We start from the raw sequence: 57,671 nt of genomic DNA on the forward strand, positions 1-57,671 counted from the left end.
TTGGCGGAACAAAAAGCGGACTCGTGATTACGCGCTTTGGTCAACATGCCGATATCGAAGATCTTGAAACCAACGAAGTTCACCGTTGTAACTTACGCCGTAGTATTGAGACTTTAGTTTCTGGTGACCGAGTAACTTGGCGTGCAGGCTTAGAATCCATGGCTGGCATCTCAGGTGTTGTCGAAGCCGTTGAGCCAAGAACGTCAATGCTAACTCGCCCTGACTACTATGACGGCCTCAAACCGGTTGCCGCAAACGTAGACCAAATGGTTATCGTTTCAGCTGTACTACCAGAGCTATCACTTAATATCATCGACCGCTACTTGATCGCCTCTGAAACGGTGAATATCGCCCCTTTAGTTGTACTCAATAAAGTTGACTTGCTGACAGAACAACAAATTAGCGAATACCGCGAAACACTGAAGATATACGAGAAAATCGGCTATAAAGTCATGTTCGTGAGTAAAGAGTCGGGTTACGGCATCAAAGAGTTGGAAGCTGAACTGAAAGATCGTATCAACATTTTCGTTGGTCAATCTGGTGTAGGTAAATCCAGCGTAGTGAATGCACTGATGCCAACATTGGACATTGAAGAAGGCGCAGTTTCTGAAAACTCAGGACTGGGTCAACACACCACCACAGCAGCGCGTTTGTATCACTTCCCTTCTGGTGGTGATCTTATCGATTCCCCAGGGGTACGTGAATTCGGCTTATGGCATTTAGAACCCGATGAAGTCACAGATGCTTTCATTGAATTCAAGCCATACCTAGGTGGCTGTAAGTTCCGCGACTGTAAACACAATGACGACCCAGGATGTCTTCTACGTGAAGCCGTTGAAGACGGAAAAATTAGCCGCTTACGTTTTGCTAGCTACCATCGCATTATTGAAACAATGGCTGACAACAAAGATAACCGTCAGTACTCACGAAGCAAGAAAGCCGATCTCTAATCGCGTTTTTGTGAACAAATGTGTGCATTTACTGACAATTGGCGCGAACTTAAGTAACATCTCGCGCCCTAAACCGTCATCGACAGATTTAATTGAAAAACAATTAGCATTGGAAAATTAATACAATGGATAAGATTAAAGTTGGATTGCAGTACTGGATCCCACAACATGGCCTGACTCGTTTAGTTGGTAAACTGGCGTCTGCTAAAGCGGGTGGTTTAACGACAGCGATCATTAACTGGTTCATCAAGCAATACAAAGTGAACATGGATGAAGCTCTGCATAGCGATCCAAAACACTTTAAGACATTCAATGAATTCTTCGTACGTGAATTGAAAGAAGGCATGCGCCCTATCGCAGAAGGTGACTCTGTTATTGTTCACCCTGCTGATGCACGTGTAAGTCAGTTTGGCCCAATTACTGATGGTCAACTGATTCAAGCTAAAAACCATAACTACTCAGCACGTGAGTTGCTTGGTGGTGATGCAGACCTAGCCGATGAGTTTAAAGACGGTGAATTCGCAACGCTTTACTTGTCGCCAAGTGATTATCACCGTGTGCACATGCCATGCGACGGCACACTGCGTCAGATGATCTACGTTCCCGGAGACCTGTTCTCAGTTAACCCGCTAACGGCAGAGAACGTTCCAAACCTATTCGCACGTAACGAGCGTGTGGTTTGTATCTTTGATACTGAGTTTGGCCCAATGGCACAAGTGCTGGTTGGTGCAACTATCGTAGGTAGCATCGAGCAAGTATGGGCTGGCACCATCACGCCACCTCGCGGTAACTCGGTTTACAAGTGGGATTACCCAGCACAAGGTGATAAATCTATTATCTTGAAGAAAGGCGAAGAGATGGGTCGCTTCAAGCTTGGTTCAACGGTTATCAACCTGTTTGCTAAAGATGCAATCAAGTTTGACGACACTATGCAGAATGGTGAGAAAACCGTTCTAGGCACTCCTTTCGCGCACATTGCGGGTAAAGACGTTGAGACTGAAGCTGTTGATTCAGCAGAGAACACTGACCAAGCTTAACGATCTGAGTTAACTCATTTAGTTTTAAAGGCGCGTTACTTTTTCTATATCAGAGAAGAACGCGCCTTTTTCTTAACTCTACCAATTCGTTTCCTACTCAAGCTCTAACAACCCAAGCTTTCAAACCTCAATCCTCACCCCCTGCCCAGCCACCTGCGGCTTCTCACTCTTGCCTCTAATTGCCCAGATAAAATATTGACCAAAAGCAAAACAACTGTCGAAACCTTAAACAACTTTTCGATTTTACAACCCGTCTCCAAGTACCAAAAATCCAGATAACTTACTCTATTTGAAGATATTTTATTTATAGGGTCTTTGTACATGCCTAAACTCAATGTTGGCGTTCTGGTCAAGCTGTTGATTTGTTTTGCGATTCCCTTAGGCGTGTTATTCATGCCGATAGATTCAATACCAATCGATGATCTCACGCTGATTCAACATCGCTTGTTGGCAATATTCTTGTTGGCCGCTCTACTGTGGGTGCTTGAACCTGTTCCGGTATTCGCCACTTCAATTTTGATCATTGCGCTTGAACTGGTGATGATATCTGACAAAGGTTTACACCTATTTAGAAATCCACCAACGGGGCACGATCTCGGTGAGTTAATCAAATATACCGACATCTTCGGTGCATTTTCGTCACCGATCATCATCCTTTTCATGGGTGGTTTTGCTCTTGCGATATCCGCATCCAAGTATGAACTCGATAACAACCTAGCTCGAGTGCTGCTCAAACCATTCGGTACAGAACCGCGCTTTATCATGCTAGGTTTAATGCTGATCACCGCCGTGTTCTCAATGTTCATGTCAAATACCGCAACCACGGTTATGATGCTGGCCCTGCTCGGCCCTATTGTGGCTTCGGCACCCAAAGGCGATATGGGGATTAAGGCGCTCGTATTGTGTATTCCAATTGCTGCCAACACCGGTGGTATAGCGACACCCATCGGTACACCGCCCAATGCCATCGCACTACAATACCTAACCGGTGAAAACACCATCGACTTCCTCAGCTGGATGATGATGGGCTTACCCTTTGTGATCATCCAACTCACCATCGCTTGGTTTCTCCTACAAAAACTCTTCCCTTCTAAAGAAAGAAATATGGTCCTCAAGCTTGATGGACAATTTAAAAAGAGCTGGCGAGCGATCGTGGTTTACATCACCTTCGCTGCGACAATCTTATTGTGGATGACCACCAAACTGCATGGCATGAACACTTATGTGGTCTCTATCATTCCACTGGCTGTTTTTACTCTCACTGGCATCATGGGCAAAGAAGAACTCAAGCTGATTAACTGGGATGTGTTGTGGCTGGTTGCGGGTGGTATAGCGATTGGGATTGGCTTGGATAAAACAGGCTTAGCCGCTGCACTCGCACACGCGATTGATTATGAATCGCTCTCGCCGACTGCAGTGGTACTAACGCTGTCTATCGTGTGTTGGCTAATGGCTAATTTCATGTCGAACACAGCTACCGCAAACTTGCTGATGCCGATAGCAGCTGCGATTGGCGCTTCTATGGAAAGCCTAGTAGCAATTGGAGGCTTACAAGGCTTGCTGGTTGTGGTCGCCTTCTCGGCATCGCTCGGGATGATTCTTCCAGTATCGACGCCACCAAACTCGCTGGCTTACTCAACTGGGCTTATCGAAAGCAAAGATATGGCGAAGATGGGTATCATCTTAGGGATTGTCGGCTTACTGATGGTCTACCTCGCGCTGTTTATTATCACTTAGCACGTCAATGCCTCCCTTCCGTCCAGCTAGTAATCGTGACCTCGCTAGCTGGCGGGCCACCAGATTTTAACCAATAAGATAAATCCTGATAACAATTAACACCTTAGCAGCAACCAATTGTGATTCCACTTCACTGTTTATTAAAAATAATCATATATATATTTAAATTATGATTTTCAACACGTTTCGAACTTTAAATATAACGACACTAGACACCTAGCAGAGACACATCCGTTCGCAATCCAACGCGTCGCTGTCATTAGCCTTTTATCCAAGAAGGAGGGATAAACCTTGAGACATACTATTAAGTTCAAAATTCAGATCGCTATCGCGGTTATTATTGCCGTCGTAAGTGGCGCTCAAGCTTGGATATCTGTTAATCAGCTTACTCAAGAAACTGAAGTCGCGATCAACCAACAGGTGAAAAACGTGAGTGTTGGTACGACGAACTACATTGCCGATTGGTTATCAATCCGCAGTGATATGATGCTTGCCAATGAATCGACCATTTCAAGCAATAGCAACTCTGATCGCGAGTTATTGATCACCAAGCAAGCCGGGCAATTTTTGTCTGTTTATGCAGGATTCAGTGATGGCAGTATAGCTTATGGCGACAAGGCTGAGGATTGGCCAGCAGACTACGACCCACGATCCCGCCCTTGGTATAAAGATGCAAACGCGACATCTGAACTCATCATTACCGAACCTTATCAAGATTTTGACGGCAGCATTGTCATCAGTTTCGCTAAAGCATTTAATGGTGAAAGACAGGGTGTTATCGCGGCAGACTTAACCGTAACCAGCATTATTGATACCGTACTCAATGTAAAACTCGATAATGACGGTTTTGCTTTTTTAGTCGACGGTAATAACAACATCGTCGCCTACAGTGATGAAGAGTTGAGTCAGAAACCACTGACGAATTTGAACCCTGAGCTAACGGTCGACAAAGTATCACAACTGCTCCAAAACCAAATGATCACGACGTTAACTTGGCCTGGTCAAGGCGATAAAATGGTCTACATCGCTAACGTTCCGAATACCGATTGGTCATTGGGTATTGTGATCGATAAAGAAATGGCATTTTCTGCGGTATCCGATGCCATTCAATTTATCACGCTTACCTCTTTGATTTTATACATCGTCATTTCGATTGCGAGCACAATGGTGATTAACCGCTTGCTGCACCCACTGCAAACATTGTCTGAAGCACTGACTCAGCTTGCTCAAGGCAGAGGCGACCTGACTCAGCGTATTGATATCAAGCGCATGGATGAAATTGGCAAACTTGCCGAGCTCGTAAACCAGTTCTTGAGCCAGATGCAAAGCATGCTTAAGGGCGTAATAGAGCACAGTCACGACTTAAACAACCATGCGGAAAAAGCCAATCAACTGGCTACGCAATCTTCGATTCGAGTCGAGAACCAACAAAACGACATCAACCAAATTGCGACTGCGATTCATGAAATGTCCGCCACCGCAGCTGAAGTGGCCAGCCATGCCGAATTAACCGCCTCCGCATCTCAAGCATCCGCTACCGCTTGTAACGAAGGCCAAGAGGTTATCCAACAAAACCGCGATGCGATTACAGGCCTTGCGACTCAGGTTGAAGATGCAGCCAATGTTATTCGTGAATTAGAGAGTAATGCTCAAAGCATCAACCAGATCCTATCCACCATTCAAGGCATTGCCGAACAGACCAACCTGTTGGCATTGAATGCCGCGATTGAAGCCGCTCGTGCGGGTGAACAAGGTCGTGGGTTTGCAGTTGTCGCCGATGAAGTGCGAGTGCTCAGCCAAAGAACGCATGGCTCGACGGAAGAGATCCGCGTGATGATTGATACACTGCAGAAAAATACCGAACATGCCGTTGAAAGCATGACCACCAGCACTCAGTTAGCAGAGAACAGTGTTGGCTTCGCAGAACAAGCTCATGGCAGCCTGACTAAAATCACTCAGGCAATCACTGAAATCAACGATATGGCGCTGCAAATAGCGAGTGCTGCGGAAGAGCAACGCGCGGTCAGCGAAGACATCAGCCGTAATACGCAAGGAATCAAGGATGCCTCTGATGACCTTGCACAGCAAGCTGAAAGCAGTCGCAATAGCTCAAATGAAATGAGTAGCGCTGCCGAGTCGATGCGCCAGGACGTGGAGCGCTTTAAGGTATAGTGCGACTCAAGCAAAGTAAGTGAACCACACCACCGAGCGACAGCTGACATAAACTAATAACTGAAACAAAGTAGTTCTTTCATAAGAATCACTTTGTTCTCAGTTCGGTTTGATGCATATTGATGAGCTAATTTATCCCAGACACAAGGATGTTATTCAGATGGGATTTGAATGGTTAGCTCTAGCTGCCGCTTTTCTTTGGGCTATTGCGAGCCTAATGTCAGTAAAGCCTGCCCAACACTTAGGTTCTTTCGCCTATAGCCGTTGGAGAATGGGTTGTACCGCGATCATCTTATCAAGCATGGCTTGGTTTACCGGAGGTTGGTCAACTGTCGAAGCCAATCTAATCACGCCGATGATGCTATCTGGCCTGATTGGTATATTCATTGGTGATACCGCCCTATTTGCCTGTTTGAACCGAATGGGACCGCGCCAAGCGGGTTTACTGTTCTCTTGCCACGCCGTGTTCTCGGCGATTCTTGGTTACTTCCTGTTTAGTGAAAGTATGACCTCTATTGAGCTGATTGGCTCGGCTTTGGTGTTTAGTGGTGTATTAACTGCGATATTCTTTGGTCGTCGAGGACAAGCCAACAACCAGCTTGAAACCATCAAGGGCACCGTGTGGATTGGTGTCGCACTGGGAATCACCGCAGCGATCTGCCAAGCATTGGGCGGCATCATTGCCAAACCCGTGATGCAAACCAGTATCGACCCTGTTGCCGCTTCTGCCATTCGAATGATCACCGCTTTTGTTGCTCACTCCGCATTTCGTTTAACAGGCGCCAAACTTTCACGCGCACTTAACCCAATGAATAAGCAGATATTCGCGATTACCGCGGTTAATGGTTTTCTAGCGATGGCAGTAGGAATGACGTTGATTTTGTATGCGTTGCAGGAAGGTAATGTCGGTATGGTCGCTCTGTTATCTTCAACTACACCCATCATGTTGTTACCGATACTTTGGCTTTACACCAAGCAGAGACCAAATGCCTACGCTTGGATCGGTGCCATTGTTGCCGTAGTGGGTACTGGGATTCTGGTCAGCTAGCCAAACCGTCAGTAAGACTAGCTGAATAGAGAGCTAAGAACGTGGGAAAGGAAAAGCCGTCACATCATCGATATGGTCATAACCTAACGCCAGCATGATCAGACGGTCGATACCCAAAGCAACACCCGCACAGTCTGGTAAGCCTGCTTTTAATGCCTCAATCAAGTGATGATCAATCGGTTGAGGTGATAAGCCCATCTCAATACGTTTGGCATTATCATCTTCAAAGCGCTTAAGTTGTTCTTGCGGTTTATCTAACTCGTGGAAGCCGTTTGCTAACTCAATTCCTTTGAAATACACCTCAAAGCGATCGGCGACTCGTGAATCGTTTGGATTGATCTTAGCTAACGCTGCTTGCGATGCTGGGAAGTCATACACAAACGCAGGCACCTGCTGGCCTATTTTCGCCTCGACCCCAATACTGAAAAGAAGCTGCAATAACGTATCGCGATCTTGCTCGGGGTCAGCTATGTCGCTGAGCCCTAGTTTCGCAGCTGCTTGCTTTAGCGTATCCATCGAATCTTCCAGCGGACAAACACCTAACACATCAATAAAGGCTTGTTGGTAAGTCATTCGCTCTGCTATGCCTGATTTAAGTACCTGCTGTAACAGCAGATCCATCTCATCCATCAGATCATGATGATCAAAACCAACGCGATACCACTCCAACATAGTGAACTCAGGGTTGTGATAACGGCCATTTTCTTCATTGCGAAAAGATTTACAAATTTGGTAAATACAACCGCTTCCGGCAGCCAACAAGCGTTTCATATGAAACTCTGGGCTAGTCATAAAGAATAGTGGCTGGCCGTGCGCATAACCAGGCCCTACGAATTCAGTTTTGAAGGTATGTAAATGCACATCCGTCACCGTGGCGTGGCTCATCGCAGGCGTATCCACTTCCATCACGTTTCGCTCAACAAAGAACTGACGAATTTGATTAAGGATATCAGCACGTTGCTTTAACTGCTTAATGGTTGCGGCCGGTTGCCATGTAGAGTGCATTATTGAGTTCCATATTACTGAATTCTAGACGACGAAAATTACCACCTTTCATCGCTTTTGTAAGCTTCTATCTTTCTATTCTTGAAAGCGAAATGTTGTTTTAATGAAGCCAGAAAATTACGTTCTACAATACAATTATCAATACAGATTTTACATCCACATTGATAACAAAAATCATACTCAACAAGCCGTTAACACAAGCCCTGTGGGCTAATCGTTATCAACAATTGATTGCCGTGATTGCAGTCACATAACCTATAAATTCTATGCCTCCATATGCACTACCGACCTAAAAACCCAAATGCATCAACTTTTCGAATACCTTCCTCTCTTACACTGAACCTACCACTTAAGGCTTAGGGGTAATAAACGGTTGATGCCGTTTACGTACTATTAATTAGTAAGTAACGCCAATTAGTAAGTACTACCAATAAGCTTTTTATAATAACAAGCGGAATACTCCGCATCACACTGGAGAATAACTGTGAAGACAATTACCACAGATATCGCAGTCATCGGCGCAGGCGGCGCTGGTCTTCGTACAGCAATTGCAGCAGCTGAAGCTAATCCTGAATTGGAAGTTGCACTGATTTCTAAAGTTTACCCAATGCGTTCGCACACGGTGGCAGCAGAAGGCGGTTCAGCAGCGGTAATTAAAGACGAAGATAGCCTAGATAACCACTTCAACGATACTGTTGGCGGTGGCGACTGGCTATGTGAACAGGATGTTGTTGAATACTTTGTTGAAAACTCGACTCGCGAAATGATCCAAATGGAACAATGGGGCTGCCCATGGAGTCGTAAAGAAAACGGTGAAGTAAACGTACGCCGATTCGGCGGTATGAAGGTAGAAAGAACGTGGTTCGCAGCGGATAAAACCGGCTTCCACATGCTTCATACTCTGTTCCAGACTTCGATGAAGTACGACACAATCAAACGATTTGATGAGTACTTTGTGGTGGATTTGCTCGTTGAAGATGGCGAAGTACAAGGCCTAATCGCGATTCACATGTCTGAAGGTGAGCTTGTTACCATCAAAGCAAAATCTGTTGTTCTAGCAACCGGTGGCGCAGGTCGTGTTTACCACTGTAATACCAACGGCGGCATCGTAACTGGCGACGGTATGGCAATGGCTTATCGCCACGGTGTACCACTGCGTGACATGGAGTTCGTTCAATACCACCCAACAGGCCTCCCGGGCACTGGCATCTTGATGACCGAAGGTTGTCGTGGTGAAGGCGGTATCATCGTCAACAAGAACGGCTATCGTTACCTGCAAGATTACGGCATGGGCCCTGAAACTCCAGTGGGCGAGCCGAAAAACAAATACATGGAACTGGGTCCTCGTGACAAAGTTTCTCAAGCATTCTGGCACGAGCAGCAGAAAGGCAACACCATCAAGCACCCGCTTGGTGATGTCGTACACCTTGACCTTCGCCACCTTGGTGAAGAGTACCTGCAAGAGCGTCTTCCGTTTATCTGTGAGCTTGCAAAAGCGTACGTAAACGTTGACCCAGCAAAAGAGCCAATCCCAATTCGTCCAACCGTTCACTACACCATGGGTGGTATTGAAACCAACGGTACGTGTGAAACTCGCATTAAAGGGCTATTCGCTGTTGGTGAGTGTGCTTCAGTTGGCCTACATGGCGCAAACCGCCTAGGGTCTAACTCTCTTGCTGAATTCGTAGTTTTCGGCCGCGTAGCCGGTGAACAAGCCGTGAAACGCGCAGCTGAATTCAAAGGCTGGAACGAAGAGTCTATTGCTAAGCAAGTGAAAGCGGTTGAAGATCGCATCGCTGGCATCTTGGCTCAAGAAGGCGATGAGAACTGGGCTGATATCCGTACTGAAATGGGTCACACCATGGAAGCGGGTTGTGGTATCTACCGTCAAGAAGACTTGATGCAAGAAACCATCGACAAAATCACTGAACTGAAAGCTCGCTACAAGAAGATCAGCATTAAAGACAAAGGCAAAGTGTTCAACACTGACCTACTTTACGCTATCGAAGTGGGTTACGGCCTTGAAGTTGCCGAAGCGATGGTTCACTCAGCGATCCTTCGTAAAGAGTCTCGCGGTGCACACCAACGTCTAGACGACAACTGCACAGAACGTGATGACGTGAACTTCCTGAAACATTCTCTATCTTTCTACAACGAAGATGCAGCACCAACTATCGACTACAGCGGCGTTAAGATTACTAAATCTCAACCTAAAGCTCGTCTATACGGTGAAGCAGCCGAGAAAGCCGCTGCTGCTGAAAAAGCGGCAGAAGAGAATGCGAAGAAGAGCGAAGAGGAGCAAGCATAATGTCAGCGAATCGAATCCAAAAAATTGAAATCCTGCGTTATGACCCTGAGCACGATGCAGAACCTCACTTTCAAACCTTTGAAGTTCCATTTGATGAAACCATGTCGGTACTTGATGCGATTGGTTACATCAAAGATAACCTAGATAAAGACCTGTCTTACCGTTGGTCTTGTCGTATGGCGATTTGTGGTTCTTGCGGCATCATGGTTGATGGCGTGCCAAAACTGGCATGTAAGAGCTTCTTACGTGACTACCCGAACGGCTTCAAGATCGAGCCTTTAGCTAACTTCCCAATCGAGAAAGATTTGATTGTCGACATGACACCGTTCATCGAACGCCTTGAAGCAATCAAACCTTACATCATTGGTAACGACCGTAAACCAGAAGACGGCACTAACATCCAAACTCCAGAGCAAATGGCGAAGTACAAACAGTTCGCTGGCTGCATCAACTGTGGTTTGTGTTACGCAGCGTGTCCTCAATTTGGTCTAAACCCTGAGTTCATTGGCCCTGCGGCACTTGCTCTTGCTCACCGCTACAACCTAGATAGCCGTGACAATGGTAAAGCTGAGCGCATGAAGCTTATCAATGGCGACAACGGTGCTTGGGGCTGTACGTTTGTAGGTTACTGTTCTGACGTTTGTCCGAAGAAAGTAGATCCAGCAGCAGCTGTAAACCAAGGCAAAGTTGAGTCTTCAATGGACTTCGTTATCTCGATGTTCAAGCCTGATGGATCGCAAGTAAAAACAGCAGAGGAGGCATAATATGAGCAACCGTAAGCCTTATGTTCGTGAGATGAAGAGAACGTGGTGGAGCAACCATCCGTTCTACCGCTTCTACATGCTACGTGAAGCGACTGTACTGCCTTTGATTCTATTCACTCTGTTCCTAACCTTCGGTTTGGGTTCGCTAGTGAAAGGGCCTGAAGCGTGGGAAGGTTGGTTGAGCTTTATGGCTAACCCTGTCGTTGTTGGTATCAACATCGTGGCACTGCTAGGCAGCTTACTGCACGCTCAGACCTTCTTCAGCATGATGCCTCAAGTAATGCCAATCCGCCTTAAAGGCAAATTGGTAGATAAAAGAATCATCGTACTGACCCAGTGGGCAGCGGTGGCATTTATTTCTTTAATCGTTCTGATGGTGGTGTAAGGAGCTTCGTTATGAACACAAATTACAATGTTAACCACAATCCGAAACGCTCTGATGAACCAATCTGGTGGGGCCTATTCGGCGCTGGCGGTACTTGGTTCGCGATGATTACACCAATCACCATTCTAGTGCTGGGTATCTTGGTGCCAATGGGCATTATCGATGCGGATGCAATGAGCTACGAACGTGTCTCTGAGTTTGCCACCAGCATTATCGGTGCGCTATTCATCATCGGTACGCTAGCACTGCCAATGTGGCATGCAATGCACCGTCTTCACCACGGCATGCACGACCTTAAGTTCCACGTCGGCGTTGCTGGTAAAGTGGGTTGCTACTTCGTTGCAGGCCTAATCAGCGCGCTATCTGTTATCTTCATTTTTATGATTTAACAGTTAAGAGCAGATTCGAGATTCGGGTAACTGAGATTCGAAGAGTTTAAGAACGAAAATACTAGAAGCAGAACAGGATTATCTTGTTCTGCTTTTTTGTTACTTGTCGAATCTCGTTTACTCGAATCTGCTCTTCTCCGATCGCCAGATACAAAAAAGGCCGCTCATAAGCGACCTTTTCTATTTCACTGAGCCACCTTAAACAAGATGGACACAATCAAATTACTTCACACGACCAACGTATTCGCCAGTACGAGTATCAACTTTAACAACTTCACCGATAGCGATGAATAGAGGAACACGAACTACCGCGCCTGTTGCTAGAGTTGCAGGTTTACCACCCGTACCCTGTGTATCGCCTTTAAGGCCAGGATCAGTTTCAGTTACTTCGATCTCAACAAAGTTTGGCGGAGTAACAGTGATAGGGTTATCATTCCACAACGTTAGAGTACAAACGTCATTTTCAACTAACCATTTTGCTGAATCAGCGACTGCTTTTACGTCTGCTGCGATTTGCTCAAATGTTTCGTTGTTCATGAAGTGGTAGAATTCGCCGTCGTTGTATAGGTAGCCTAGTTCAACGTCAACAACATCTGCAAGCTCGAAGCTTTCGCCTGACTTGAATGTTTTCTCTAACACTTTGCCTGACAGCAGTTTACGAAGTTTTACACGGTTAAACGCTTGGCCTTTACCTGGCTTAACGTATTCATTGTCGATAATTGCGCAAGGCTCGTTATCTAACATGAATTTTAAACCGCCTTTGAATTCATTGGTGCTTACTGACGCCATGATTTTCTCTTCCACATCTTTGAGTTAATTTCAATGCCGCATATCATAACCCGAAAAGTCGAATCTGTTGAGCAAAACTGGCTCAAACAACTATCGAATGCGATCTCTGACCCGACAAAACTGCTTGAAGCATTGGAAATAGACCCAACACCGTGGCAAAAAGGATTCGCAGCACGTGAGCTGTTTTCACTTCGAGTTCCTCTTAGCTTTGTTGAGCGAATGGAAAAAGGCAATCCACACGACCCTTTGCTAAGACAAGTTTTACCGCTAAGTGAAGAGTTTGATGTGCACCAAGGCTATTCTGCTGACCCCTTAGAAGAGCAAGAAAACGCGATTCCGGGACTACTACACAAATACAAAAGCCGCGCGCTAATGATCGTGAAAGGTGGCTGCGCGATTAACTGCCGTTACTGCTTTCGCCGTCATTTCCCTTATCAAGATAACAAAGGATCTAAGTCTGTTTGGCAAACTAGCCTCGATTATGTGGCTCAACATCCCGAGATCAACGAGGTGATCTTGTCTGGCGGCGATCCTCTTATGGCCAAAGACAGCGAACTAGAGTGGCTGATCAATGCTATCGAACAAATTCCACATGTGAAAACCGTTCGAATTCACAGCCGATTACCTGTCGTGATTCCGGCGCGAGTGACTGATGAACTATGCCAAACATTAGCTAACACTCGTCTTAAAGTAGTCATGGTTAGCCATATTAATCATGCCAATGAAATCAACTTAGAGCTCAAGCAGGCCTTCCATAAGCTGAAGCAAACTGGTGCGACTCTGCTCAACCAAGGCGTAATGCTAAAAGGCGTAAATAACAGCGCTAGCTCATTGAAAAAATTAAGTGAAAAGCTATTCGACGCCGGTATTTTACCTTACTACATGCATGTACTTGATAAAGTTCAGGGAGCTGCTCATTTCTATATCTCCGATGAAGAAGCGAAACACCACTTTAAGGGATTAATCTCTGAGGTTTCTGGCTATCTAGTACCTAAGTTAACCCGTGAAATTGGCGGACGCAGTAGCAAAACACCACTCGACCTAAACATTGAATAACGAGCGAGCTTCAAAAAGCGACTAAGCTTATCTGTAACGACAACACGTTGCTAAATGCACCTTCACGACAAAAATTTTTTGTTCGATCGTCCGGTCTATTATTAGCATACTCGGCTCTATTCTAAATTCTTAGGAGGGGTGATATGTCACAATTTATAGAACAAGCTCTCAACCTTGCCCCCTTTAGCTGGGCAGGCCTCGCAGCATGCATGTTGTGTGGTTCTTTAATCGGAATCGAAAGGCAAACACGCGGTAAACCCGTCGGGATCCGGACATCGATCCTTATCATTAGCGGTACTTACTTCTTCCTCACCATGGCGATTAGCCTATCCCCCAACACTCTCGATCAAGCTCGTGTACTTGGTCAGATAATTACGGGGGTTGGATTCCTTGGTGCTGGGGTAATGATGACATTGGATGGAAAGATTCATGGTGTAACGTCAGCGGCGATTATCTGGGTACTCGCTGCATTAGGTATGATGATCGCACTTGGCCACCTTTCGCAGTCGGTTATTATCACGCTAATGGCGCTAGTGATTCTGCTTGGGGTAGACAAGGTAGAAAACAGCTTCCAGAGCTTACGCCGTGGTGTTCACCAGAAGTGGATGAGAAAAGTCCGCGTGAAGAAGTAACACCTCGTCGGAAGACACTTGGCCTTATCTGCATTTTATTCTTAGCTACTGTTTCATCTTAAGGGTCTTTTTCCTTAGATAAAAAAGAGCCTAGCAAACGACTAGGCTCTAAACTGCAGTTCACAGATTAATGTACGTGAATAGACACTTGATTCTTGCCTGCGGCCTTCGCCTTATAAAGCTGCTCATCTGATGAACGAATACTCTGGTTTTCCCACAAGTGTCCAATGCTGTCGAACTTGAACAGAGAGTAAAGCGTCGCTCCCCCAGAGACTGATATATTAATCTTGTCACCGGTCGCGCATCGATAACTTTGTAAACTAATGTCATTTTGAATTCGTTCAAAGATCGATGAAAGTAATTCGGATGATTCGCCCGTAATCGCGACAACAAACTCTTCACCACCAAATCTCGCCACGATATCTTTCTGCCTAACGCTGTTCAGCATTAACTGAGCAACATGGCAAATCACCTCATCTCCCACCTTATGACCATACTGATCATTCACCACTTTGAAATCATCGATATCAAATACGCCAACACCAATAATTGGCTCCTCATTTTGGTTCAGCAACCGAGCTTCAAAACCACGCCGATTATATAAACCAGTCAATGGGTCGAGCATCGCTAAATTCTTCAATCGCTTGTGCTCTTGCTTGGTATAAAACCGCCACAACCATAGTGCTGAGATAAAGTACAAAGCTAACAAAATCAGTAATTGAACCCGCTCCAGTTCCAGCAAATGTAAAAAATGCTCACTCTTTCCTTCTTCAATAGTCAGGTATAACTCAGTATTAATTCCATCGACGTACAAAGGTCGTGAATAGGTAAAGTCCAACAGCCCATATTTGTTTACTCCTCTTGCGCTCGTCACCTTGTATCCATGAACGGGATTAGAGACGAGATTAGAGACGTAACCATCAACACCGAGTACTCCTTTAAACTCACCATCAACATAGATACCTTTGGTTAAGGTCACTACCTTCTTCCCTGTTAGGTAGTCATCGTATTGGCCGGTATACACCACTTGATCTTGACCCTGAGCTAAGCCAAAACGAATCGTATTCACCCAATAAGGGCGACTATTGACGACTGAATCAAAGGTGTCACCTTTAATGTAACGGGCGAAATCGGAAGGCGACGATATAATAAATTTATCTTTGGAGATAAAGTAAATCGCAGAGATGGTATCAATGGTATTCGCAAAGTAAGCCATGGTGGGTGCGATAAACATGCGCCTACCAGCTTCTAAATGAAGATCCGACTTTAGATCGCACATCTCACTTGGGCCAGAGAACATAAAATCAAATCTAGGGGCAGCTTGCTCTTCACTAATGAAGTAACACGTATCACCTTCGACCTTTTGCTCATGTGAGAATACGTAGGCATCCCCATGCAGCGGATAAAGTGCGGTAATATTATATTCAAGAGCATTAATAATCTGTGTAAGCTCCGCTAAAGAGCGTGTCACGCCTTGGTTTTCAATTCCATACTGCTTTTCTGACTCTTCCGCTGAATCAACAAGTAACAAGCTAAAAACCACTAAAAAGCTGGCGGTCAGACTTAAGAAAGCCTTTTTAAAATCGACGGTATGGGGATTAATCAAAGCATGTAAGTCATCGTTGAAAATTTAGCGCACATTGTACCCACAAGTGAGAACATCGCAACAAGAGTATAAAACAACATGCTTACAGTAACGTTTAAGGAGTGAGATAGCAGATGTAAAATAACGCCTAAACATAGAAGTAAAGGCGTTGATAGGTTCAATCATGGATAGCTTTAAGCCTTGGTAAGAACGTCGCTCACCAATATTGAAACCAGCGCGGCTACCGTCTTACTTAGCGAAATTCACAATTGGGAAGCACGGGAAAAAACCATTGTCAGCACAGTTGATCAGGCCAATCTGTACACCTTCAATTTTATTGGTTTTGTTGAAGATACCAACCTGAACCGTCGACACCTCTGAAAGGTTCGCAGCGCCAACATCCACCATAGTGTTCCCTTCAGAATAGTTTACGAAACTCACGTTCGCGCCTTTTACATCATTAGTAATGTTAACAGCACCTAGGTTAACACCTGTTGTTTTACCTGTGTTCCAGTTAAAGAAACCTAGTGAAGCACCTGTCATTTCTTGGTTTACTTTTGATGCACCAAAAATACCAAGGTTCACACCTGTTGTGGTTTGCGTCTCAGACATACCAACAACTGCAAGGTCGACACCTTTAAGGTCATTGACTTGCCCGTGAAGCAGAGCCAGACGTACACCGCCAACCGCATCTGAATCCGGAGCGTTGAAACCATTGATCGTTGAAAACATAACAGGCGAAGAAGCAAATGCTGCCGGTGCCATTACCGCTGCAGATACAGCAAGTACTGAAAGTAATTTTTTCATTGGGGAGTCTCCACTGACTTATTGTTGACTTGATTAATCTATATTCAATCAAGTATTTATTGTCCTTCACTCAACAGCTATCCATGTTAAATCAATGTCATAACTGTACCATTGAATATAAGACCCAAAATCATAAAGAGCAATATTGAGCGGAGGATATCATGAGAGGCAAGAGTAACCATCGGCAGTCAGGTTTCTATAAGTAGACGATAAAGATTCCCTATCACGCTCGTGCCTCGCTGTCGGGAGTGACGATTTCAAAGCATAAAAAAACGGAGACCGAAGTCTCCGTTTTCTAAAGCTTATGTATGACTTTCTCTGTTACGAGAAAGGGGGATGATTACATCATGCCGCCCATGCCCCCCATACCGCCCATGCCACCCATATCAGGCATTGCAGGGCCAGAATCTTGTGGCTTATCAGTGATCATCGCTTCTGTTGTGATCATAAGACCAGCAACGGATGCTGCGAACTGAAGTGCAGAACGAGTTACCTTAGTTGGATCTAGGATACCCATTGTAATCATGTCGCCGTATTCGCCAGTAGCCGCGTTGTAACCGTAGTTACCTTCGCCAGCACGAACATTGTTAGCAACAACAGACTCTTCATCACCTGCGTTCTTAGTGATTTGACGAATAGGCGCTTCCATTGCACGTAGTGCAACACGGATACCTACGTTTTGCTCTTCGTTGTCGCCTTCAAGGCCAGCAACTTTAGATGCAGCGCGGATAAGTGCAACACCACCACCAGCAACCACACCTTCTTCAACAGCAGCGCGAGTTGCGTGAAGTGCATCTTCTACGCGGTCTTTCTTCTCTTTCATCTCAACTTCAGTTGCAGCGCCTACTTTGATTACTGCAACACCGCCAGCTAGCTTAGCTACGCGCTCTTGAAGTTTTTCTTTATCGTAGTCAGACGTTGCATCTTCGATTTGTTGACGAATTTGAGAAACGCGACCTTTGATCATCACTTCATCGCCCGCACCATCAATGATAGTTGAGTTTTCTTTGGTGATAGTAATGCGCTTAGCTTGACCTAGGTCTTCTAGCGTTACTTTTTCAAGGTCTAGGCCAATCTCTTCAGAGATAACCGTGCCGCCCGTTAGGATTGCGATGTCTTGCAGCATAGATTTACGACGGTCGCCGAAACCAGGTGCTTTAACTGCAGCCACTTTAACGATGCCGCGCATGTTGTTCACAACAAGAGTTGCTAGTGCTTCGCCTTCTACATCTTCAGCGATGATAAGAAGTGGACGAGATGCCTTAGCAACTGCTTCTAGAGTCGGAAGAAGTTCACGGATGTTCGACACTTTCTTGTCGATTAGAAGAATGAATGGGCTTTCAAGATCAACAGAACCGGCTTCTTGGTTGTTGATGAAGTAAGGAGATAGGTAACCGCGGTCGAACTGCATACCTTCAACTACGTCTAGCTCGTCTTGCAGAGCCTGACCTTCTTCAACCGTGATAACGCCATCACGACCTACTTTTTCCATCGCTTCAGCAATGATGTTACCCACTGTCGAATCAGAGTTCGCAGAGATAGTACCTACTTGCGCGATAGCTTTCGTGTCTGAACAAGGAACAGAAAGGTTCTTCAGCTCTTCAACAGCTGCGATAACCGCTTTGTCGATGCCGCGCTTAAGATCCATTGGGTTCATGCCAGCAGCAACGGCTTTTAGGCCTTCAGCAATAATAGACTGAGCCAATACTGTTGCTGTCGTTGTTCCATCGCCCGCCGCGTCATTCGCTTGCGAAGCCACTTCTTTAACCATTTGTGCGCCCATGTTTTGGAACTTGTCTTCAAGTTCGATTTCACGTGCAACTGAAACACCATCTTTCGTGATCGTTGGTGCGCCAAATGATTTGTCTAGAACAACGTTACGGCCTTTAGGACCTAGCGTTACTTTTACTGCGTCAGCCAGAACGTTTACACCTTCTAGCATTTTAATACGTGCGTCGTTACCAAATTTAACGTCTTTAGCAGCCATCTTAATTTCCTTTAAAATTCTTTATTCAGTCAGTTCAGTTTGATGGGTCGGATTACTCAACGATCGCCATGATGTCGTTTTCAGACATGATCAGAACTTCTTTGCCGTCGATCTTTTCAGTTTTAGTGCCGTAGCCTTCAGAGAAGATAACGGTATCGCCAACTTTAACGTCCAATGGTTGTACTGAACCATTTTCTAGAATGCGGCCTTTACCAACAGCTAGAATAGTACCGCGCGTTGATTTTTCAGCGGCAGAACCTGTTAGAACGATGCCACCAGCAGATTTAGATTCAACTTCTTGGCGCTCAACGATAACTCGGTCGTGTAGAGGACGGATATTCATCGGTCGTATCTCCTGATAATTTCCATTTAATATGATAGTTGCCACGATTGGCATGGGGTTAAAGAGTATGTTGGGGCGATGTGGAAGAACCCAAGGGGGGAAAGAAAAAATTGTGATCGAAAGAGCAGATTCTCACCCCTCATCTTTCCTTGCTTTTCGTTTACTCGTATCCCACATCTGTTTATCCTACGGTTTTAGTTCCAACGGCGTTTTACATGCAAGATAAGCATGGGCTTCTCACGGCCCCGATAGCACAGACTCTACGCACCATGACCATACCGACTATCTTCGGCATGGTGGCGATCTTGATGTTTAACCTTGTCGATACTTTCTTTATCTCATTGCTCGGCACACAAGCACTCGCAGCGGTGAGCTTTACCTTCCCAGTCACCTTCGCCATAAACTGCATTACCATGGGCATAGGCATTGGCTTGTCGACATGTATTGGAAGATTACTTGGCCAAGGTTGCGCGCAAAATGCAGCTCGCTTTACTTGTCACGGTTTATTACTTGCGGTGCTTCTTGTTGGTTTTGCATCAACTCTGGGGCTTGTAACACTTGAACCCATGTTTGCCTTATTGGGGGCAGAACCCGAGTTACTGCCACTGATATCCGAGTACATGTCGGTTTGGTATTTAGCGATACCGCTGCTTGTTATTCCTATGGCAGGCAACAGCGCAATACGAGCCAGTGGCGACACCAAAACACCCGCCAAGATTATGATGCTGGCCGGCCTTATTAACGGCATTCTCGACCCGCTGCTGATCTTCGGTTACGGTCCTTTCCCAGAGCTAGGGATTCAGGGCGCAGCCATTGCCAGTGGCTTCAGTTGGTTTGGTGCGTTATGTGGTTCACTGTATGTGTTATCCATACGAGCAAAACTGCTTGCTCCGCCCAAACTAAAAAGCATCATCGATGACTGGAAACAGATCTTAACCATCGGCACACCCGCTGCTCTTTCTAATGCTCTGAACCCACTTGCTGGCGCCATAATCATGATGATGTTAGCCAAACAAGGAACAGAAGCAGTGGCAGCTTACGGAGCTGCCCAGCGTATTGAATCAATTTTGATCATCGTGTTGATGTCTTTAACTTCTGCCCTCACGCCTTTCATGGCACAGAACTTTGGCGCTGATAATCCACAGCGTAGTTTCAAAGCTCTGTTCTTAAGCATGCGCTTTGCGGTGATGTTCCAAGGTTTGATTTTCTTAATGATGGTGCCATTGAGCATCCCTTTAGCCGCCCTATTTTCTCAAGAAGAGTCTGTGCGAGGCATCTTGTGGCATTACTTGTTAGTTGTCCCCTTTAGCTATGGATTCCAAGGCATTGTAATGATGCTGATCAGCGCGATGAATGCCATGCATCAACCACTCAAAGCCTTTCAATGGAGCTTCATGCGCCTGTTCGTATTTACATTGCCGTTTGCTTGGATAGGCAGCCAAATTGATGGCGTCGAAGGGTTGTTTATCGGCTTAGCATTAGGGAACATCATGGGGGGTATTTCAGGGTATTTGTTTGCGCTTCGTGTGAGAGCTCAAGCTAGCAAATAACTCTCTGTTATTGCCTACAGCGAGGGACGAGCGTGATAGGGAATCTCTCTTTATGTATGACAAGCTATACTAAACATAAGATTCCAGATATTTCGTTCCTCAATTCTGGAATGACGGGATAAGAAGGTAACGAGTAAACGATAATCTATTCCTCAAACTCCAGATACAAAAAAACGGCTACACTCACGCGCAGCCGTTCTAGTATTCAATGAAAGTTAAAACTATTTATCTAAAACAGTAACTACTTAACGATCACGTCACCTGACATTTCAACTGGGATATCAATACCAGACAGAGAAAGCATCGTTGGTGCAAGATCAGACAGTTTACCGCCTTCTTTGAACTCAACGTCTTTACTACCTACGTAGATAAGTGGCACTGGTAGGTTAGTGTGTGCAGTGTGGATGCCGCCCGTTTCTGGGTTTACCATCATTTCCGCGTTACCGTGGTCAGCGGTGATAAGCAGTTGGCCATCGGCTTCTTTGATTGCTTCAACCACTTTGCCAAGACATTCGTCTAGCGACTCTACCGCTTTAACCGCTGCATCGTAAACGCCAGTGTGGCCAACCATGTCACAGTTAGGGAAGTTACACACGATAGCGTCGTATTTGCCGCCTTTGATTGCTGCAACTAGCTTTTCAGTTAGCTCTGGCGCGCTCATTTCTGGTTGCAGGTCGTACGTTGCTACTTTTGGAGAAGCAACAAGCTGACGCTCTTCGCCTTCAAACTCGTCTTCTTTGCCGCCGTTGAAGAAGAACGTCACGTGCGCGTATTTCTCTGTTTCAGAGATACGTAGCTGCGTTTTGCCTTCTTTCGATAGCCATTCACCGTAGGTGTTCTCTAGAGAAGCCGGTGGGAATGCACATAGAAGAGGAATATCTGCTGCGTATTGAGTTAGCATCACGAAATCGATCGCTGGGAATGCGTTACGAGCAAAACCATCGAAATCAGGAACGAATGCACGTGTGATTTCACGAGCACGGTCAGCACGGTAGTTCATGAAGATAACCGCATCGCCATCAACGATAGCGGCAGACTCTTCGCCTTCCGCTTTAATTTCAGTCGCTTTCACGAACTCATCGTTTTCGTCACGAGCGTAAGCCGCTTCTAGGCCAGCTACTGCAGTGTCGAATGTGAACTCTGCTTTTGCTTGAGTCAGCAGGTCGTAAGATTCTTGAACGCGATCCCAGTTGTTATCACGGTCCATTGCGTAGTAACGACCAATAAGCGAAGCAACACGACCTTTACCTAGCTTAGCGAATAGCTCTTGGAAACGTGCAAGTGTGTTTTCTGCGCTACGTGGCGGTGTATCACGACCGTCTAGGAATGCGTGTAGGTAAATTTTCTCTGCGCCACGCTCTGCTGCCATTTCAACAGCTGCATAGATGTGATCTTCATGAGAGTGAACGCCACCTGGAGACATAAGGCCCATGATGTGCACTGCTTTATCAGCTTTCACCGCTTTATCAACCGCATTCACTAGCGCTTCAGTTTGGCCGAACTCTCCATCTGAAATTGACTTAGTAATACGAGTAAGATCTTGATATACCACACGACCCGCACCGATGTTGGTGTGACCCACTTCAGAGTTACCCATTTGGCCATCAGGTAGGCCTACATCTAAGCCAGAAGCCGAGATTAGCGTGTTAGGTTGGTTAGCAATAAGACCGTCTAATACAGGTGTATTAGCGTTCGCGATAGCGTTGTCTTGGTTGTCTTCACGGTAACCGTAACCGTCAAGGATCACTAGAGCCATTGGCTTCTTAGCTGACATAGGACTGACCTCGTTCAATTCAAAATAAATCGGTATAAAAACAAATTAGCGTAATTTTACTACAGTTTACAGTCAAAACTGTAGCGGAAGATCAAGAAACGTCGCAGGTAGGATGATCGGATATGAAAAAAAGCGTCACTTAATGAATAAAGTCAGCGACATGATATCGCTGATAACTTACAGGTGCAGTGCAATTAAGGCACGAATCTAGATTACTAATAGGTTGAAATCACACCACAAGTGATACGTCACACCCTATCTCCGCACCTTTGCCTAAGAACATAATGACCAAGTACTGTGCGATACTGCAGCCTGATGAGGTTAGATCTCTGCACACCCCCACTCTGGGAAGTGCTTGCGCACGTAGGTATTCAAGTCTTTTTCTGATGAAGAGTAGACACGGCCTTCTTCTTTTTCATCCGATACCGATTCAACCATACCCGCACCTACTGTCACATTATTATGACGGTCAATCACAATGAATGACCCAGTTTGTGGTAGTGTTTGGTAAGTATCAACAGCAATTTTGTCCGTCAATACAATCTCAGACAAAGCAATCTCGTTAAGGTCTAACGTTTCACTCTCTTTGGCGTGCTGTTTTAATGTATTGACATCAATTTTATGAGGGATGCCAGTCACTTTACCAACACAAGATTTGGTCGCAAACTTAAAGATGTACTCTTTATGCGTACGCATTGGGTTCTCACCCATCCATACGATATGAGCATTGACCTTATTGGTGACTTTTGGCTCATGACCGTTGTGCACCAGCATATCACCCCGTGACACATCAATCTCATCTTCAAGAATTAACGTGATCGCTTGACCAGGACGTGCGGTATCCAGATCACCATCAAAGGTATAAATCGACTTTACTCGAGAGCTCTTACCTGATGGCAGCGCTGTCACTTCATCGCCCACTTGCACCAAACCAGACGCAAGCGTGCCACAGAAACCACGGAAGTTTAGATTAGGGCGATTCACGTATTGCACTGGAAAGCGCATATGTTCGAGGTCTTTATCTTGGTCAATTTTGACGGTTTCAAGCAGCTTCATCAGCGTTGCACCTGGATACCAATCCATCACCTCACTTGATTTCACCACGTTGTCTCCGTTCAGGGCTGAAATCGGCACAAAACGGATATCATCGATGTTGAAGTTCTTTGCCATTTCACGGTAATCAGCCTTAATCTTCTGATACACCTCTTGACTATAGTCCATCAAGTCCATTTTATTGACAGCGACAATGATGTGCTTAATACCCAACAAGCTACAGATATAGCTGTGACGGCGGGTTTGTGTCTGAATACCGTAACGAGCATCAACCATTACAATCGCTAACTCACAAGTAGAAGCGCCCGTCACCATATTACGCGTGTACTGCTCGTGTCCTGGAGTATCAGCGATGATGAACTTGCGCTTATCCGTTGAAAAGTAGCGGTATGCTACATCAATCGTAATACCTTGCTCTCGTTCTGACTGCAGACCATCCACCAAAAGCGCCAGATCAAAATCACCATCGGTGGTGTTAAATTTCTGAGAGTCTTTCTCAATCGCTGCCATTTGGTCTTCGTAAATCAACTTTGAATCATAAAGCAGACGACCAATCAATGTCGACTTACCATCATCAACGTTACCGCAAGTGAGGAAGCGCAATAAATCTTTGTTTTCATGAACTTTCAGATATGCTTCGATATCCGTTGCGATAAGCTCTGAGCTGTGAGACATATCGTTCTCCTAATCTTCTTTTCAGGCTTCAATGCCCTGTATAATTGGGTTGTCTACTCGAATGCTTTGCACTCTAGAGTATGGGAGCCTTAGCTCCACATCGCAGAAAGTGACTGTGTACCTTCTGCAATTACATTTCATTTAATGAGCGTAATACGCTGACAACGTGTTGATGAAATTTTGCTTGTCATCGAGCGTTAACGCGTTAATGCCTGCGGCTGCTTTACGGCCACCACCTGTGGCAAACGACGAGCAGATATCATCGGCCCCAACACGGTGGTTTAATGGTGCACGTACGCTCACCGTGTAATCTTGCTCGCTCGCGTTTAGCGTTAATACTGCATGCGCTAAGTCAGGGCTTTGATTTGCAAGCTCGTTTCCAAACACACCACTAATGCGCCTTGCCCAAGCTTCACACGGTAGCTCAAACACTTTACATTGGGTATCCGAGTAAGTTGGCGTGATGCTCAACACTTGGTTACGGTCTAGCTCGTAGCCTTTCTTCAGTGTGTGATACGGCGAGTTATCGTCATCGAGTAGCGATAGCGGATCGACGTAGCCAATGAGTTGCAAATAGAGCGCTGCTGGCTCTATGTGTAAATCGCTCAGCGTTGCACCATAACCGTTATAGTTAATCAAAGTACCTAACTCTTTTAAGAACTCGATCTCTGATTCGCTCAGGCCAATCTCTTGTGCCAACTTCTGGGCAGAAGAAAATAGGTTATCACCAAATGCCGCAGCCACAGCCCACTTAGCGTGTTTACCGCCTAGCCGTTGGTTAATCAATAAACTGGTGCAGATTTCCGCATCAAGATTGATTAATACGTCAAGGTTTTCAGATTTTGGGATATCGCCACTACGATGATGGTCGCAGTAGAAAACTTTGACGTTGTTGCGTAGCAGTGCTGCAAGATCTGGTAAATTCTTCTCCATGGATATATCCAGCACCGTCACTGATCTGGCGTTGTCGATATCCACTTGTTTTAACAATTTGATGTCGCGCTTCACACCGGTAGTCAAAGTGGACTCTTTTGGCTCAGCGAATCGCAATTGCAGTAGTGCAATGATTCCATCTGCATCACCATTAAATACGTCATAATGCATTAATACTGCCCTCCTAACTGCAAGTAACCTTTTTTCTCAAGTTCAGCTACGACAAAATCCGCGCAAGCTTCAATAGATAGCTCTGCAGTATGCAGATGGATTTCAGGATTCACCGGTGCTTGGTATTCTGAGTCGATGCCTGTGAAGTGTTTAATCTCACCGGCACGTGCTTTCTTGTAGAGCCCTTTAGGGTCGCGTGCTTCACACACCTCTAGCGGGGTATCGACAAACACTTCAAGAAATTCACCTTCAGTTACCAATTCACGCACTTGTTGGCGATCAGAAATAAACGGTGAGATAAACGCAGTTAACACAATATTGCCCGCATCAACAAACAGCTTAGCTACCTCACCGATGCGGCGGATATTTTCAATGCGGTCTGAATCTGAAAAACCTAAATCTTGATTGAGGCCATGACGCACATTATCGCCATCAAGCAGATAACTGTGCTTGCCCATTTGCAGCAGTTTACTTTCAACGGCATTTGCGACGGTGGATTTACCAGAACCACTTAAACCTGTGAACCAAAGTATGACTGGATTTTGCCCTTTTTGAGCCACACGATCTTGATGGGTCACTGTTGAGTTATGCCACACGACATCGTCACTCACCGAGTCATTATTTTTACGTTGGTATGGAGTCGTCATAACAGTTTAAAAATACCCTTCGCGTTTCTTCTTCTCCATTGAGCCAGAAGAATCATGATCAATAGCACGGCCTTGGCGTTCAGACGTTGTGGTGAGTAGCATCTCTTGGATAATTTCTGGCAGCGTTGCGGCTTCAGACTCTACCGCACCCGTCAACGGGTAACAGCCAAGTGTGCGGAAACGAACCATCTTTTCTTCAATCACCTCACCTTCTTTGAGCTCCATCCGCTCATCGTCTTTCATTATGAGCATACCGTCACGCTTAATCACTGGACGTTTTGCCGCTAGGTATAATCCTGGGATTTCAATATTCTCAAGGTAGATGTATTGCCAGATATCCAGCTCAGTCCAGTTTGATAAAGGGAACACACGAATGCTCTCGCCTTTATTTACTTTACCGTTATACACATTCCATAGCTCAGGACGTTGGTTTTTCGGGTCCCAGCGGTGATGTTCATCGCGGAAAGAATATACACGCTCTTTGGCGCGAGATTTTTCTTCATCACGCCGTGCGCCTCCAAATGCAGCATCAAAACCATGCTTGTCCAGAGCTTGCTTCAAGCCTTGGGTTTTCATGATATCAGTATGTACAGAGCTGCCATGGACAAATGGGCTGATGTCCATCTCTACCCCTTCAGGGTTTTGATGCACAATCAACTTCATACCCACTTTTTCCGCCATATAGTCACGAAACTGAATCATTTCTTTAAACTTCCACGTGGTATCTACGTGCATTAACGGGAACGGAGGCGTCGCTGGCGCAAATGCTTTTTGTGCTAGGTGGAGCATCACCGAAGAATCTTTACCGACAGAATATAGCATTACCGGGTTATCAAACTCAGCGGCAACCTCACGCATGATATGAATAGACTCAGCTTCTAATTGCTTTAGATGAGTCATACGCTCTGAAGAAATATTCATTTCAAAGAAGTCCTTAAATTACAATCCAATAAAGGCAGGTATTGCGATTAACACAATCAAGCCATAAAGCAGGCACATCGGTACGCCTACTTTCACAAAATCTTGCAGCTTATACTGTCCCGCATTAAACACCATCAAGTTAGTTTGGTAACCATATGGGCTAATAAAACTGGCGCTAGCACCAAACGCGACTGCAAGTATATACGCTTGAGGGTTTGCAGATAAACTCGAAGCCAATTCGATTCCAATAGGAAGTACGAGTGCAGCCGCCGCATTGTTAGTGACCAACTCTGTCATTAACCACGCCAACAAATAAACAACAATCAAGCCCGTCAGTGGAGTAAACAAATAATCATATGAATGAACCATTGTTTCTAGCCCACCCAAAGCACCACTATTTGTTAAAGCCTGAGACAAGAGCAGGGCGGAGGATATAATTAACCAAACATTTTTAGGTAAACGCTGCAGAACCTCATTAGCCGTTAAACACCCAGACAACAAAAGTGCACCTAATAATATCAACATCACTTTAAAAAGAGACACAACACCTAACGCCGCCAACAAGATAGAACCGAGAAACCCAACAACAGTCAGCTTTTCTCTCCACCCACTTAAGCACTGATCCGTTTCAACTTCGCTCAATAAATAAAAATTCTTACGGATATTATTTCTTGAATAGTGATCGTTTCCCACTGCAAGCACTAAGTAGTCACCAGCCTCAAGCGTCACTTCACCAAGCTTACCCGACAACGCCACCCCATCGCGTTTAATCGCAACGACAGCAGCATCAAACAAAGCACGAAAGCCTGAATGTTTAAGTGTTTTTCCGACCAAGTTACTTTCCGGTTTAATAACCACTTCGGAGAGATTATCAAGGGGTAAGCCACTATTACTCGCAAACAAAGAAAGCCCATTGAATTCCCTTAGTATCGTGATCTTCTTAACGTCACCACTAAACAACAAGCGATCATTGGGTGCAATAACCTCTTGAGGAGTCACAGGCGATATCAAGCGCCCCTCTCTCAATATTTCGACCAAAAATAACGACTCTAAATGTCGAAGACCATTTTGCTCTACAGACTTTCCGATTAGCTCTGAATCTGAAGCGACTTCAGTATCGATAATATAATCACGGATCTGAACTTGGTTCTTGTCGTACTCTGGCAATAATGGGCTTAATGCAAACAAAAGCACCCCACAACCCACAACCAAACATAAGCCCACCACGGTAAAGTCGAAAAACCTCAAACTGGGCAAACCTGAGTCGATAACCAAACTATTGACGATTAAGTTAGTGGACGTTCCAACTAAGGTTAAGGTTCCACCCAGTATGGCAGCATAAGAAAGAGGGATAAGTAGTTTACTGGCTTTGTGATGCGGGTTGTTGCGGATCGGTGCCAACATAGTGGAAACGACCGCAGTATTGTTCAATATCGCTGAAGAAAAAGTGGTTAAGCTGAATAACCTGAGCAAGGTGAAACGATAGTTAGGTCCAATAACATAGTTGGTAACTACTCTTAGTAGCTTCGTTTTCTCTAATGCTACAGAGCAAATAACCAACAGCATCAAAGTTAATAAACCCATATTTGAAAAGCTTTGGATAACCTGCTCTGTCGTAACAAGAGAGCTGGTAAAAAGCACTAACAACAATACACCAAACACTCTATCAGACTGAGATTGAAAGCGTATCAAGCCGCAAATTGTTGCAACGAATAAGCCAAGTACCTGAACAGCAGGATTAATTAACCAATCAAGCAAAACCAATGCTCCAAATAAACGAATTAAGGTATGAGAATACAAACACCAAAGAGAACAGCCTATCATGGTGACGTTATAGGCTTAAGTATAGTGACACCATAAAACAGGGAAATACAAGTGTCAGTTCATGGCTCTCGTCAACACTAAAATTCACTAACGAACACTGACTTCGCTACTTAAAGTTGTGCTTATCATTCAATAACCTACGCTCTAAACAGCCACATTCACTACAGGTTTAGCCCCTTGCCTAAGCCTCTTACAATACAAGACTGATTCTAAAAAACGTCAAAGATACGTAAGAAAGCAAGAGAAAAATTAAACGCGGTCGCCCGAGCCTTTACCTAATACTGTTTGAATAATGTATTGGAAGTAAAACTTAGTATTCAACGTGTTAATCATGCGTTGATCCCACTCCGCTAATTTTTTCGGTGTCGACATGTCGATATCATTGATTTGAGCCAATCCCGTCACACCAGGCCTAACCGACAATACTCCTCTCGACTCTCTCTCATCAATCAACTCTTGTTGGTTAAACAGACATGGTCTTGGGCCAACTAAACTCATTTCACCTTTAAGCACGTTGTATAGCTGAGGCAGTTCATCAAGCTTGGTTTTACGCAGGAATCCACCGAGCTTGGTCACTGAACTCGCTCCAACTAAATGAGTCGCGACAGATTTTGTTTCGACAGGCATTGTGCGGAATTTAACCAAGGTGAAAGGTTTTTTGTTACGACCTACACGCGTTTGAAAAAAGACAGGCGACCTTGTATCAAAGTAACCAAGGATACAAATAAGGAGAAATACTGGCCACAGGAACAACAGACCAAAGAGAGCAAAAAAGAAATCCAATAAACGAATCAAAATATAAGTCCTATTAAATTTGAATTAAAAACTGGGGCGATATAAGTACTACTAATTAATCAAAAACACCTGAAGAACTTATGGATAAGAAAGTAACAAGCTATCTAAAACACATCAATGCGACTTCAAGTACGCTTCTACTGTTCTTTTGATTCCTTGCTTAAAGGTCACGGGAGGTGTCCACCCCAGAATTTCCTTCGTCAAACAAATATCAACTTGGAGGTTGCCACATACTCTTTGTGCGACTTGTTGTTTTTTTAACACTGAAGCACTCAGCTCTATCCAAGACATAGGAACGGGTATAAGCCTCGGTGTTTTTCCCATAGATAGAGCAATTGTTCGCATTAATTGAGTTGTCGATACATCATGGTCATCAGAAGCCAAAAATGTATGCCCTGGAGCCAAAGGGTGTTCACAGCACACCAGTATCAAACTGGATAGATTATCCAGATACACCAAGCTTCGACGGTTCTTTATGGCACCAAACGGTAATGGAATACCCTTGTCAATCAAACGCATCATAGATAAGAAATTCGCTTTTACGCCAGGTCCATAAACTAATGGCGGCCTGATAATAACCACTTCTAACCCTGTATCTTTTGAGAGCTTAGCCACCTCAACTTCAGCTTCATACTTACTCAAACTGTAAGGGTCTTGAGGAGTATTATTTAAATTCGGCCCAAAGGGTAAATTGGGCTCGCTAAACTCACCGTTTACTTTGATCGAACTAACAAAGACAAATCTCTTAACGCCCGCATCAGCTGCCTGCTTCGCTAAGTTCAATGTACCCAGTGTATTAATATCTCGATAGGCTATCACTGCATCTTGCTCGACCTCATTCATTTGATGAACACGAGCTGCACAGTGAACAACACAATCGACACCTTCGAATGAACCCGACCAATCAGTAGATGCGCCAATAGAAGGAACAACCAAGCTATTAGTTAGTGGACCTATTTGCTTACGCACAACCGGAGTGACTGCCCAGTCACGCTCTCTAGCCAACTCAACAACTCTAGAGCCGACAAAACCAGTGCTGCCTGTGACTACAATTCTCATAATGCAAAAAGCCTAAAAGTAGAACAAATAACAAACAATATTAACAGTAAACGTACCGAGTGACACATAACAATCAATTACAACTAGCTTACCGCACTCAACAACATTAAAATACAGTCTAAAAACTATAATCATCAAACTTAAGACGCTCAGTGGCTCGCTAAGGAACACCATGATCAGACCAATACATATATTGCTTAATGCCAAACGCAAGAACAAGCGTTTCATCAGTATTGGCTATGATATTTTCGCTATCGTGATTTCACTCTATCTAGCCATTGCCTTAAGGCTTGGAAATGCTTTTTTTTCAGTCGAAATAGAGGAACTAATCACTCTTTTTATTACTGTTTCAATCACAATTTATAGCTTCATTAAATTAGGAATGTACCGAGCTGTCCTACGTTATATGATGCTACCAGCCGTGGGCAACATTTTCTTTGGCGTTATAATATCGACCCTAGCTTTAATAATGAGTGGATTTTTTTTCCAATCGTTCATCCCTAGAAGTGTCCCATTTATATATGCGGGCTTGGCAACCCTGACGCTAGGTGGCCCCAGAATACTTATCCGTTCAATTTATTATCATTGGTTTAAGCGTCAAAAGCCCAATGTGTTTATTTATGGCGCAGGGGCTACCGGTCGCGACTTAACATATGCTCTGATTCAGGGGGATGAATACAATCCAGTCGTATTACTTGATGACGACCCTACAAAGTCAGGTCAAATATTATTTGGACTTAAGGTCCACCACTCAAGTGAATTTGAACACCTTCAATCACTTTATCAACCCGTAAAGCTGCTTTTGGCCATTAATGGGATTAATAAAGGTGAGCGCTTGAGATTGGTTGAAAAATTGTCACATTGGCCAATCGCAGTGCAATCCGTTCCATCAGTAGAAGATATTGCTACAGGAAAAGCGACAGCAACTGACGTAAAAGACTTAGACGTTGCAGATCTACTTGGAAGAGCTGCTGTGGACCCTGACAAGGCACTTTTAGCACAAAACATTTTCAATAAGAATGTAATGGTTACTGGCGCCGGAGGCTCTATTGGCTCTGAGCTGTGTCGTCAAATCATGTCACAGAAACCCAAAACACTTGTGCTGTTTGAGCTAAATGAATACAACCTTTATAAAATCGACCAAGAACTAAATTCGACCAAAATAAATTTAAAAAGCGAAACTCAAATCGTTGCAGCTCTTGGCTCCGTTCAGAGACAAAACCGCTTAGAAAAATTGATGACAGCGCATGGCGTTGAAACTGTTTACCATGCTGCAGCATATAAACATGTTCCGTTAGTTGAAGATAATATTGTTGAAGGCGTTCGTAATAATGTGTTTGGCACACTTGCTTGCGCTGAAGCTGCGATCCAAACAGGGGTAAAAAACTTCACTCTAATCTCAACAGATAAAGCAGTGAGACCAACTAACGTAATGGGGGCAACCAAGCGCATGGCTGAGTTGGTTCTTCAAGCGTTGGCAGATAAGCAAGACACCACAAATTTCACAATGGTACGTTTTGGTAATGTTCTAGGCTCTTCGGGCTCGGTTGTTCCATTATTCAAAAAGCAAATCAAATGTGGCGGCCCTGTAACCGTAACTCACCCTGATATCATTCGTTATTTCATGCTGATCCCCGAAGCAGCCCAACTTGTTATCCAAGCAGGGGCCATGGGTAACAATGGTCAGGTGTTCGTTCTTGATATGGGCGAGCCAGTCAAGATTTTAGACCTAGCGAAACGAATGATTCACCTAATGGGTATGCAAGAAAATATAGAAGGATCACCTCAAGAGGGCGATATTTCTATAAAGTTCACAGGATTACGCCCAGGAGAAAAGCTTTATGAAGAGCTTTTGATTGGGGACAATGTGGAAGGTAGTGGCCATCAAAAGATAATGACAGCCAGAGAGCAGATGTTGAGTTGGAGTGAAATGCAGCCACTTTTGGAACAGCTCGATAGGTGTTGCCATAACTTTGATGAAGAATGCATTATGAGGATTCTATTAGATGCCCCTACTGGGTATAAACCCAATGCTAACGGATAGCACCAAGCTCATCGTAAACCTTTAGAGTTTTTTCAAATACCATTTCTTGAGAAAACTCTGTTTCAACTTTTTGACGCCCCCTAACGCCAAATTCAAGAGTTTTTTCATCATTCTCAAGCAACGCGCGTAAACAGTTAGCAAGTGAAATTGCATCTCCTGGTTGCGCCAGTAAACCGTTAACATTATGAGATACGATTTCACGACAACCAACAACATCAGTTGTGATTATCGCTCTTTGGCAAGAAGCTGCCTCGATTAAGATTCGAGGGACACCTTCACCATATGTAGTAGGCAAACACACTATATCGTTTTCTTTTATTAGCTTAGGCATATTTTGCACGTTACCTAGCCAATTAATATCACCAGAGCTTGCCCAAGCCTCTACTTGACTAAGAGGAATAGCAGAAGAAACGTCGCTATCAATAATCCCCGCAACATTAAGCGTGAATTCAACACCTTGGCTTTCTAAAATCTGCTTTGCTTCGACTAAACAGGCCAACCCTTTTTCGTTCAAAAGTCTAGCACCGAACAAAACACTCTTATTTAGAGGTGACATTGAAGGAGAAAAGCGAGCTAGATCAATTCCGGCACCTTTGACAACTCGACCATTTTCGTACTTTAAAACACCAATTTCATCAAATAGTTGATAATCTTCGTTGTTTTCAAAAATGAAACGTGATTTAGAAGAAGAGATCGACTTATAGAGCGTAGTAATGATACGTCTTAAGAGATTGAATTTAATTGAATTAGAACTAAAAACTGCGCCTAACCCAGTTACACTATAGATTATCGGTTTATTAAAAAACAATCTATTTAGCAAGCCTGCATATATATTAGGCTTAATTGTCACACAATGTATCAATTCAGGTTCAATTTCATCTAATATTCTCTTAAGGCGGAAAATACTACCGATCTCTCGAAGAAGGTTAACACTTTTTCTTTTTACAGATAACTGATGACAAATAAAACCTTTAGATTCCAATTCATTTTTAATCGCATCATTTGAAAAGCTACTAACAATATGAATATCAAAACCTAAAGATTGGAAGTACTCTGCTCGCTCTAACCAGTGAAGACGAAAGTACCAATCAACATTTATTACGTAAACGATCTTTTTACTCATACTTGCCACTTCGATTGGTTAGACCGTGAAAAACCCCTTTTATAATACATCTAAATTGCATAAACCTAGGTTTGAGAAATACACAAAAAATAAGTGCTTGTAAGCTTGATCTTATAAGAGTATAAACTTTCCAACTCAATGGTATGTATGCCCTTTGTAGCAAACGGCAAAAATTACGATAATAGTAATAATGACGTACTGGGGAATGAGTTGTAAGGCTTTGACCTAAAACTTTCAACGGAGCACCGCCAACCTTATGATACATTTTCGCATTAAATGCAGCGATACAAACATAATTTTTACTCTTCGCTCTAAATCCCCATTCAATATCAACACAATCAATGAATAGCCCCTCTTCCATATAACCAATATCATCAAGCGTAGCCTTTGAAATAAGGCAACCAGAAGCTATCAGAAAGTCACATGGAGAAAAGGTATTTTCACTTCTATCACTCGACAAGAACCTATTGACACTATACCTAGATGTACGAATAAACAAACATTCAGAAAATGTATCTTGATCTATATGAACAGGACCAACGGCTGCAACTCTTTGACCTTCAAATTGAGCTGCTTGTCGAGCTATAAACAACTCTTTTACCATTGATTCAGATGGAACACTGTCTTGATCAAACAAAATAAAGTCAATAAAACCCTCATTTAATGCCTTGTTAATACCAATATTTTGAGCATATGCAATCCCCATGTTGTCCGATAAAAATGTCACTTCGACTTGTTCAGAGTCATCTATATCTATTGGCACAGAGGAATTATTATCAATTATATAAATTTTCGAAACTTGTAGCTTCAATTTGTCGACTAATAACTTAAGTTCTTCTTGGACGGGATTGAACGTAATAATTATCGCAGAAACTTCTTTTTTGTTTTCAAGCATAAATTTATCATCATTTAATTTTAAACACTGATTATAACCACAACTAATAACAACCGAAAAATAAAATGACGACAATTTCTCAATTAAGGAGTGGGTTAAAAATTATATAATTCAACCCAACCAGATCATTTATTATTAAAGGTATGATTTGTATATTCCATCAAGATTATCTACTTGATCACTAAAATATGCGATTGAATCTTTAGGCAAGTCAACATCATCTCCAAGCTTCAGCTTCTCATAATGGGTGATAACATTATTTATTGCATTCTCTAACTTCTTTGAATCAGAAGAAAATGGAATAACATTCCCATTTTCTCCTTCAATAATACACTCTGTAACACCACCGGAATCAGTAGTAATAACCCAAACATTTCTAGCAATAGCCTCCCTGACGGTAAGACCAAAGCTTTCTTTACATCTTGAGGGGAATAACAACACATCGATAGATTCAAAAAAATCATCAATATTATTTTGGTTATACCCAGGAACTATAGTGCAGTTATTTATGCTAGATACAACATGATCCGGATAAGACTTATGTCCTAAATTTATCATATTATCAACTATTTTCAAAAAAGCTTTAGAATTATTAACATTAGAGAAAGCTTTTAATACCAAGTCGCTGCCTTTAATAGGAGTATTTCCGCCGACATAACCAAAAGTTATACTACCGTCAAATTTTTTAACTATTGATGCTTTAGGCATAAGAATACCATTTCTATCAACGGTTAAAGGCTTAGGGTGCATATTATTGAGATCATGAAGCTCTGCAGTATAACTACTCGGAGCTAAAACTTCACATGCATTTTTGAGATAGTGCCTGAGTTCAGCATCTCGAAGTGAAGGCGTTTTTTGATTATCTGTACAGTTCTTACACTTGCTTAAATCAATTTTATCTTGACCACAGAACTCACCTTTTGAATCGATCATAAACTGCTTATAACATAACCACCAAGCATCATGAACAGTAACAATATAGTTTATATTTTTATCAATGCAACTTTGAAGAGCACCGATTCCCAGTCCTTGCAAGCAATGTGCATGAGCCAGATCAGGCTTAACCACCTCTAATATTTTTGCTACTGGCTTTACAATTGATTTGTTATTGTAAAGTTCCATATCCTCATTTGGTACAGGTACACCGAATACAGTTACACCTTCTACCTCATAACGAACAGGCTCGTAAGCTCGTAAAGCATCATCAACAGGAAGAGTAGTAACCACATACACTTCATAGCCTTTATGTTTTTGTAAAAGCTTATTTATTTGCTCTGTGACAATCGTAGCACCACCAAAAGACCTTGGAGAATAAAAAACGTTGAATACAACTATTCTTGGTTTGGTCTTAATACAACTATAGTCTCTTACAATTGGCATTAACTGAGTGTTTGCTATCGATTCTGTATTATAGCGGGCCAAGACTGTAGTATTTGCATTAATCGCCATGTCTTGTCGCGTTTGCTCACAACAAACAAGCTTTGTCAGCTTGTCAAACCACTCAACCTGATCACTAGCTATATAACCATTTACCCCATCGTCGATGACATCGATAAAGGCACTCAAAGGAGACGATACTGAAGGAAGTTTTACTATAGATGCTTCGATATATTTAATATTACTTTTAGCTTCATTAAATATATATTTCTCTAAGGGTGCAATACTGATATCGCACTCAGATAGCAAGCGTAAATACTCAGAGTAGCTACAAAGTTCAAAGCGTTCTACTTGAGCATCAAGGCCATCAAAGCTGGATGGTAGCTCCAGTAAACCTATGATTCTAAAAATTACCTGAGAGTTTTCTCTCAGTACTTTCGCAATAGACGAAGCGGCTTCTTCGAAATCAATATTATGAGTTGATGTGCCTGACCCATATACTATCCTAATCTTATTATCTATTTTCTGTTTCTTTTCCGAACTCTTTAATATCTCATTAGCTAGCTGAAGAGTTTCTGAATCTAAGCAATTTTCAAGTATGAAAACATTTTCAACTCCTTCAGCATTCATAGACTCAGCTAAACCAGAGGTCGAAGCAATTGCCATATCACACGCAAGAAGTGCTTGCTTATAAGAATTAGCGCCTTCCAAAACTTGAGTTCTAACTTCACTCGAGAGATCACTAACAGTTTTACTTTCTGCTAGTATAGCTTCGTTAAAGATAAGGTCATCGACTTCCCAAAAAGTTTTTACATTGAGGCGTTTACACTCTTCAATCAAAGCCAATACAGTATCAGTGCTCGGAACCCGATAAAAAATAACTACTGACGAATGGGATATACTCGTTCTCGACTGATAGTAATCAGTCCAAGAAACCACTTCGCACTTAAAACCTAGTAGCTCCAGCATTTCCTTTTTCTGTGTAACTCTGTATTTAGTACACTGTTGTATACTTAACTCAGCTATGATTGTCACGGAGTTTAGACAAACTTCATGAGCTAATACTGAAGGCTTGTTGATAAAGTCTCTCTCAGTCAAACTATGGACATGTCCTCTCGCTGAATTATTTAAAGCTGTATGTACGAGGGTGCGTAGCCCGCCTGACTTAAAGACTTGAAAAGCATATTTTAGGGTATTTCTAAGACCTTTCTGACGGATAATGCGTGGTAGATAAAGAACGAGACTCTTTGCTCTCTTCAGTTTAATTAATACACTTATAATTGGCTGTACAGCTCTCCAAGTAGTAGAGTTTTCAATAGCACTTAAACGGTTAACCGTGCTATCAAGAGCATTGACTTGCTCTTCTAACAATTCAACCTTATGATTTAACGAGCTATTTTTACCTGTCAAAATACTGACTTCATCTAAAACTTTGCTTCTGAAGAAGTCAGATCTTGAGTATAAGTCAAAAAATTTACTGTAGTTATCAGAAGGGAAATTAATATTAGCGCCAATACGAGTATAGAACTCATCGAGTATTGCCTTAGCCGATGCAAATTTACCGATGCTAATTAGATAATCATGTAATTTATGATATTTAGAGGAGTCAGAACACTTAGAACATACGACAGATGACAATACTTCTAGGTCAAAATCTAAAAATCGACGTTCAACGCGAAACTGTTCATACTCACTTCGGAAAAACTTTGAGTCGTTGATAGCCAAACTCAAATTCTCACCGTCTCCTCTCACCCGATACGCAGACAATTTATGGTTAAGTAATGTAATATCTTCAGTAGAAGATAACCTTAACCACATGTCATAGTCTTGAAGTTGAAGTAACCTTTCATCGAAATAACCATACTCCTCAAAGATGCCTCTATGTAACATCGCTGAAGTCGCACACAACATATTTCCACAATCAATGAAATGTTTTTTTATCTCTAAACTATTAAAATCCTTATTAAATATTTTAGATAATTCGTGACCACATATATTTTTTTCATCATCAATTGTGTCGACCCAAGTGAAAGAAAAACGAGCCCCACTCTCAAGCATCAACTTCAATTGCATTGCTAGTTTGTTATTGTAATAAAGGTCATCACCTGAAAGTAAAGTAATATAAACCCCCTTTGCAGATCTAATTGCCAAGTTAGATGCATGTGAAGGGAAGGTATTATTATCCAGAGCAATTAATTTAATTTTATTGCTTTCAGATTCATAATTTCTTACTATTTCAACAGTACCATCTGTAGAGTTATTATCAACAATAATTAGCTCAAAGTTTTTATAAGTTTGAGATAAACAACTTTCAATAGAATCTGAAATATAATTTTCATGATTATAAGTAACCATGCATATTGAAATTAGAGGAAGACTCGATTCGTTCATAATTAATTAGACCAGTTATTGATCAGGTTCACTACATGCTTTTGCTCTGATTCAGTCAAAATAGGGCTTATCGGTAGACTTAAAATATCATCACAAATAGCTCTAACTTCATTTTCATGATCTATTTCGGCGTACGCTACCTGTTCATTGACAAATTTAGGATAGTGTTTTTGAGTTTGAACACCATTTTCTAACAAGTATTCACTCAACTTTTCTCGTTCCGATGTCTTAATAACAAACAAATGAAAAACATGGCTTTCTTCATATTCCCATTCAGGGAGTTTTACTAAATCATTATTAATATTGTCAATGTAATAACGTGCAACCCTTTGACGATCTTTAATATCTTCATCAATGTACTTAAGCTTAACTCTTAAAATAGCCGCTTGTATTTCATCCAACCTACTGTTCACACCTTTGTAAATGTGCTCATATTTTATGTGAGAGCCATAGCTTCTTAATGCAGAAACTATTTCCTTTAGCTTCTCGTCACTTGTTGTAATTGCACCGGCATCACCTAGAGCCCCTAAGTTTTTCCCTGGATAGAAACTGAAGGCACCAGCATGACCCCAAGATCCCGCTTTTTTCCCATCAATCATAGCTCCATGTGCTTGTGCGCAATCTTCTAGCACCAACAAGTCATAATCTTCAGCTAGCTTACAAATTTCTTTCATTGGAGCTAATTGACCGTACAGATGTACCGGAAGTATGACTTTGGTCTTTGATGTGATTTTTTGAGCGATTTTGGAAACATCGATGTTAAAGTTATTTGGGTCTGCGTCAACTAATACAGGAGTCAAATTACACTCCGAAATAGCAAGCACCGATGCAATAAAAGTGTTAGAAGGGACAATAACTTCATCACCATCATCGATTAACCCCATAATTTTCCATGCTTTCAAAGTAAGCGTTAGAGCATCTAGCCCATTGCCGACACCAATACAAAACTTCGTTTGGCAATAAGTTGAAAACTCTCTTTCAAACTGCTCGAGCTCATTTCCCATGATATACCAACCAGAGTCAATAACCTTGTCAAAGGAAGCCTTAATTTCGTCTTTGTATCTTTCGTTAATTTTTTTTAAGTCTAAAAATGGAATCATCATAATTACTCTGGAATGTATATTTCTGCTTGGCCGGTTATAACTTTTTGCTTGCCCACTTTACAATACGTATCAAAATAAACGCGACGTTTATTTATATCAATTTCGCTTACAACTACAGTAGCAACAACCGTATCATCAATGTAAACGGGCTTCCTAAACTTCAAGGATTGAGATACATAGACACAGCCTTCACCTGGCAGCTTAGTTCCAAACAGCGCGGAAAAAAAACTAGAGCTAATCATGCCATGAGCGATTCTTTTCTTAAAACGAGAGTTTTCAGCATAAACTTCATCAAGATGAACGGGGTTTCTATCTCCAGAGAAGCCAGCAAATTGCTTTACATCAGCTTCAGAAATAGTTTGAGAGTATGATGCGGACATCCCAACTTCAATATCGTGAATATCATACATTTAGTTACTCTCCTTTACCCATTGCTGTACGACATCATCTGGATAGCCTCTATGGAAGTGATTAACCCAAGGGTAAGCTGGCTTGCGGCTACCATCTTTCAAGCGTATTCTTGCGGCAGGGCCGATTAATTTCGCTGGATTACCAGAATAAAGCATATCTTCTTGAGTGCTTTTAGCTACTGTTGAACTTGCTCCAACTAAACAACCTTTAGCGATCGTGACTCCCGGTAATATTACGGACATTGTAGCTATCACAGCATAGTCTTCAATAACAACGCCTTGCATTACGTTACTTGGCGGATGCGGGTCATTCGTAAGGACAACATAGGGAAATAGCCAGACGTAATCTCCGACTTTTGAAAGTTTTCCTACATGAACATTACTGTGAAGCCTCACATAATCACCAAATTCACAATCCCCTTGTATATCTGATAGGGTTCCAATTTGAAAGTTTTTACCAGCGACGGTTTTCTCTCGAACAGAAACTCGATGACCCGTAACTAAACCTTCATCAAAAGTCGAACCCTCATAAAACATACTGTATGAGCGAATATGTGAATTTTTACCAACAACTAACTTTCTATTACCTGATAAAGAAGTTTCTACACCTAGTTCACAGTTACTTTCGACAACCGTATTGTCTCCAATATCTACATTGTCATGAATTATACTAAAGGCTCCGATAGTTACATTTTTACCAATCGTTGCTTTTTTCGATACGATCGCACTTTTATGTATAGTCATTAGTTTACCAACCTTAAAAATTCTTCATAATCACGAATATAATCTGACTCATCGTAAATATTACTCGCGAGTACCAACAAAACACAATCCTTTGAAAAATCGTGCATTTCTCGCCATTTGTTATTATCAATATACAACCCTTGTTCTGGACTATCGAGTACAACGCTCTCTCTCGACTGACCATCATCTAAGACAATTCTACAGCTACCTTTCACACAAATCGCCATTTGCTCTAATTTTTTGTGAGCATGAAAGCCTCTAGATATTTGGCTCTTTGTATCAAAAATATAGTAAACACGCTTAATTTCAAAGGGAATGTTACCCAATTCTTCGAGAGAAACTAATGATCCTCTATCGTCACCAAGCACATTGAATTTAAATGTTTTAATCATCAAGTTTTTCCAATAGTTTTTCTAGTTCTTTGACATCTACGTTCGCATCACCGTGAACAGAGTTTGAGTTATCGTCAGGAGTAGTAAGGAAGTGAATCAAATGAACATTTGAAACATCAGCTAAGGGCTGAAATACATAATAGTTAGTGCTTTGTGCCGATGGGTATAGTGATATAGCTGTACTACCTGGTTTCATGAATAATAAATTGGTAAAGGCAGCACCAGAAGCACCAACTATAACTTCAGCTTGCGAAAATAAATTATACTGCTCAAAAAAATCAAGAGAGCCAGGATCAACAAAGTCGAATCCTTTCCTATACAGTAACCTCTCTAAATCTAGAACATTACTGAGCTTCCTTAGCTTGGTGTTTTCTCTTTGTAAGTATATTTTTTTATTTTTCAAAATATAATTGTTCGATAGTGTGTTTTTTGACAATTTATCTTTAACTTTTTTCAAACAATCAGAAGAAACAAAAAATTCCTTTTTCGGATTAGGCAAAGACCGAGTATTATCAAGAGAAGTCCATAAAGGAGTACAATAGATTAAACTTTCGCAATAAACTAACTGACCCTTTTTTACGTGACAGAGATGATATTCAGTATTTTTTAACTCAGACAAGAGAAGTTCGATAAGGGAAAGACTTTGTTGAGGGGTTCCCTCTTCAACTAAAATGGTTATTTTTTCATCTTTAGATTCAATATACTCCATCATATTAGCTAGCTTTGGTATAACTTCTGTAACCCAGTGATAATAATTAGTCGAATGTTCTTTTAATAAACTTACCACTAATCCATCTAGAGTTAACTTTTCACGAATAAACGAAATCTGAAAATCAAAACCTTCCAGTTCTTCATATTTCAAGAAAATATCTGGCCGCTTTAAATCATGAATATTTTCCATTAGGCTTAATTCATGATGGTACATATTTATTCCGGAAATTACAGCATCTGTAGAACCAATAACCTGAACTCCGCTTAAACGCACAACTTTAGTATCAGGTAATCTACCTTCAAGCGATGAACGTTTACATTCCTGATTATCTACATACAAGAGTGGACCTTGTACACTTGCATAGCGTTCAGATACATGTTGGATAATTTCACATCCCCCCCCCAATAACTCTAAATCCCCGACTAGTCTTACATCGAAACGATTTTCTTCGGGTTTATTTTCCTTAGATTTAAATAAACTTATTAGCCTAAAAAAAACATGGCGGTAGAATATAATACTGTCAATATATTGGTGACGAATAAACCTAGGGAACAAATAATATAGACTTCTCAATAACATTTAAAATCCATTTGTAATTTTACAAACTAATAAAACAAAAATTTCAATTCAATATCGAACGATAATTATCATTTCAACAAACGAGCATACCCAAAGCCTGATCGGCCAAAACCATTACCGTTATAAAACATAAGATAACTCTCTTTTACTTTTATTACATGGGGATATGCTATCATTTCAGAATCCCAGCCCGAAGCGCTAATATCAATTCCTGCAAGGTCGTCATTTCGATTCCAAACAATGCCATCCTTCGACTCGGCATATCCAATACGATAGCTAGCTTTTGGATCAGTTCTATAGTTTGTGAAATTACGGTATGAAAACCACATTCGATATCTTCCGTTTTCTTTGACTACAGAAGCTTTTACGATACCTGCCTCTTCCTCATTTTTATAGTCTATAGCGACTTTTCCTTCTCTGACCCAATTGATCCCATCTTCAGACTCAGCATATTTGATATGGTAACGTGGTTCCGATTTACCATTGACAACCTTCCAACCAGTACAGGATAAGTACCAATTTTTCCAAACACCATCATCAAATAAAACGCAAGTAGACGCCGAAAAATAAGGTTCTTTCCAATCTCTATCCCACAACGGCCCTTCGGAGAACCTAACAAATTTATCATCGGAAGAAGAAGCGATTGCTAAACCTACACTGTTGTGATAGGAAATATTATCCCTTACATTCCACCCGATATAATATAACCATCGTTCATCACCTCGATTAACAACCCATGATGGCATTACACCTCTATCATCAAATGTACCTAAGCTTCCAAGGTCAAGTAGAGGGCTTTCATTAATATGAATAATTTCTAAAGGGTTATCTGCATTAAGATCGACAAATGTTGGTAGACTTAAACCATCAATATTTCTAGTGGAAAAGTATACACGTATAATATTCTTATCTTCAATATAATCAGCAACTGGAGCTTGGGCATGAGTAACACTCCAAGGTATAGTGTTGTTGGGTTTATATATCAGCCCCACCTTTTCCCATTTATAATGATTAAAATACGTCATAGCTAAAACGAGTCCCTTTTTTCTTTGCGGGATGACCGATATACACTCCCCACTCTTCTGTTTCTTTTAAAGTTAGACACGAAGACATTGATAAGAGTGTGCCTTTGGCTAGATTGGAACCATCTCTTATAGTCGAATTAACACCTAGAAAGCAATTCTCGCCAATTACACAGTGCCCTGACATTACGACATGTGAAGTAAAAAAAACATGGTCTTTAACTATACCATGGTGCCCAATATGGTTCCCACTCCACAACACTACATTATTCCCAATTACAGAAAATGGTTGAATAGTATTATTTTCCAATATAAAACAATTCTCTCCAATTACATTGTTAAAAACTGTAGCTTTTGAACTGACATACGAAATGAAGTCATACCCTTTTTCTTTACCTTCTAAGTATACTTTTTCTCTTAGAGTATTCATTCTCTTTGCCATCATTGGCGCAAACAAATCATATTGTTCTGGAGGGTATTTTTTTTCCAACTCTTCAAAAGGTATAACAGGAAGATTATTATATCTTTTACATTTCATGTATTTTTCATGGACTGTAAAAGCAACTACTTTGTAAGGTGAATCCGTAGTCAAATAGTAATACGCAAGTTCGGCAAAGTCTTCAACCCCAAATACAACAATTGGCTTCATCACTAGTCCCTACTTATAGACGTAAACTGTATATTCATATAAACCATAGTCATTCCGTATGATATATTTCCTTGAGACATTTTTTGACAAGAACTCTGTGAGCAAGTCCAGAGAAAGGTGAAATAAATCATCCCTCTCCCAATCTACATTTTTTGACATTACATTGAACGCCATACCTATATTTACCTTTGCAAAAACACGAGTAAGTACAGCTTTGAAAAAGGATAACATTTCTTCGAATGAGAGGTCACATTTTTCAGTAAATACTCCATTTAGAATAGCGTAGTCAAACTGTGGTAATTCGGTATCGTTATTTAATATATCAACACAATAGTAGCTGTTGCCTGGAAATTTCTCCTTAGACAAGGTCACAAACTTCCTTGATATATCAAGGCCTGAATAATCTACATTATTAAGCTCTACATCTTTCAAGTATTCAAAAAAATGAGAAGCCCCACAGCCAAAGTCTAACAAGGAAATACGCGAGTTAAGATCTTCTTGTACAATTAAATCTTTCATAATTGCATATCGTAACCTCGCATCTTCTTTATTTGGCCAATCGACACCTAAATGAGTGTCACCATATAAATCTAAACATTTTTCGTAATGTTTCATTATCGTAAGATGTTGATTTTTCATAACTAGCCCTATGATTAAATCTTAGCAAAAACTGTTTTCAATCGCTAAGGTATTAAATTTGACTTAAAAGATCAGGAAAAAATAGCAAGGCAACGTTTATATATATTTATAAAAAGCCTTGATAGTTTATTTAAAAAAGTAGGTCTATCTAGACGTTCAAGTAATTGATTGTTTATAGCTTTCATTTCAATAACTTGGTCATTTATAGCTCTAATTTCATAATTTTTCACTTCTAATTTTTTTTGCATGACCTCAATGAAATCTTCCTTACCTTTTATTTTGCTTTTTAAAAGGTCTATTTCATCTTGCTGATAGCCGATTGACAACTGCAAACTCTGTATTACTTCAGAATTTTCATTAATCCTTTTCTCACTAGATTGATTATGTTCATAGAAATACTCAACTAACTTTAAAAGCTCGTTGTATTCAAAAACATTCAAATTTTCAATAATTTCTTGCTTATAATTCTTGTATTCACATAAGGAAGATCTAATGTATAACGGCATATAGTTTTGTTCATATCTTTGTCTAAAGCCACGATTATATCTAACGATCGATTCTAAGTTTTTCTTTAATTGAAATAGCTTACTTAAACGACTCCACTCGCCATTTTTGTGAATCCTATACGATGACATAGATTCATCAATATAGTGAATCGGACCAAGTTCCGACATCAATGTTAATAAGAGCCAGTCGCCAGGATTTTTCCTAAAGAAGTCAAAATCTATTTTTTTCATCATATTTATTCGATATAACATCGACGATGTATGAAAATATGCTAGTCCCTTTGTAAAATCGTCAATCGTAAAAGTATTTTTTATACTTTGATTAACAATATATTCGTTGTCGCTTTTGCTTTGGTTTTTAATAACTTTAGTATTGTGTGAACAACCGGCGTGATCAGGTAGTTTTTCCAACATTTCAAACTGTTTTTGTAGCTTATTTTCATCAGTCCAATAATCATCGCCTTCACAAAGAGCAATATATTTAGCACCACTATTAAGGCATCTAGGATAAAGATCATCAATAACAGATTTTCCCCCTGTATTTTTTTCAGGAAGAATCAACTCCAATTTAGAGCCATACCTACGTCGAAGATCAAAACACTTATCTCTCGTACCATCAATCGAACAATCATCTAAAAGAATCAATTTAAATGTAAATGTTGTCTTTTGACTCATGACTGATTCAACAGCTTGTTCAATATAATCTATATGGTTATAAGTACACATCCATACGATTACTAAAGGAGGATTATTCATTATAACTCCATGAAAAACAGTTATTATAGATACGTCTTCCCATTGAACATAAGAACGTCTATGATCGAAAGATTACTGACAAACTCATTAGAAAACTGGTCATAGACCAAAGATTTGTTCTCCATAAATCTTAGTTCAATATTGTTATTTAAGAATGCACCTCCAGCATAGAGGTCCCTCCCACCGAGTGCATTTATATATACACTAGCACATTCCTTTTGGCATATGTCGATTATTCTATCTTGCCCTTTTAACTGGGAGTTATTGTAGCGAGACGAGCTTATAACGAACTCTGAATTAATATCTAAGTGTTTAGAAATATTAACTATGCTATTGGTTATAAAGTCAGATAAGCTCTCTGATTTATAACCAATGATTTTACTTACCAAAGCGTAAGTTTCTTCAAAATGAGGGGCTCTTTTATAATTTAACTCAATTGTTTTAAGAAATTTGCTCTTCCATAATGAGATTTGGGGAGATAGCAATATTTCATTTATACGCCTATTCTGGCTAGCATTAACCAGAGGCATTGTAAACATTTTTGGCTCTCCGGATATTAATATCCGATTCCTATTTACCCATCCTTTTTTTATATAGTTGACATCATCATAAATTATAAATTTGTCGACTGACTTAATTAGCTCAAAATAACCGAAGTATGGGAAAAAGTAGGGTTGCATTATTGCTACTTTCATCGTGAGGCCCTAATCACATCAATTACGTTACTTGCATCATCTATATTAAGGTCAGAGTATATTGGGAGGCATAAAACTCTAGCACTTATTTTTTTTGCAACGCTAAGACTACCTTGTCTAAAAATTTCTCGATTGTTTTTATAAACATCAAAATCAGATACTAGCGGATAAAAGTATTTTCTAGATAAAATATTGTTATCTTTTAATATTTCATAAAGCATATCACGATCAATACCAAATTCACGTTCATTAACTACTATTGGAAAGTATGAGTAATTATATTTTACGTTATCAGATTCCTTCAGAACTTCGATACCAGGCACGTCAGATAGCTTTTCACGGTACAAATCAGAAATGCTCTTGCAATGAGTGATTTGCTCCTCAACATACTTTAACTGAGCTAAGCCAAAAGCAGCCTGTACTTCATTCATTTTGCCATTAATCCCAATATCAACCACCGATTCTTCTCCAGCAAAGCCAAAGTTTTTCAAGAAATCGATCTTTTTCTTCATATCAGGACAGTTTGTTATTAGAGCTCCACCTTCAATCGTATTGAATACCTTTGTTGCATGAAAACTCATCATTGATAAGTCACCGAAATTTAAAATAGACTCACCGTCAACTTCAACACCAAAGGAATGAGCTGCATCATAGAAAACTTTCAAATCATATTTATCAGCAATAGATTTTAGAGCTTTTACATCACATGGGGTTCCATAAACATGAACTGGCATTATAGCTTGCGTTTTTTCAGAGATTAAGCTCTCTATCTTAGAGGGATCCAAATTATAGCTATCGGGATCTATATCACAAAACACAGGGGTACAACCATTCCATTCAATTGCATGAGAAGTTGCTACAAACGTAAAAGGAGTGGTGATAACTTCTCCAGTTATCCCTAAAGCTTTGAGACCAGTCAATAAAGCAATAGTACCATTACAAAATAAAGAAACGTACTTAACTCCAAGATGGTTGGCTAAAGCTCTTTCTAGTTCTTGGTGATAATGCCCCCCATTAGTAAGCCATTTCCTATCCCAGATATCCTCTAGCATTTGGTTAAATTCACTAAGAGGCGGAAATGAGGGCTGTGTTACTTTAATTTTCATGTCTTATTCTCCCAAGGAAAAGAGCCATCGCTCTCAACACGAACCCCTACAAAATCCGCAAGCTTTTGATAAGAGTTTGTCTCCGCAACATTTAAAACCAATAAATTTTCTGGCTTATCTTTAAAGAATTCTTTTACGTCCTTCTCGTGCTTTTCGTATAAATCCATGTAATGCTTCTTATCATAAAGCGGTACGTTTGGATAACCATACATAACTTTCATTGCATCCAAACTATACCCTTTATAGCGATACATAGAGTTATCTAGATCATGTTTAGAGGGTAAGCTATTCTTATCAGTTGAAAAGACTTTGGAATGAAACCGAGTAAGAGACTCATACCACTGCTCTGAAGAATCTCTCAACGTCAAAATAAACTTGGCATTTGGGTATTGTTCAAAGATTTTTATATATGTTCCAGGTAGAGAAAAAGGAATATCTTGAAAAGCGTCAGCCATTTCACAAAATCTGAGTATTTTTTCAAATTGATTATTATTCCAATCAAATATTAGCATTTCCGCTGTTGCTTGGTCCCCTAAAGTAAAACCAAATAATCGAAATGCATTTTCTAATGAAGTTGTACCTGTTTTATTGAACCCTATACAGAAATACTTTGTGTTATTGTTAATTGCACTCATTTATATATCAACCATTATATATCACTCTAGAATTACAGTAGCCTCTGATTTTTTCTAAATCTCTTTCACTGTTAACTTAGGAAACACATGAACTTTGGACCATAATGTTATTTCCGGTCTAACTTTAACTTTAAACAAGTAGGCATTAGGTATTGCATCTATAAAATTATAGGACACATTTTCCACTAGTGTTGACGTAATTGTAGCTTGGATTGAGTAATGGTTATATTGTAATGGAAGTCTAAAGTCATAATCGACAATATGACGACTTCCTTTCTTTATATCAATTAACTCCCCCTCAGAAAGAAGGCAACCTCCTGATATAATATTAATTTTCTTGTCATCAAAAACCTGAAAATTAACGCTCACTTTGTCTTCTATATCACTTTCGATATGTATTCTTAGTCTAACTTCTTCATTAAAGTCAGCCTCATGCACTAATTCGCCATTCTTGTCTAAAAGTTCAACTAAAGTTATGTTTGCGCCGCCTGAACCGTATCGAAATTCTGCAACACGCGTCTTAAACACTTTTAAGCTCTTTAGATCTCTTGTCTCTTTGAGCTCAGCACGTGGTAATATATTGGAATTCAGTTCGGGTTTATCAACCACAGCAAGGTCTTTAGAAATACGATCGCTTTGTGCCTCTCGCATCTCTCTCATATATAATTCAGCGACTTCTCCAGCGTGACCTTCAGCATGAAGAACTCCATTTTTTATGTAGATTGCCCTCTCACACAAACTCTTCACACTACTGATATCATGACTAACGAAAAGAATAGTAGTGCCATTCTCTTGAATTCTTTTCATTGCTGTCATACATTTAGCTTGAAAGTTCATATCACCGACGGCTAATGCCTCATCCACAATTAGTATGTCGGGATCAATACTGATAGCTATAGAAAATGCTAATCGTGCAAACATCCCCGAAGAATAACCACGCACAGGTTGATTAATGTGATCACCTATGTCTGCAAATGCAATGATCTGATCTAGTTTTTTGTCGACACTTTCTTTAGACACTCCCATCAAAGAACTGTTAACATAAATATTTTCAATTCCAGTCAGTTCATTATTGAATCCGGTTCCTAGCTCCAATATAGATGATACAACGCCGTTTACTTGAGAAGCTCCTGATGTAGGAGTTAGAACTCCAGTGATAATCTTGAGAAGTGTTGACTTACCTGCACCATTTTGACCAATTATTCCAACAGTTTCACCTTTGTGGATATCGAAGCTTACATCTCGAAGTGCATAGAAGTCTTCATGGTAGACTTTTCTAAATGGGTGAAGAGCCTCTTTAAAGCGGTCCTTTGGATTATGGTACATTGGATAAGTCTTGGTTACGCCTTTGCAACTTATGGCAAGTTCATTCATAATTTAAACCTTCTATAATACATCCGCAAAGTGCGGCTTTAATCTTTTGAAACAAACAACACCAAATAATAAAGTAACAAAAGTCACAAACCAGAAGTATGCGGTCCAACTCATAGACTCCCAAAACCAAAGATCCGTTGTTAATGTGTTTCTATAGCCTTCAGTAATATAGAATACTGGGTTTAATTTAAATACCCACTGATATTGTTGGGGCACCATTGCGATATCCCAAAAAATCGGAGTGCCCCAAAAACCTAATTGTATTAGAACTGCGATAAACTGACCGATATCACGGAAGAAAATAACTATAGACGAGGTAATCCAAGACACTCCAATCATCAAAAGTAGTGAGCATATTAAGTAGTATGGTATTTGAAGCCAATTTAAACTTGGGTAATAACCATAAGCAAACGCAATTGAAAAAAGAATGGCTATAAAGAATAAGTGAATAATTAGTGCTGATATCAGTTTTACTATCGGTAGTAAACTAACCCTAAAAACAATTTTCTTTACAATATTTGCTTGTTCTACAATTGAATTAGTCGCATTTGACAACATTTCTGCTATGAAGAACCAAGGAATCATAGCTGAGACAAGCCAAAGTGTAAATGGAACTCCATTGGATGTAGGCTGCGCCTTAAAGCCAACTTGGAAAACGAACCATATAACCATAATCGTAACAAGTGGTTGAATAAATGCCCAAACACCACCAAATAGAGAGCCTAGGTATCTATTTTGGATATCTCGCTTGGCCATAGTAATTAATAACTCACGACTACTATAAATGCCCTTAATGAACTTTAATGGTATTTTATACATTTCCCTACCTTAAAATTTAATATAATAGCTTCTTAAGTTTAAGCTATTTAATCACGAATTATCAAACTATAGTGGAATGATTTCGTTAATTCTTTTTCCTATACTATCTTTTTCTGACAGAGTTGGTGGACTCTCAATTGGCCATTTAATATTTACGGTTTCATCTTTCCAGAATAAACAGTGCTCAGCTTCAGGGTTATAATAGTCCGTACATTTATAAACGAACTCTGCTTCTTCACTAGTCACATAAAATCCATGAGCAAAACCTTCCGGAACCCACAATTGACGTTTATTTTCAGCAGATAATAATTCCCCCACCCATTGTCCAAAAGTCGGTGAGTCTTTTCTAATATCAACAGCCACATCAAATACCTCACCGGACACAACTCGAACTAGCTTTCCTTGGGTATTTTGGGTTTGGTAATGTAAGCCACGTAAAATACCTTTTTTAGATTTGGAGTGGTTATCTTGAACAAATGACGTTGCTTTACCGGTTACGAGCTTTTCAAATTTATCTTGGCTCCAAGTCTCCATAAAGAAACCACGCTCATCACCAAACACACTCGGCTCTATAATTTTTACATCGCGAATAATTGTATTAATTACTTTCATTTTATTCTACCAATGATTTATAATAAACTGTTACTGCGTCACTGTTAATAATACTACCCTTATATTCTTTGTATCCAACCTTAAATTTATTATCATTAGTGTCATCAATAACAAAATCATAATCATCATTTAAGTTAAAGTTAGCTTTCTTGCACTGATAGTATCCATCCTCATTGGATTCATGCCACACATAACAACCTGACCTTGAATATAATGTGAATTTATTGTCTATTTTTGTTCTTATATATAAATTCATTACTGAAGAGGAATAGTCCAAATAATTACCCTCTTTCAAGTTGTAGTAAATATTCAAATCCTTATTTCCTTCCACCTCGTTCAAATAACTTGAAATAACCCCTAGCCGAACCTGCTTTGCTTTCGAACTTGAAAGTTGGGTGACACTAATAACACATGTTTGATACGTAAAAAACACAAAAGTAACTATAAAAATAGCTCTCGCTGATCTATTCTTCCACTTTAACATCTCAGAATTTTCAAACATATCAGCGAATACATAACAGCATGAAAGAAAGATTAATAGGTTTGCAGCACTAAAATAGTAAAAACCTGAGGGCATTTTCAATGCAAATATTCCAAATGCATATGCATTTGCGCCTAGAAACAAGACAAACGCTCTCTGCAAATATCCACTACTTAATCCATTAATAATAAAAACAATAGATATAGCCAATGATAATAATAAGAATGGATAGTGGTATAACCCTTGAATACTGAAAGTGTATTCTAAGTATTGGATTAAGTCTCCTCCTTGCGTATATAATTCCCCCTTTGTTTGTAGTGATTGAATAATAATATACGAAATAAAGAACAGTACACTCATTACTAGCAAATACAATTCAAACGATAACTTTTTATACCAAAATTTCAAGTCAAGAATATCTTTATAGCTAATGATATTTTTTGATATCTTCAGGATAATCATTGCAGCTGAAAAAGCCAAATATATGACTAACGTAGGTTCTTTATAGTAAAGAGAAATACTTGCAAAAAGCAGACCTAATTTAATTCTACGTGTATCAGTTGATTCAAATGTAAAATAAAGGAACAGTAACAAAAAAAACAGTTGGTTTCGTTCCGGTATGATCAGGTTTGAAAATGATACTGATAGTGAGGAAATAAATATAGGGATTATCAATAATAACTTTAAATTATTACTTCTAAGTGGGATTAATTTATACAAGCAGAAAATTGAAATCAATGATTGTATAAAAGGGAGAGAAAACAAGCCTAAGAATCCAAACTTTTCTAATGTCAAAAAGTTGAATTCTTGGTGACCCAATGGAAAAAATCTCCCACTGTATAAAACAGGCCGTATGAGTGAATTTAAATAACCTACAGAGTCAGAGTGACGATATTCCAACGGTAAGAATAAGTTTAGCGCATAGATTGAAACCCCACCAATGAAAATAGCCACAACAATTACACTGAAAAAAGTTTTCTCTTTTAAGATTTTAACTTCAATATTATCTTTAAACATACCACAGACAATCGACTTCGGCTTGATGAAAATTAATATGGGGATTATCACTCCAAGAAAAACTAGAGAGAAGCAAATTTGGTCCAAACTCATGTCTAAAAACCTTATTATTCTATTTAATAGATAGTAATACTATACCAAATATAGTTAATACAACCCCTGATATTTGCAATCCACTTAAATACTCAGAGAATATAAAAACACCACTGAGGGTGATGCATAAAATAGTCAAGCCAGCCATAACAGGCGAAACTATCGATAATGGATACATAGAGTATATTTTTAGTGTAATAAGAAAACTACCGCCATAAAAAAATAGTGCCAATAACACACCATAGAGAAAACCATTACTTATAGATAATGGAAACACACGCCCACTACAGTATTTAAGTAATACCTGTGCAGAAACATTTAGTGAAATAGCAATAGCTATATATAAGATCCCTCCCATAATTATATCCTATTATTATTTTCTGTAACTCTGTCGATAATATACGTAGGTGCTTTATTCACTTCTATGAAAACCCTTCCTATATATTCACCAATAACGCTTAAGCCGATTAATTGAATACCACCTAGAAAATATATTGGCAGTGTAATTGACGCCCAACCAGGAACAGTTCCACCAAATATAATTGACATTGATAAAATATATAGCGACATTAAAATGCAAGTGAGAACAATAAGACCACCAAGTGCTGCAAACAATCTAAGAGGGACTATTGAAAAGGAAATAATTCCGCTTAACGCAAGATTCATCATTTTTTCAAACGTATATTTACTTTCACCATGTTCTCTATCGTAAACATCAAACTCAACAATTGAAGATCGTAAACCTAATGTTGGAATGATCCCACGTAAGAAAGGGTTTTTCCCATCATGTGACGACAAGATATCTAGGGCTTTATTTGACAAGCCTCGATAATCAGCATGACCCGGAACTAGGTCAATGCCTAGTTTTTTTGCTAATCTATAGAAACATTTTGCTAACGTTTTTTTTAATAATCCATCTGTATTTCTATCTTTCCTGACACCATAAACCACATCATTCCCATTCTTAAAGTCCAAAATGAAATCTTCTATTACAGAAGGGTCTTGTTGCAAATCCGCATCTAGGGAAATAGAGAAATCACACTTGTCTACCGAACAATCCAAGCCTGATTTCAGTGCGACTTGGTGCCCTTTATTAATGGAAAGCTTGATTCCTTTTATTTTATCATTATTTTCGGCTAGTGCTTCAATTCGAGACCATGTATCATCTTTTGAACCATCATCCACAAACAATATATCACTGGATATGTCAATCACCGCTCTATCAATGAGGTTTTCATATATAACTAATAGCTTCTCTGCACACTTATTAATATTAACTCCTTCATTGTAAGAAGGAATTATAAGTCTTAGTTTATTCATATCTTTTTATACCTAATTTTAGTCGACTCACCCAATCGCTTGCATTTATCCCAAACGTATTACGTATTAGTGTTGTATTGAGCTTAGAATTTTCTGGACGCTTAGCGAGAGTTGGGTACTCTTCAGTCGTTATTGAGTTAACTGCTGGTGAACACTTCAGGACACCTTGTTCAACCGCTTCATCAAAAATAGCTTGCGCAAACTGGCTCCAGCTTACATGTGGTAATCCAGAGAAGTGGTAAATACCAAACCTATCAGTTTCTCCATTACAAATAGCCTTAGCGATAGTTACTAACGCAGATGCGATATCACCGGCATAAGTCGGCCCACCAAACTGATCTCCCACAATACTTAGAGATTCATAGCTATTTGCTAAACGCAACATGGTCTTAACAAAGTTATTGCCATTCTCACCAAACACCCACGCAGTACGAAGGATAATATGTTTTTTACACTCTTGTGCTACGGCGATTTCACCTGCTAGTTTACTTTTACCGTAAACACCTTGAGGGTTTGTAGCATCCGTTTCTGCATATTCGCCTACTTTATCTCCATCAAAAACATAATCCGTAGAGATATGCAGCATTGCAGCACCAACGCTCTGCGCTGCTTGTGCGAGGTATTTTGGACCATCACGGTTTATCGCATAAGAAAGGTCAAGCTCCTCTTCAGCCTTATCAACCGCTGTATGTGCCGCTGCATTAATAATGATGCTAGGCTCAAATTCAGCCACAATAGCATTAACGGCCTCTTGACTAGTAATATCAAGATGCTCTCTATCAAGAGCTAATACTGCTATATTTTCATTATTGGCTAATTGTTTAGTTAGACAAGAGCCCACTTGACCATGACAACCGGTAATTAATACACGCATTAAGCATCAGCCCTCTTTTGAGATTCACTAACTAGGCGCGTTAAGTACTGACCATATTCATTTTTCATCATTGGTTTAGCTAGAGTCAGAACTTGTTCATCACTCAACCAACCGTTACGCCAAGCGATTTCTTCTAAACACGCGACTTTCAAACCTTGGACATTTTCAATCGTTTGGACGAAAGAAGAGGCTTCGTGTAGGCTTTCATGCGTACCGGTATCTAGCCACGCAAAACCGCGACCTAATAATTCCACATTCAGTGAACCATCGTTTAAGTACATTTCATTTAGCGTGGTAATTTCTAACTCACCACGATGAGAGGGCTTCACTTGCTTGGCCATTTCCACCACGCGATTATCGTAGAAATACAAACCCGTTACCGCGTAATTGGATTTTGGTGTTGCCGGCTTTTCTTCAATCGAAATCGCTTTCATCTCTTCATCAAATTCGACCACACCAAAACGCTCTGGGTCTTTGACTTGGTAGCCAAAAACTGTCGCACCACTTTCACGGCTGGCAGCATTTTTTAAAGTGTCACTAAATGATTGCCCATAGAAGATATTGTCGCCGAGTACTAAACAAACAGAATCATCACCAATAAAATCTTCACCTATAATGAAAGCTTGTGCTAAACCATCTGGGCTTGGTTGAATAGCATACTCAAGACTAATACCAAAATCAGAACCATCACCAAGCAAGCGCTTAAAACCTGCATTATCTTCTGGAGTCGTGATAATCAAGATGTCTTTGATTCCAGCTAACATCAATGTAGAAATCGGGTAAAACACCATTGGTTTGTCGTAGATCGGCAAGAGTTGCTTTGATACACCACGAGTCAATGGGTACAAACGAGTGCCTGAACCACCAGCTAGAACAATACCTTTCATTATTTACTTCCCTTTGATTCAGTTTTTTCTACACCTAAACGCTCACGTTGGTAACTACCATCTTGTACATTTTGACACCACGCTGAATTGTCTAGATACCATTGCACCGTTTTACGAAGACCTGTTTCAAACGTCTCCTCGGGTGTCCAACCTAACTCACGCTGCATTTTAGATGAGTCAATGGCGTAACGGCGGTCATGACCAGGGCGGTCTTGAACATAGGTAATTTGTTCTGCATACGCTGACTCTTTCGGTACTAAAGTATCTAAGATGTCACAAATAGTGTTTACGACTTCGAGGTTTTTCTTCTCGTTGTGGCCACCAATATTGTATGTCTCCCCGACTTTACCTTCAGACACTACTTTGTAGAGTGCCCGTGCATGATCTTCAACAAACAACCAGTCACGAATTTGGTCGCCTTTACCATAGATAGGAAGGTCTTTTCCTTCTAAAGCATTCAAAATGACTAATGGGATCAATTTTTCAGGAAAATGGTAAGGACCATAGTTGTTAGAGCAATTGGTTACGATAGTAGGGAGACCGTAAGTACGTAACCATGCGCGTACTAAGTGATCACTTGATGCTTTTGAAGCAGAGTATGGACTTGATGGTTCATACGAGGTTGTTTCCAAGAACATTGGCAGCTCAGTCCCTTCTGGAACTTCATCCGGATGCGGAAGGTCGCCATACACTTCATCAGTAGAGATATGGTGAAAACGAAATTCTGCTTTTGCATCCTCTTCAAGCTTATTCCAATATTCACGTGTCGCTTCTAGCAAGGTATAAGTGCCGACAATATTGGTTTCGATAAACGCTGCAGGGCCGGTAATAGAGCGATCAACATGTGACTCAGCAGCTAGATGCATGACAGCATCCGGTTTGTGCTCAGAGAACACTCGGTCAAGCTCTGAACGATTACAGATATCCACTTGCTCGAACGCGTAACGTCCATTCGAATCTACTTCTATAAGAGATTCTAGATTACCTGCATAAGTGAGTTTATCAACGTTTACCACACTGTCCGTTGTCTTATTTATAATGTGACGTATAACTGCTGAGCCAATAAAACCAGCACCACCGGTGACTAATATCTTCACAAAAACTCCTAAAATAAACCTTGATAATCAACAGACCAACACGCAGTAGCACTACTATCAGGCACGCTACCGCCCTTTGGTCAATAAGCGAAAACCACACTGCGCATTTAAAACTAAAAATGTAAATACAGCTATTATCTATGTAACGGGAAATATAATCAAAAAAAATCGTTAAACTTTGCTCCTGAGAGTGTTCAAAGTTTGATAATCCTATGTACACCAAACTCCAAATCTCGCTATACTCTTGGCCTATAGTTTTTCGCCCAATAACGAATAAGAGTTCAAGGTATGCAAGAGTTAGTTCCATTTGTTCAAGATAATATGATTTTAGCCATCGTATGGATCGGCTTGGTTGTTGCCATCATTGCGAACGTTATCAAGACATCAAACGCAGCTTACAAAGAGATCACGGCAGCGCAAACCACACACATGATTAATCGTGAAAACGGTGTTGTGGTTGATATTCGTACTAAGGATGAGTTCAAAAAGGGCCATATTACTGACGCAGTTCACATTTTGCCGTCAGATATCAAAGCAAATAGCTTTGGTAGCCTTGAAAGCCACAAAGCCGACCCAATCATCGTAGTATGTAAGACAGGTCAAACAGCTCAAGAAAGCGCTAACCTACTGGTTAAAGCTGGTTTCGAAAACGTAAGCGTGCTGAAAAGCGGCTTAGTGGCTTGGAGCGAAGCTAACCTACCTTTGGTGAAAGGTAAAAAGTAGTTAAAGGTAAGCTGACCTAACTAAACGAATATGACTTTAAGGTTTTGTTCAACAGAGATGGCGAACGAAGCCTAATTATAAATTTTTAAGGATAAGAAAATGGCTGAAGCAGCACAACAAGACGCACAACAGAACTTCGCAATCCAACGTATCTTCCTAAAAGACGTATCTTTCGAAGCGCCAAACTCTCCAGACATGTT

The 57,671-nt window shown here is 40.9% G+C and carries 53 protein-coding genes (1 of these 53 cut by a window edge); 15 read left to right on the forward strand and 38 right to left on the reverse strand.

Annotation, left to right across the window (positions count from 1 at the left end):
• The 5 genes from rsgA to MED222_RS06295 form a co-directional block, all read left to right on the forward strand.
• The coding region (gene rsgA / locus MED222_RS06315; RefSeq protein WP_009847910.1) for a small ribosomal subunit biogenesis GTPase RsgA at nt 1-950 on the forward strand (950 nt) is incomplete at its 5' end.
• A gap of 125 nt (nt 951-1,075) precedes the next feature.
• Nucleotides 1,076-1,987: an archaetidylserine decarboxylase gene (gene asd / locus MED222_RS06310; protein ID WP_009847911.1), complete on the forward strand. Its 912-nt coding sequence runs from the start codon at nt 1,076-1,078 to the stop codon at nt 1,985-1,987.
• 321 nt (nt 1,988-2,308) lie between these two features.
• Entirely contained in the window at nt 2,309-3,724 is a 1,416-nt protein-coding gene (locus tag MED222_RS06305) for an SLC13 family permease (RefSeq protein WP_009847912.1), read from the forward strand.
• Between the two features lie 291 nt (nt 3,725-4,015).
• Complete coding sequence (locus MED222_RS06300) at nt 4,016-5,896, forward strand: methyl-accepting chemotaxis protein (RefSeq protein WP_009847913.1); 1,881 nt, start codon at nt 4,016-4,018, stop codon at nt 5,894-5,896.
• A 160-nt stretch (nt 5,897-6,056) separates the two neighbouring features.
• Nucleotides 6,057-6,944, forward strand: coding sequence for a DMT family transporter (locus MED222_RS06295; RefSeq protein ID WP_009847914.1), 888 nt, complete (start codon nt 6,057-6,059; stop codon nt 6,942-6,944).
• A gap of 33 nt (nt 6,945-6,977) precedes the next feature.
• Here the strand turns inward: MED222_RS06295 and epmA are convergent, their stop codons facing one another.
• Nucleotides 6,978-7,949, reverse strand: coding sequence for an elongation factor P--(R)-beta-lysine ligase (gene epmA / locus MED222_RS06290; protein ID WP_009847915.1), 972 nt, complete (start codon nt 7,947-7,949; stop codon nt 6,978-6,980).
• A gap of 484 nt (nt 7,950-8,433) precedes the next feature.
• Here epmA and frdA point away from each other — a divergent pair, with 484 nt between their 5' ends.
• From frdA to frdD, 4 genes are read left to right on the forward strand one after another with little or no spacing between them, the layout of a single operon-like run.
• Nucleotides 8,434-10,257 (forward strand): fumarate reductase (quinol) flavoprotein subunit, encoded by a 1,824-nt coding sequence (gene frdA / locus MED222_RS06285; RefSeq protein ID WP_009847916.1) that lies wholly within the window; start codon nt 8,434-8,436, stop codon nt 10,255-10,257.
• Nucleotides 10,257-11,021: a succinate dehydrogenase/fumarate reductase iron-sulfur subunit gene (locus tag MED222_RS06280; protein WP_009847917.1), complete on the forward strand. Its 765-nt coding sequence runs from the start codon at nt 10,257-10,259 to the stop codon at nt 11,019-11,021. Before frdA ends, MED222_RS06280 begins: the two co-directional genes overlap by 1 nt.
• 1 nt (nt 11,022) lies before the next feature.
• Nucleotides 11,023-11,406 (forward strand): fumarate reductase subunit FrdC, encoded by a 384-nt coding sequence (gene frdC / locus MED222_RS06275; protein WP_004733341.1) that lies wholly within the window; start codon nt 11,023-11,025, stop codon nt 11,404-11,406.
• Between the two features lie 11 nt (nt 11,407-11,417).
• A complete protein-coding gene (gene frdD / locus MED222_RS06270) occupies nt 11,418-11,795 on the forward strand; it encodes a fumarate reductase subunit FrdD (protein WP_009847918.1) in 378 nt (125 codons plus the stop codon).
• Between the two features lie 222 nt (nt 11,796-12,017).
• Here frdD and efp read toward each other — a convergent pair whose 3' ends face one another.
• Complete coding sequence (gene efp / locus MED222_RS06265) at nt 12,018-12,584, reverse strand: elongation factor P (protein ID WP_009847919.1); 567 nt, start codon at nt 12,582-12,584, stop codon at nt 12,018-12,020.
• Nucleotides 12,585-12,617: 33 nt separating this feature from the next.
• Here efp and epmB point away from each other — a divergent pair, with 33 nt between their 5' ends.
• Both epmB and MED222_RS06255 read left to right on the forward strand, forming a co-directional pair.
• Entirely contained in the window at nt 12,618-13,640 is a 1,023-nt protein-coding gene (gene epmB, locus MED222_RS06260) for an EF-P beta-lysylation protein EpmB (RefSeq protein ID WP_009847920.1), read from the forward strand.
• A 143-nt stretch (nt 13,641-13,783) separates the two neighbouring features.
• A complete protein-coding gene (locus tag MED222_RS06255) occupies nt 13,784-14,272 on the forward strand; it encodes an MgtC/SapB family protein (protein WP_009847921.1) in 489 nt (162 codons plus the stop codon).
• A gap of 127 nt (nt 14,273-14,399) precedes the next feature.
• On the opposite strand, the gene MED222_RS06250 is transcribed toward MED222_RS06255, so the two are convergent.
• The 4 genes from MED222_RS06250 to MED222_RS06235 all read right to left on the reverse strand — a co-directional run bounded on the left by MED222_RS06250 (nt 14,400) and on the right by MED222_RS06235 (nt 18,994).
• On the reverse strand, nt 14,400-15,833 hold the full coding sequence (locus tag MED222_RS06250) for a sensor domain-containing diguanylate cyclase (protein ID WP_083784137.1): 1,434 nt from the start codon (nt 15,831-15,833) through the stop codon (nt 14,400-14,402).
• A gap of 273 nt (nt 15,834-16,106) precedes the next feature.
• Nucleotides 16,107-16,664: a VC2662 family protein gene (locus tag MED222_RS06245; protein WP_009847923.1), complete on the reverse strand. Its 558-nt coding sequence runs from the start codon at nt 16,662-16,664 to the stop codon at nt 16,107-16,109.
• A 340-nt stretch (nt 16,665-17,004) separates the two neighbouring features.
• On the reverse strand, nt 17,005-18,651 hold the full coding sequence (gene groL / locus MED222_RS06240; protein ID WP_009847924.1) for a chaperonin GroEL: 1,647 nt from the start codon (nt 18,649-18,651) through the stop codon (nt 17,005-17,007).
• A gap of 52 nt (nt 18,652-18,703) precedes the next feature.
• Nucleotides 18,704-18,994, reverse strand: coding sequence for a co-chaperone GroES (locus MED222_RS06235; RefSeq protein ID WP_004733324.1), 291 nt, complete (start codon nt 18,992-18,994; stop codon nt 18,704-18,706).
• A gap of 215 nt (nt 18,995-19,209) precedes the next feature.
• Here MED222_RS06235 and MED222_RS06230 point away from each other — a divergent pair, with 215 nt between their 5' ends.
• Nucleotides 19,210-20,544 (forward strand): MATE family efflux transporter, encoded by a 1,335-nt coding sequence (locus MED222_RS06230; RefSeq protein WP_009847925.1) that lies wholly within the window; start codon nt 19,210-19,212, stop codon nt 20,542-20,544.
• A 241-nt stretch (nt 20,545-20,785) separates the two neighbouring features.
• Here the strand turns inward: MED222_RS06230 and gpmM are convergent, their stop codons facing one another.
• From gpmM to MED222_RS06190, 8 genes are all read right to left on the reverse strand, one after another.
• The gene (gene gpmM, locus MED222_RS06225) at nt 20,786-22,318 is read right to left on the reverse strand and encodes a 2,3-bisphosphoglycerate-independent phosphoglycerate mutase (RefSeq protein ID WP_009847926.1); all 1,533 of its coding nucleotides are present in this window, start codon (nt 22,316-22,318) and stop codon (nt 20,786-20,788) included.
• Between the two features lie 321 nt (nt 22,319-22,639).
• A complete protein-coding gene (gene cysN / locus MED222_RS06220) occupies nt 22,640-24,046 on the reverse strand; it encodes a sulfate adenylyltransferase subunit CysN (RefSeq protein ID WP_009847927.1) in 1,407 nt (468 codons plus the stop codon).
• A gap of 141 nt (nt 24,047-24,187) precedes the next feature.
• Nucleotides 24,188-25,150 (reverse strand): hypothetical protein, encoded by a 963-nt coding sequence (locus tag MED222_RS06215; protein ID WP_009847928.1) that lies wholly within the window; start codon nt 25,148-25,150, stop codon nt 24,188-24,190.
• On the reverse strand, nt 25,150-25,797 hold the full coding sequence (gene cysC / locus MED222_RS06210) for an adenylyl-sulfate kinase (RefSeq protein WP_009847929.1): 648 nt from the start codon (nt 25,795-25,797) through the stop codon (nt 25,150-25,152). Before cysC ends, MED222_RS06215 begins: the two co-directional genes overlap by 1 nt.
• A 6-nt stretch (nt 25,798-25,803) precedes the next feature.
• On the reverse strand, nt 25,804-26,718 hold the full coding sequence (gene cysD / locus MED222_RS06205) for a sulfate adenylyltransferase subunit CysD (RefSeq protein ID WP_009847930.1): 915 nt from the start codon (nt 26,716-26,718) through the stop codon (nt 25,804-25,806).
• An 18-nt stretch (nt 26,719-26,736) separates the two neighbouring features.
• Nucleotides 26,737-28,476 (reverse strand): SLC13 family permease, encoded by a 1,740-nt coding sequence (locus MED222_RS06200; RefSeq protein ID WP_009847931.1) that lies wholly within the window; start codon nt 28,474-28,476, stop codon nt 26,737-26,739.
• A 315-nt stretch (nt 28,477-28,791) separates the two neighbouring features.
• Entirely contained in the window at nt 28,792-29,340 is a 549-nt protein-coding gene (locus tag MED222_RS06195) for a sugar transferase (protein WP_086027548.1), read from the reverse strand.
• A gap of 111 nt (nt 29,341-29,451) precedes the next feature.
• Nucleotides 29,452-30,396, reverse strand: a complete 945-nt coding sequence (locus tag MED222_RS06190) for a UDP-glucose 4-epimerase family protein (RefSeq protein ID WP_009847933.1) — start codon at nt 30,394-30,396, stop codon at nt 29,452-29,454.
• Between the two features lie 172 nt (nt 30,397-30,568).
• Here MED222_RS06190 and MED222_RS06185 point away from each other — a divergent pair, with 172 nt between their 5' ends.
• Nucleotides 30,569-32,440, forward strand: a complete 1,872-nt coding sequence (locus MED222_RS06185; protein WP_009847934.1) for a polysaccharide biosynthesis protein — start codon at nt 30,569-30,571, stop codon at nt 32,438-32,440.
• On the opposite strand, the gene MED222_RS06180 is transcribed toward MED222_RS06185, so the two are convergent.
• The 24 genes from MED222_RS06180 to rfbB all read right to left on the reverse strand — a co-directional run bounded on the left by MED222_RS06180 (nt 32,430) and on the right by rfbB (nt 56,748).
• The gene (locus tag MED222_RS06180; protein WP_009847935.1) at nt 32,430-33,563 is read right to left on the reverse strand and encodes a glycosyltransferase family 4 protein; all 1,134 of its coding nucleotides are present in this window, start codon (nt 33,561-33,563) and stop codon (nt 32,430-32,432) included. The two genes, MED222_RS06185 and MED222_RS06180, sit on opposite strands and share 11 nt — an antisense overlap.
• Nucleotides 33,556-34,458 carry a glycosyltransferase family 2 protein gene (locus MED222_RS06175; protein ID WP_009847936.1) on the reverse strand — a complete coding sequence of 301 codons (903 nt, stop codon included), beginning with the start codon at nt 34,456-34,458 and terminating at the stop codon, nt 33,556-33,558. Before MED222_RS06175 ends, MED222_RS06180 begins: the two co-directional genes overlap by 8 nt.
• 135 nt (nt 34,459-34,593) lie before the next feature.
• Nucleotides 34,594-38,226 (reverse strand): glycosyltransferase, encoded by a 3,633-nt coding sequence (locus MED222_RS21585; RefSeq protein ID WP_083784128.1) that lies wholly within the window; start codon nt 38,224-38,226, stop codon nt 34,594-34,596.
• 2 nt (nt 38,227-38,228) lie between these two features.
• Nucleotides 38,229-39,326, reverse strand: coding sequence for a DegT/DnrJ/EryC1/StrS family aminotransferase (locus tag MED222_RS06170; protein WP_032555314.1), 1,098 nt, complete (start codon nt 39,324-39,326; stop codon nt 38,229-38,231).
• A 5-nt stretch (nt 39,327-39,331) separates the two neighbouring features.
• Nucleotides 39,332-39,739: a MaoC family dehydratase gene (locus MED222_RS06165; protein ID WP_009847939.1), complete on the reverse strand. Its 408-nt coding sequence runs from the start codon at nt 39,737-39,739 to the stop codon at nt 39,332-39,334.
• Nucleotides 39,740-40,483 carry an acyltransferase gene (locus tag MED222_RS06160; RefSeq protein ID WP_009847940.1) on the reverse strand — a complete coding sequence of 248 codons (744 nt, stop codon included), beginning with the start codon at nt 40,481-40,483 and terminating at the stop codon, nt 39,740-39,742.
• Nucleotides 40,483-40,875, reverse strand: coding sequence for a sugar 3,4-ketoisomerase (locus MED222_RS06155; RefSeq protein ID WP_009847941.1), 393 nt, complete (start codon nt 40,873-40,875; stop codon nt 40,483-40,485). Before MED222_RS06155 ends, MED222_RS06160 begins: the two co-directional genes overlap by 1 nt.
• The gene (locus MED222_RS06150; RefSeq protein ID WP_009847942.1) at nt 40,868-42,166 is read right to left on the reverse strand and encodes a glycosyltransferase family 61 protein; all 1,299 of its coding nucleotides are present in this window, start codon (nt 42,164-42,166) and stop codon (nt 40,868-40,870) included. Before MED222_RS06150 ends, MED222_RS06155 begins: the two co-directional genes overlap by 8 nt.
• A gap of 68 nt (nt 42,167-42,234) precedes the next feature.
• The gene (locus MED222_RS06145; protein WP_009847943.1) at nt 42,235-43,191 is read right to left on the reverse strand and encodes a hypothetical protein; all 957 of its coding nucleotides are present in this window, start codon (nt 43,189-43,191) and stop codon (nt 42,235-42,237) included.
• Nucleotides 43,178-43,837 carry an acetyltransferase gene (locus MED222_RS06140; protein ID WP_009847944.1) on the reverse strand — a complete coding sequence of 220 codons (660 nt, stop codon included), beginning with the start codon at nt 43,835-43,837 and terminating at the stop codon, nt 43,178-43,180. Before MED222_RS06140 ends, MED222_RS06145 begins: the two co-directional genes overlap by 14 nt.
• Before the next feature lie 9 nt (nt 43,838-43,846).
• The gene (locus MED222_RS06135; protein WP_009847945.1) at nt 43,847-44,476 is read right to left on the reverse strand and encodes a class I SAM-dependent methyltransferase; all 630 of its coding nucleotides are present in this window, start codon (nt 44,474-44,476) and stop codon (nt 43,847-43,849) included.
• Nucleotides 44,477-44,547: 71 nt separating this feature from the next.
• Nucleotides 44,548-45,738, reverse strand: a complete 1,191-nt coding sequence (locus MED222_RS06130; RefSeq protein ID WP_009847946.1) for a glycosyltransferase — start codon at nt 45,736-45,738, stop codon at nt 44,548-44,550.
• A 23-nt stretch (nt 45,739-45,761) separates the two neighbouring features.
• Complete coding sequence (locus MED222_RS06125; RefSeq protein WP_009847947.1) at nt 45,762-46,433, reverse strand: WbqC family protein; 672 nt, start codon at nt 46,431-46,433, stop codon at nt 45,762-45,764.
• Nucleotides 46,430-47,539 carry a DegT/DnrJ/EryC1/StrS family aminotransferase gene (locus MED222_RS06120; protein ID WP_009847948.1) on the reverse strand — a complete coding sequence of 370 codons (1,110 nt, stop codon included), beginning with the start codon at nt 47,537-47,539 and terminating at the stop codon, nt 46,430-46,432. The genes MED222_RS06125 and MED222_RS06120 overlap by 4 nt, the downstream gene beginning before the upstream one ends.
• Complete coding sequence (locus MED222_RS06115; RefSeq protein ID WP_009847949.1) at nt 47,536-48,174, reverse strand: sulfotransferase; 639 nt, start codon at nt 48,172-48,174, stop codon at nt 47,536-47,538. Before MED222_RS06115 ends, MED222_RS06120 begins: the two co-directional genes overlap by 4 nt.
• Before the next feature lie 54 nt (nt 48,175-48,228).
• Complete coding sequence (locus tag MED222_RS06110) at nt 48,229-49,548, reverse strand: ABC transporter ATP-binding protein (protein WP_009847950.1); 1,320 nt, start codon at nt 49,546-49,548, stop codon at nt 48,229-48,231.
• A gap of 12 nt (nt 49,549-49,560) precedes the next feature.
• Entirely contained in the window at nt 49,561-50,367 is an 807-nt protein-coding gene (locus tag MED222_RS06105; protein WP_009847951.1) for an ABC transporter permease, read from the reverse strand.
• 66 nt (nt 50,368-50,433) lie between these two features.
• Nucleotides 50,434-50,979, reverse strand: a complete 546-nt coding sequence (rfbC, locus tag MED222_RS06100) for a dTDP-4-dehydrorhamnose 3,5-epimerase (protein ID WP_009847952.1) — start codon at nt 50,977-50,979, stop codon at nt 50,434-50,436.
• Nucleotide 50,980: 1 nt separating this feature from the next.
• A complete protein-coding gene (locus MED222_RS06095) occupies nt 50,981-52,477 on the reverse strand; it encodes a hypothetical protein (protein WP_136975323.1) in 1,497 nt (498 codons plus the stop codon).
• A 112-nt stretch (nt 52,478-52,589) separates the two neighbouring features.
• Nucleotides 52,590-52,928, reverse strand: a complete 339-nt coding sequence (locus MED222_RS22345) for a hypothetical protein (RefSeq protein ID WP_032555297.1) — start codon at nt 52,926-52,928, stop codon at nt 52,590-52,592.
• 2 nt (nt 52,929-52,930) lie between these two features.
• The gene (locus tag MED222_RS06090; RefSeq protein WP_009847954.1) at nt 52,931-53,890 is read right to left on the reverse strand and encodes a glycosyltransferase family 2 protein; all 960 of its coding nucleotides are present in this window, start codon (nt 53,888-53,890) and stop codon (nt 52,931-52,933) included.
• Nucleotides 53,883-54,764, reverse strand: coding sequence for a dTDP-4-dehydrorhamnose reductase (gene rfbD / locus MED222_RS06085; protein WP_009847955.1), 882 nt, complete (start codon nt 54,762-54,764; stop codon nt 53,883-53,885). Before rfbD ends, MED222_RS06090 begins: the two co-directional genes overlap by 8 nt.
• Nucleotides 54,764-55,651 (reverse strand): glucose-1-phosphate thymidylyltransferase RfbA, encoded by an 888-nt coding sequence (rfbA, locus tag MED222_RS06080; protein WP_009847956.1) that lies wholly within the window; start codon nt 55,649-55,651, stop codon nt 54,764-54,766. Before rfbA ends, rfbD begins: the two co-directional genes overlap by 1 nt.
• Complete coding sequence (rfbB, locus tag MED222_RS06075; RefSeq protein ID WP_009847957.1) at nt 55,651-56,748, reverse strand: dTDP-glucose 4,6-dehydratase; 1,098 nt, start codon at nt 56,746-56,748, stop codon at nt 55,651-55,653. The genes rfbA and rfbB overlap by 1 nt, the downstream gene beginning before the upstream one ends.
• Nucleotides 56,749-57,036: 288 nt before the next feature.
• Between rfbB and MED222_RS06070 the strand changes: the two genes are divergently transcribed.
• Complete coding sequence (locus MED222_RS06070; protein WP_009847958.1) at nt 57,037-57,471, forward strand: rhodanese-like domain-containing protein; 435 nt, start codon at nt 57,037-57,039, stop codon at nt 57,469-57,471.
• A 99-nt stretch (nt 57,472-57,570) separates the two neighbouring features.
• Nucleotides 57,571-57,671: the 5' end (the start) of a protein-export chaperone SecB gene (gene secB / locus MED222_RS06065; RefSeq protein ID WP_009847959.1), read on the forward strand. 367 nt of this gene lie beyond the right edge of the window; the window shows 101 of its 468 coding nt (coding positions 1-101); its start codon is at nt 57,571-57,573; the stop codon falls past the right edge of the window.

Source organism: Vibrio sp. MED222, from assembly GCF_000153005.1.
Classification (GTDB): Bacteria; Pseudomonadota; Gammaproteobacteria; order Enterobacterales; family Vibrionaceae; genus Vibrio; species Vibrio tasmaniensis_A.

What these genes read in the sequence shown, in the direction of transcription:
- MED222_RS21585 (WP_083784128.1), bottom strand. Translation starts at nt 38,226, where the DNA reads ATGAACGAATCGAGTCTTCCTCTAATTTCAATATGCATGGTTACTTAT.
- MED222_RS06295 (WP_009847914.1), top strand. Translation starts at nt 6,057, where the DNA reads ATGGGATTTGAATGGTTAGCTCTAGCTGCCGCTTTTCTTTGGGCTATT.
- MED222_RS06130 (WP_009847946.1), bottom strand. Translation starts at nt 45,738, where the DNA reads ATGAATAATCCTCCTTTAGTAATCGTATGGATGTGTACTTATAACCAT.
- MED222_RS06120 (WP_009847948.1), bottom strand. Translation starts at nt 47,539, where the DNA reads ATGAAAATTAAAGTAACACAGCCCTCATTTCCGCCTCTTAGTGAATTT.
- efp (WP_009847919.1), bottom strand. Translation starts at nt 12,584, where the DNA reads ATGGCGTCAGTAAGCACCAATGAATTCAAAGGCGGTTTAAAATTCATG.
- MED222_RS22345 (WP_032555297.1), bottom strand. Translation starts at nt 52,928, where the DNA reads ATGGGAGGGATCTTATATATAGCTATTGCTATTTCACTAAATGTTTCT.
- MED222_RS06175 (WP_009847936.1), bottom strand. Translation starts at nt 34,458, where the DNA reads ATGCTTGAAAACAAAAAAGAAGTTTCTGCGATAATTATTACGTTCAAT.
- MED222_RS06280 (WP_009847917.1), top strand. Translation starts at nt 10,257, where the DNA reads ATGTCAGCGAATCGAATCCAAAAAATTGAAATCCTGCGTTATGACCCT.
- MED222_RS06180 (WP_009847935.1), bottom strand. Translation starts at nt 33,563, where the DNA reads ATGAGTAAAAAGATCGTTTACGTAATAAATGTTGATTGGTACTTTCGT.
- MED222_RS06245 (WP_009847923.1), bottom strand. Translation starts at nt 16,664, where the DNA reads ATGAAAAAATTACTTTCAGTACTTGCTGTATCTGCAGCGGTAATGGCA.
- MED222_RS06155 (WP_009847941.1), bottom strand. Translation starts at nt 40,875, where the DNA reads ATGATTAAAACATTTAAATTCAATGTGCTTGGTGACGATAGAGGATCA.
- MED222_RS06140 (WP_009847944.1), bottom strand. Translation starts at nt 43,837, where the DNA reads ATGAAGCCAATTGTTGTATTTGGGGTTGAAGACTTTGCCGAACTTGCG.
- MED222_RS06145 (WP_009847943.1), bottom strand. Translation starts at nt 43,191, where the DNA reads ATGACGTATTTTAATCATTATAAATGGGAAAAGGTGGGGCTGATATAT.
- MED222_RS06230 (WP_009847925.1), top strand. Translation starts at nt 19,210, where the DNA reads ATGCAAGATAAGCATGGGCTTCTCACGGCCCCGATAGCACAGACTCTA.
- MED222_RS06095 (WP_136975323.1), bottom strand. Translation starts at nt 52,477, where the DNA reads ATGTTTAAAGATAATATTGAAGTTAAAATCTTAAAAGAGAAAACTTTT.
- cysN (WP_009847927.1), bottom strand. Translation starts at nt 24,046, where the DNA reads ATGTCTCACAGCTCAGAGCTTATCGCAACGGATATCGAAGCATATCTG.
- epmA (WP_009847915.1), bottom strand. Translation starts at nt 7,949, where the DNA reads ATGCACTCTACATGGCAACCGGCCGCAACCATTAAGCAGTTAAAGCAA.
- groL (WP_009847924.1), bottom strand. Translation starts at nt 18,651, where the DNA reads ATGGCTGCTAAAGACGTTAAATTTGGTAACGACGCACGTATTAAAATG.
- gpmM (WP_009847926.1), bottom strand. Translation starts at nt 22,318, where the DNA reads ATGTCAGCTAAGAAGCCAATGGCTCTAGTGATCCTTGACGGTTACGGT.
- MED222_RS06170 (WP_032555314.1), bottom strand. Translation starts at nt 39,326, where the DNA reads ATGATTCCATTTTTAGACTTAAAAAAAATTAACGAAAGATACAAAGAC.
- MED222_RS06125 (WP_009847947.1), bottom strand. Translation starts at nt 46,433, where the DNA reads ATGAAAGTAGCAATAATGCAACCCTACTTTTTCCCATACTTCGGTTAT.
- MED222_RS06070 (WP_009847958.1), top strand. Translation starts at nt 57,037, where the DNA reads ATGCAAGAGTTAGTTCCATTTGTTCAAGATAATATGATTTTAGCCATC.
- MED222_RS06115 (WP_009847949.1), bottom strand. Translation starts at nt 48,174, where the DNA reads ATGAGTGCAATTAACAATAACACAAAGTATTTCTGTATAGGGTTCAAT.
- MED222_RS06135 (WP_009847945.1), bottom strand. Translation starts at nt 44,476, where the DNA reads ATGAAAAATCAACATCTTACGATAATGAAACATTACGAAAAATGTTTA.
- MED222_RS06090 (WP_009847954.1), bottom strand. Translation starts at nt 53,890, where the DNA reads ATGAATAAACTAAGACTTATAATTCCTTCTTACAATGAAGGAGTTAAT.
- MED222_RS06110 (WP_009847950.1), bottom strand. Translation starts at nt 49,548, where the DNA reads ATGAATGAACTTGCCATAAGTTGCAAAGGCGTAACCAAGACTTATCCA.
- MED222_RS06150 (WP_009847942.1), bottom strand. Translation starts at nt 42,166, where the DNA reads ATGTTATTGAGAAGTCTATATTATTTGTTCCCTAGGTTTATTCGTCAC.
- MED222_RS06255 (WP_009847921.1), top strand. Translation starts at nt 13,784, where the DNA reads ATGTCACAATTTATAGAACAAGCTCTCAACCTTGCCCCCTTTAGCTGG.
- MED222_RS06165 (WP_009847939.1), bottom strand. Translation starts at nt 39,739, where the DNA reads ATGTATGATATTCACGATATTGAAGTTGGGATGTCCGCATCATACTCT.
- MED222_RS06190 (WP_009847933.1), bottom strand. Translation starts at nt 30,396, where the DNA reads ATGAGAATTGTAGTCACAGGCAGCACTGGTTTTGTCGGCTCTAGAGTT.
- MED222_RS06215 (WP_009847928.1), bottom strand. Translation starts at nt 25,150, where the DNA reads ATGCATTATGACGTATTTAATGGTGATGCAGATGGAATCATTGCACTA.
- MED222_RS06105 (WP_009847951.1), bottom strand. Translation starts at nt 50,367, where the DNA reads ATGTATAAAATACCATTAAAGTTCATTAAGGGCATTTATAGTAGTCGT.
- cysD (WP_009847930.1), bottom strand. Translation starts at nt 26,718, where the DNA reads ATGAATATTTCTTCAGAGCGTATGACTCATCTAAAGCAATTAGAAGCT.
- frdC (WP_004733341.1), top strand. Translation starts at nt 11,023, where the DNA reads ATGAGCAACCGTAAGCCTTATGTTCGTGAGATGAAGAGAACGTGGTGG.
- rfbC (WP_009847952.1), bottom strand. Translation starts at nt 50,979, where the DNA reads ATGAAAGTAATTAATACAATTATTCGCGATGTAAAAATTATAGAGCCG.
- MED222_RS06185 (WP_009847934.1), top strand. Translation starts at nt 30,569, where the DNA reads ATGATCAGACCAATACATATATTGCTTAATGCCAAACGCAAGAACAAG.
- epmB (WP_009847920.1), top strand. Translation starts at nt 12,618, where the DNA reads ATGCCGCATATCATAACCCGAAAAGTCGAATCTGTTGAGCAAAACTGG.
- rfbD (WP_009847955.1), bottom strand. Translation starts at nt 54,764, where the DNA reads ATGCGTGTATTAATTACCGGTTGTCATGGTCAAGTGGGCTCTTGTCTA.
- rfbA (WP_009847956.1), bottom strand. Translation starts at nt 55,651, where the DNA reads ATGAAAGGTATTGTTCTAGCTGGTGGTTCAGGCACTCGTTTGTACCCA.
- frdD (WP_009847918.1), top strand. Translation starts at nt 11,418, where the DNA reads ATGAACACAAATTACAATGTTAACCACAATCCGAAACGCTCTGATGAA.
- MED222_RS06305 (WP_009847912.1), top strand. Translation starts at nt 2,309, where the DNA reads ATGCCTAAACTCAATGTTGGCGTTCTGGTCAAGCTGTTGATTTGTTTT.
- MED222_RS06235 (WP_004733324.1), bottom strand. Translation starts at nt 18,994, where the DNA reads ATGAATATCCGTCCTCTACACGACCGAGTTATCGTTGAGCGCCAAGAA.
- MED222_RS06160 (WP_009847940.1), bottom strand. Translation starts at nt 40,483, where the DNA reads ATGACTATACATAAAAGTGCGATCGTATCGAAAAAAGCAACGATTGGT.
- asd (WP_009847911.1), top strand. Translation starts at nt 1,076, where the DNA reads ATGGATAAGATTAAAGTTGGATTGCAGTACTGGATCCCACAACATGGC.
- cysC (WP_009847929.1), bottom strand. Translation starts at nt 25,797, where the DNA reads ATGACGACTCCATACCAACGTAAAAATAATGACTCGGTGAGTGACGAT.